Origin of the sequence: Rhizobium sp. Root1220, from assembly GCF_001426265.1 — a bacterium.
Classification (GTDB): Bacteria; Pseudomonadota; Alphaproteobacteria; order Rhizobiales; family Rhizobiaceae; genus Rhizobium.
On record NZ_LMDG01000035.1, the window covers coordinates 57672 to 115342 of the forward strand.

The following is a 57671-nucleotide window of genomic DNA, read 5'->3' on the forward strand; positions in this document are numbered from 1 at the left end:
AGGTAGCGGTTGTTCGGCCATCGGCGGATTCAGTCGCCAGCATGCGGTGGTGGGAGCGAGCGACGCCTGCATAGCTACCAACCCCAGCGACATGGCGATCGCAATGCGGGCGCTCGATGCGACGGTCGAGACGGTAAGCGCCGATGGGAGCGGACGTTCCATCCCGATCGCTGACTTCCATCGCCTGCCCGGCGAGACGCCTCACCTGGAGACGGTGCTGGATAGAGGCGAATTCATCACGGCGGTTCTGCTCCCGCCGCCCATCGGTGGCAAGCATATCTATCGCAAGGTCAGGGACCGCGCCTCCTATGCGTTCGCGGTCATATCGATTGGAGCGGTGATCCAGCCAGACGGAACGGGACGTGTCGCCGTGGGCGGCGTCGCCCCCAAGCCATGGCGGGTCGAGGCCGCGGAAGCCGAGCTTCCAAAGGGCGCGCGGGACGCGGCGCGGGGCATCCTTGCGGGCGCCCGACCCACGGAACAGAACCGTTTCAAGGTCGACCTCGTCGCGCGCACGCTCGGTGCGGTCCTTTCTGAAGCCAGGAGTTGAGCCATGAAGTTCGATAGCCCCGCCACGACAAATCCGATCGACCGTCTGAAGGTCGTCGGCCAGCCGATCCACCGCATCGATGGCCAACTCAAGACAACAGGTCGGGCGATGTACGCCTACGAGTGGCATGACCCGATGATACCATACGCCTACGGCTATCCCGTCTGTTCGGCGATCGCCAAGGGCGTCGTCAAATCGATTGACGCCTCGGCCGCGAAGAAAGCGCCGGGCGTGGCGGCCGTGGTCACAACACTGGACGACGGAAACCTGGGGAAAGGCAAGTTCAACACCGTGAAGCTTTTCGGCGGCGACCAGATCCGGCACTACCACCAGGCGATCGCAGTGGTTGTCGCGGAGACCTTCGAGCAGGCACGAGCAGCCGCTGCCCTCGTTCAGGTTGACTACGTCGAGGACAAGGGCGTTTACGACCTGAAGGAGGCGATGAAGACTGCGGTCATGCCGGACAAGTCAAAGAAGCCGGATTCCGGCGTAGGGGATTTCGACACCGCTTTCCGAACTGCTCCGGTCACGATTGACGAAACCTACACGACTCCCGACCAGTCTCATGCGATGATGGAGCCGCATGCTTCCATCGCGGCTTGGGATGGCGACGAGGTTACGCTCTGGACCTCCAGCCAGATGATCGACTGGTGGCGATCCGACCTCGCGACTACGCTCGGCGTCGAAAAGGAGAAGATCCACCTGATGTCTCCCTTCATCGGTGGTGGTTTTGGTGGCAAGCTGTATCTGCGCGCAGACGCCGTGTTGGCAGCGCTCGGGGCACGGGCGGCGCGACGGCCCGTAAAGGTCGCGCTGCCCAGACCGCTCATGATCAACAACACGACCCATCGGCCGGCGACGATCCAGCGCATTCGGATTGGTGCCGAGCGCGATGGCAAGATCGTCGCGATCGCCCACGAAAGCTGGAACGGTGATCAGTCCGGTGGTCGCCTCGAGGAAGCCGTCGGCCAGACCCGCCTGCTCTATGCCGGCGCGAACCGAATGACGGCCATGCGTCTGGCGACGCTCGATCTTCCCGAAGGCAACGACATGCGTGCTCCGGGCGAAGCGCCCGGCATGATGGCGCTCGAAATCGCGATCGATGAGGTGGCCGAAAAACTCGGCATGGATCCGGTTTCATTCAGGATCGCCAACGACACCCAGGTCGATCCGGAAAAGCCCGAGCGGCCTTTCTCGCAACGGGACCTCGTCGGCTGTCTGAAACTCGGCGCGGAACGCTTCGGCTGGAGCAACCGCCCCGAGGTCGGGTCCCGGCGCGAAGGGAAGTGGATGATCGGGATGGGAATTGCGGCCGCGTTCCGCAACAATCTGGTGCTGCCGTCCGGTGCGCGGGTAATACTCGACAAGGACGGTGTCGTTACGGTCGAGACCGACATGACCGATATCGGAACTGGCAGCTATACGATCATCGCCCAGACGGCGGCCGAAATGATGGGCCTCGGCATCGACAAGGTCGCCGTCAAGCTCGGCGATTCCCGGTTCCCGGTGTCGTCTGGCTCCGGTGGGCAGTTCGGGGCGAATTCGTCCACTTCGGGCGTCTACGCCGCATGCATCAAGCTTCGCGAGGCGATCGCGCAAAAACTCGGCTTCAACTCCGAAGACACCATCTTCGACAACGGCGAGGTCCGATCCGGAAACCGCTCGGTTCCTCTTGCGCAAGCCGCCGGTCCCGAGGGGCTCGTCGGCGAGGACACCATGGAATGGGGCGACCTTACGAAGACCCACCAGCAGTCCACCTTCGGCGCGCACTTCGTGGAGGTCGGTGTTGACGCCGCGACCGGTGAGACACGCATCCGCCGCATGCTGGCGGTCTGTGCGGCCGGCCGGATACTCAACCCTATTACCGCCCGTAGCCAGGTGATTGGAGCGATGACCATGGGAGCCGGCGGCGCCTTGTCGGAGGAACTGGCCGTCGACACTCGCCGCGGCTTCTTCGTGAACCATGACCTCGCCGGCTATGAAGTTCCGGTGCATGCTGACATTCCACGCCAGGAGGTCATTTTCATGGAAGAGACCGATCCCATGTCATCGCCGATGAAGGCGAAGGGTGTCGGCGAACTTGGCATCTGCGGCGTCTCCGCCGCGATTGCCAATGCCCTATACAACGCGACTGGCATCCGTGTCCGCGACTATCCGATAATGCTCGACAAGCTCATCGAGGGCTTGCCTGACGTAGCCTGACGTAGATGCGCGTAGCCGGGGGTTTCGACAACCGGCCACCCAAAACAGCCAAAGCCATGCCCGATGGAACTGCGTCCATCGGGCACTCGCCGCGTAGCCCAGGGGGAAAGCGCCTCGCCCGCCGTTCATCCGACGGGCCAGAAGATGGAAAATCCGCTGGATTCTAACGCACTGGAACCGTTTCAATCGATTGCCAAACGGAATCTATTTGACCATTTACTTCCGTTGTCGAAAGCAGGCTCAGCGAAGCCCCCTTCCCTGCCTTTCAATCCGCTATCCGCGTAGGCTGAACGTGGTCTTCAGCAATGGATGCGCTTGACAAGCAAGCGAAGGTACTAGCAACCTCTCCTACACTACGCAAGAATACAAAAATTGCTTATTTTCAATTGGTTATACCAGTGGTCAGTTGACCACCGGACTTGAACCGGCAGCCCAACTCGCAACCGAAGCTGCGCTACGGACGCCACATCACAGAAGCTGTAGGCCATTTCCGTCCTACTCTTTGTCTTTCCGTTGATCCTTGTCGCGGTGCTCCTGATAGAGCGCAGGCAAGTGCTCCAGCACGAAGGCCGCAAAATCCGGTGTCGCCTTCCTGTCGATCGTGATCTCCAGCTTGGCCTTGCTCTGCGTCACCGTTGCCAGTCTTTTGCCATCGGAGGTCGACATGACCTGCGGAAGCCCGCGGGCAGTGCGGCGTGGCTTCAACTGGCCAATCACTGCTTTGAACCGGTCCGCCGACGGCAGCGCCTGCACTTCCTCGGATGCAGCGTATCTTGACGCGTCCAACGTGGACGATGCGCTTTCCACCAGTTCCGCCAGTTGCTGCCAGTTGGGCCTTCCGACGCCGGGCGCAGGGCCGATCGCATCGATCATTTCGGCTGGAAGGGCGTCGACAAGCGACAGCATCTTCGAGAGATTGCTTTTGTCGATCGACATTGCTGCAATAACGACCTCGCGGCGGAATTGCTTGTTGAGATGATGCGCAAATCGCGCCTTCTCAATAAACGTCAGGTCTTCGCGCTCGTTGTTTTCCTGGCCTTGCGCAACGACCAGCTGCTCGTCCGTCAGGTCGCGGACGACTGCCTTGACTGGAAGGCCGAGCTCCGAAACCGCCCGCAAACGGCGGTGGCCGAATGCGACCTGATATCGACCTGCCCCGTCGGGATGCGGACGAACCAGGATCGGCACCTGCTGACCTTGTTGCCGGATCGAGGCGAGAAGCCCGTCGATATCACCCGGCATCCGGTCCTGTACGAAAGACGGCTCTATCGTCGAGGCGTCCAGGTCGACCACAGCCTGCCCTTCGGCAAGGCGGCGTTCGATCTCCTCGGCACGGCCCAGGCGATCATTCTGCTCCCGCAGGGCGTTACCGATATTGGCCGTCAGTTTCGTTGCCGGATCGCGTTCCTTCCTGGCCACGCCAAGCAGAGGCATCGAGCGTCTAACGGCGTGACTGTCGATTTTCGGCGGTTCGGGAGCGTCTGTCGAGACGCCCAGGATGTGCTTTCTGCTCATGTGGATCTCCCCCATGCTTTCTTGACGAGAGTCTCGATCTCGTCATTCACAGCGTTCATCGCTTCCAGAGCGCGATCGTAGGTCGACCGCGTAAACTGGCCGCGCTCGACTTCGAAAAGGGTCTGGTTCGTCAGACCGGCGTCAGATACCGCGGTCGTTTTCAGCATCGGAAAGTTGAGAACATTCTCGCCGAAAATCGAGCGCAGATAGCCGACCATCTGGTTTTGCGGCCCGTCGCTCGGCTCGAAGCGGGTGATCAGATAGCGCATCCAGTTGAACTTGAACGCAGCGCCGGCGTTCTCGATTTCACGCAGCAGGCTCGATGTCATGGCCAGGAACTGGTTCATGGACATCACATCCAGCATCTGAGGATGAACAGTAACCAATATGGATGTGGCGGCCGTCAGCGCGGAAAGCGTGAGATAGCCGAGCTGGGGAGGGCAGTCTATGACGACGACATCGTAGTTGTCCGCAATGTCTTCAATCACCTGGCTGATGCGCCCGTAGAAGAGCGTGTCGCCTTCCTTGCGGTTCATCAACGCACGCGGTGTGTCGTGCTCGAATTCCATCAGCTCGAGATTACCGGGAATCAAGTGCAGATCAGGAATGTATGTGCCGCGAACAACCTGTTCGATCGGCACCTGCTCATCGTCATATCTGATCGCGCCGTATAGCGTTTCGTTCGGACCAACATCGGTTTCCGGTTGACTGCCGAAGAGGGCGGAAAGACTTGCCTGCGGGTCGAGATCAATGGCCAGGACTCGGTAACCGCGCATCGCAAGATACTGCGCCAAATGCGCAGCCGTGGTGGTCTTTCCGGATCCGCCTTTGAAATTCATCACCGAGATGACCTGAAGCTGCTCACCGTCGCGTCGATGCGGCAGGTAGCGCCGACTTCCGCGGCCAACGTGGTCCATTTGCTTGCGGATGGCGTGGATGTCTTCAATCGAAAACATCCGCCGACCGCCGGGGCTCATGCTGACATTCAGCTCTGGCATCTCGGTCGCGATCTGGCGCAGATACGACTCGCCAACGCCCAGCAGTCTGGATGTTTCCGAGGGGCCGAACGTCCGGATGCCTTTTTGAGCGGTGGGCGGAAAGACCTTCAGATGGTGAGCCTGAAGCTGGCTGGACAAAGCATCGGCGTGACGTTCCATCAACGCGGTCAGTCCTTCGACCACGGGCACTGTATTTGCGGCGCTTTTCGCCATCTTGAAATCCATTTCCTGCCACTGGCGATATTTTTCGAGAATCCGGTAGACTTCCGCCATTGGCAATAGGCTACGATTCTCGGCCGACGGGCAAGAGTTTTTTGGTTAACGATTTATTAACAACGCCTTAGTTCCACGGCGACATCGGCCTGCGGCCGACAGCGGAAGTCAATGTTTCACCGTGATCGCGCGTGAATCGGTGTCGGCGAGACAGGATCGCATTCAGCGACGGTACGACGGCAGGCATGTTGGATACCTGTCATGATTGGAGAAGCGTCGTGGAACAAACACGCGCTCTGGGCGTTACCGATAACTCGGTAATGTTTTCCGAGCGGCAATCAATCACATTTCAGGGGATTCATATGGAAAACGCAGGAATCGGCTGGATAGCCGCAATCATCATCGGCGGCCTTGCCGGCTGGCTCGCCGAAATGTTCATGAAGAGCAACATGGGCGTGTTGATGAACATCATTCTCGGGATCGTCGGCGCGCTCGTCGCCAATTTCATCCTGTCTCTATTCGGCGTCGTGCTTGGCGGGTGGCTTGGCTACCTGATCGCCGGCTTCATCGGTGCCTGCATTCTTATCGCTCTTGCTAGAATGGTCAGACGGACAGCTTGAGGAAAAGGGAGGCGGCAGCGTTCAAACGATGCCGCCTTCTTCTTTATTGGTCACGCGCATCGCCTGATCCGGGAATGTTGGCGAAGCTCTTTCGATGAACTCAACGTCCGGCCACCGGACTGCTTGACTCGGAGAGCTTATGGTAGCGGCTACTTCAACAAAAGCTCGTCTCCTCTCTCGAGTGACGAGCCTATTTTGTGTGGGCCTGTGCCTTTAGTTTGCCGCCGCGTTACCCACGCGATTGCCGGCATTCTGGGTGGCGTTCACCGTATTCGCTGCGTCACGACCGACCCCTTTGATCGTGTTTGCGCAGGAAGCGAGGGCGAGCATGATCAAGCATGTGGCTGTAAGCATCGGTACGGCTCTCATTTCTTCAATCCTTTGTTTTGGATGCGTTCATGGCTGGGTGGGGATGACGTTGCATTAATCGTTCTCGGAGATTTTTGTTCCAACGAGCAAAGACGAAGGGGAGCCTAGCCTTCACCACAAACCCGATACCCCACCTGTGCGCAAGGGCCATGAACGCCTCAGCGCGGCTTTGCCGCCCACTGCACAGGTCGCGTTCCCTAGCGCCTGCTCCATGCCAAGAATGGCCGATAGTGTCGCTGAACGATCAGCAGCGTTCGATCCGGTTGTATAACGTAAATCTCCTCGACCTCTCGTCCTGTCTGATCCGTGAACGTATGGGGAAACGACGAGCCGATCGGCGATTTGGTGAGTTTCGTTCGAGGCTGGCCGCCATAGGTGATGCTACCGGGAATAGGCGCATAACCTTCCGAGGAATAGGAGCCAGAAACGACCGTGCAGCCTGCGACAAGAACTGCCGTCACGGCAGCCGCTATTATCTTAATCATCCTGTGCCTCCTGCCAGTTCATCGATGATGATCGGCCAAATGGTCGCCGATCACTGGTTTACCCGATTTCACCGTCCAAGTCTTTCACGCAACGGGTGAACCTGCGACCTTCGCAATGACGGTTCGCGCGGCCAGCCATCCGGCTCCGAATTGCGTCGCCGAGGTTGCCGCTGTCTTGCGTTGGGGATCAATTCGGCTTCTCCATGAAACCAGCTGAATCGACAAGCGTTAACCTCGACAAATCAGGAGGCACATCATGTCCAAACGACAACTCATCGAAAACGGAGCCGACCTGCATTCTGTGCAGGGAGAGGAGAACACCAAAGCGGGCGAGGGCGTCGATGCAGATGATCACGCGAGCAGCGCAGTGATGGTCGAACCGGATGCTCCGAGCCCGTACGGGCAGGTAAGTGAGGCCGAGCTGCAGGCACATCTGGCAGAACTCGAGGCGGAAGCAATTGCCGAGGACTTGGTCGCATCACCCGTCGATTACATTTCCCCGCGCGCCGAATTCGAATTGCGCCTGCGCGAAGCCCGCGATGAGCTGGACAATCTGCGCGGCCGGCTTGCCGTCATCAAAGAGCGCGCCGCAACGGTGGTCAGCGAACGAGCGAAATGGGCAGACGCCAGCGCCCGTGATCAACTTGGTCCGTATCCGTGGGCCAAGTTGGCAGGAGCCATGGCTGGAACCTTCCTGGTTTCGCGTGTGCTACGAACCCTGCCTTTCGGGGCGGTCGCTTCCGCTGCCATGCCGATGGTGATCTGGGCAATCCAGGCAAAGGGGGAGGGGAACCGCAGAAGATAGGCAAGTGGCCTCGGTCGCGAATGTTGAATGCAGCCGGCACCGGGCAGGCGAACTTGGCCCACCACGGTTTTTCAATGGACATGGGGGCAAGAATTCAGCACGACCGTTCCATGCCGTCCGCATCGTTCGGCAATCTCGCTGGTGGTCGTTGGAAAAGTGGCGGCGGACGCTATATCCCGTTTTTACTCAAAGTCGGTCTGGATCAATCATGCTGCCTGAAGCGACCACCGAAACCGCGGTGGACGACCTTTATCGTGTATCTGTCGACGGGAGCACCGACTACGCGATCTATATGCTGGACAGGAACGGCTATCTCAGCAGTTGGAATGCCGGCGCGCAGCGTTTGAAAGATTGCGACGAGAAGGAGTGCTCCGACGCCCATTTCTCTCACTTCTATCTGGCGGAAGACCGTGAACGGGGACAACCGAAGCTTGAACTGGATATTGCCACCAGGGAAGGCAGGTTTGAGAACGAGGGATGGCGTGTCCGGGAGGATGGAGAGCGTTACTGGGCGCATGTGATCATCGATGCGATCCGTGACAGGAACGGAGCGCTACACGGCTTTGCAATGATAAGCCGTGACCTGACGGAGCGAAAGAGGGCGAAAGACGATCTGCGGCGAAGCGAAGAGCAGTTCCGCTTGCTCGTCCAGGGCGTCACGGATTATGCGATCTACATGCTCGACCCGGAAGGCAACGTCTCGAGCTGGAATGTCGGCGCGCAACGGATCAAGGGCTATTCACCCGACGAAATCATCGGCCGGCACTTCTCGCGGTTCTATACCGAAGAGGACCGTGCTCAGGGTCTGCCTGCAAGAGCGTTGAAGATTGCTGCCGACGAGGGCCGCTTCGAGCACGAGGGCTGGCGGCTCCGCAAGGACGGTACCCGCTTCTGGGCAAGCGTCATCATCGATCCGATCCGAGCCGAGGACGGCACACACATCGGTTTTGCCAAGGTGACCCGCGACGTCAGTGAAAAGCGGGCAGCGCAGGAAGCGCTTATCCAGGCGCAAAAGATGGAAGCGCTTGGGCAGCTTACGGGAGGCATGGCGCACGACTTCAACAATCTTTTGACTGTGGTGCTCGCGAGCCTCGAAATGGCCCGAAAACGAGCACTGAATGGAAACGACGTGGTCGGACTGATCGATAATGCCATACAGGGGGCTCAACGCGGCGCTGCCTTGACGCACCGTCTTCTTGCCTTCTCCAGACGGCAGGAACTCTCGTTCGAATCGGTCGATGTGAACGACCTTGTTCGAGGAATGGCCGATCTGCTCCAGCGTGCCGTCGGTCCCGAGACAAATATCCAGACACAGTTTCCGCTTTCGCTGCCTAAGGTGAAGACGGATCCCAACCAGTTCGAAAGCGCGCTGCTGAACCTTTGCGTCAACGCCCGCGACGCCATGCCTGGAGGAGGAACGATAACAATCTCCGCCGAACGGACGATTGTCGCAAAGCGTTCATCACATGATGACGTTGCCGCTGGAGAGTATGTCTGTCTTTGCGTCAAGGACGAGGGCGAAGGTATGGACGACAAGACCCTTGCAAGCGCGACTGAACCGTTCTTCACCACGAAAGGTGTCGGCAAGGGAACGGGATTGGGGTTGCCGATGGTGCAGGGGCTGATGGCACAGTCAGGAGGCAAGCTTGTCCTCAAGTCGCGCAAGGGCGAGGGCACAACCGCCGAACTCTGGCTGCCGCTATTTGAGGCCGAACAGCCTGCCGCGACTGAAACCTCGCCTCTTTATCCTGCCACCGAATTGGACGATCAGCCGCTAACCGTGCTGGCTGTCGACGATGATGGACTTGTCCTGATGAACACCATTCTCATGCTCGAGGACCTCGGTCATGAGACCGCTCAGGCGTCGTCGGGAATGGAGGCCCTCCGGTATCTTGAAGGGGGCTTCGTTCCTGATGTCGTTGTCACCGATCATGCCATGCCGGGAATGAACGGCTCGGAGCTTGCCGAAAAGATCAGGCAGCAGTTCCCTCGGATCCCGATCATTCTCGCTACCGGCTATGCCGAGCTTCCTGCCGGGGCTGATCCTGACGTTCTTCGCCTGCCGAAGCCGTTCAGCCAATCGCAATTGACCAGCGCGCTGAGACAGGCTGTCCGCAAAACGCCGGCTCTCCAGGACAACTAGACCGTTCCGCAAGCACAGGTTCGTGAGCGGGCATGAAGCTCCGCATGAGCTTTGGTCGAAATTGTTGGCCACTACGGCGTCGCGCCGGCCACTTGGACCAGATGGCCGGGGGTGATCTCGCTGTAGATGCGCTTGGGGGCAATATAGTCGATGGAGCGGATGGGGCTTTTCAGCTCGTCCGTGGAAAGTCCGCGCCTGATGCCGCGGCGAGCAGGATCCGGCACGGGAACAGCGGCAATGAGATTCTTCGTGTAGGGATGTTGCGGGTTGCCGAAGACCGCATCGCGCGGACCAATCTCGACGATTTCCCCAAGGTACATGACAGCGACACGATGGCTGACGCGCTCGACCACAGCCATGTCGTGCGAGATGAACAGGAATGCCAGTTTGAGGCTCTGCTGCAGGTCCAAGAGCAGGTTGCATATCTGCGCCTTGATCGAGACATCAAGCGCGGAAACGCTTTCATCGGCGACGATCACCTTCGGATCGAGAGCAAGGGCACGGGCAATACAGATGCGCTGTCGCTGGCCGCCTGAAAATTCGTGCGGATAGCGCGCCATCATGTCAGCCTTCAGGCCAACTCGCTCCAGCAGGTCGGCTGCCTTTTCACGCGCCTGGGCGCGGGTTCCCAGCCCATGCTCTATAATTGGCTCGGCAACCGTGTTGCCGATGGCCATGCGTGGGTTGAGGCTCGCGAAAGGGTCCTGGAAAATCATCTGAATGCTGCGGCGCATGCGCCTCAGGCTCGCCTGATCGAGCCCGGTGACGTCATAGCCGTCGAGATTGACTTTGCCGCCATTGGGTTCGATGAGACGCGTGATGGAACGGCCGGTCGTCGATTTTCCGCAACCGGACTCGCCGACTAGCGACAATGTTTCGCCCTGGAAAAGATTAAAGGAAACATCCTCCACCGCATGGATCGCGCCGGTCCTCGTTCCGAAAAGTCCTCCGCGAACGGCAAAGCGCGTCGTAAGGTTCTTCACTTCGAGGACTGGTGTTTTGCCGCGATCGACCGTGTCGGCGACTGCAACCGGAACGCTCAGCTCGCCGGTCGTCGCATCGACGATCGGAAAGCGTAGCGGCCATTGTTGGCCGCTCATCGATCCCAGTTGCGGCACGGCCGACAAGAGGGCGCGTGTGTAGGGATGCTTGCCGCGATGGAAGATATCGTCTGTCAGCCCAGTCTCGACAGCTTCGCCGCGGTACATGACTATGGTGCGGTCGGAAATTTCGGCGACGACCCCCATGTCGTGAGTGATGAAAAGGACGGCCATGCCTTCCTCTGCCTGCAGGAGCTTGATGAGGTCGAGGATCTGGCCCTGGATAGTGACATCAAGCGCCGTCGTCGGCTCATCGGCGATCAGCAGCTTTGGTCTCGAGGCCAGGGCCATGGCGATCATGACCCTCTGCCGCATGCCACCGGAAAACTGGTGCGGATATTCATCAAAACGTGAAGCCGCATTCGGAATGCGCACTTTCTCAAGCAGCCGTACGGTCTCGGCGCGCGCTTCCGTCCTCGACATTTCACCGTGGCAGGTCAGCGCTTCCGAAATCTGCCGCCCGATCGTGAAGATCGGATTGAGAGATGTCATCGGCTCCTGGAAGATCATCGCCGCATCGTTGCCGCGCACACGGCGCATTTCCTTGTCTGACAGTGCAAGAATATCCTTCCCGTTCAGGACTATGCTGCCGGCGACTCGGCTTTGGTTCTTCGCCAGCAGACGCATGACGGAGAGCGACGTGACGCTCTTTCCCGATCCGCTTTCGCCGACGATCGCGACCGTTTCCCCAGGCATGACATCGAAGGAGACATCGCGCACGACCTGCTTCCACTGGCCATCGACCAGAAACGATGTCGTGAGATCCTTGACCGAAAGTACCGGTTTCGCAGTCTGCCCCATTTCATTTCCCTGCTTCATTGTCCGTGTCCCGACCGGGCCGAGAGCCGTCATGGCCTACCTCCCGACCGCATAGGCCTGCATCAGGCGCGGCGTTGCCGCCGCCCGCAACAGCCCGTCCGCATCTCGGCGGGCGGCGGTCAGGCGCCCAACCGTCCACTGATCGGCGACAGTGAGATTGTGTCCTTTCCGCTGCAGCGTATCCAGCACATCGGTCCCGAAGTTGGCTTCCGCCATCAGGCTGCCGGGCTCGCGGGTTCGCGGGTAGAAAGAGCTTGGAAAGTGCGACGTGTGAAAGAGCGGCTGGTCGATCGCCGCCTGAAGGTTCATGTTGTGATGAACATAGCGCAGGAAGAACGCGAGCTGCCACTGCTCCTGCTGGTCGCCGCCAGGTGTTCCGAAGGAAAGCGTTGGGCGCCCTTCGTAAAGTGCGAGCGACGGCGTCAGCGTCGTCCGCGGTCTTTTGCCCGGCGCAAGCGATGTGGGCAAGCCCGGCTTAAGCCAGAACATCTGGGCGCGAGAATTCAGGCAGAAGCCAAGACCTGGCACCGTGGGCGAGGATTGCAGCCAACCGCCCGATGGCGTGATGGAGACGATGTTTCCCTCCCGGTCGATGACGTCGATATGCACCGTGTCTCCGCGCTTTTCCGAAAGATGCGCCATGGTCGGCTCGTAGACGGCGCCGGTCCTGGAGGTCGCGCCCAACATCTCCATCGTCGCATCGTACTGATCTTCGAAGCCGGGAATTTTACCTGGCCTGAGATCGAGCGAGGCGTCCGCCGCGATCAGCTTGCGCCGCGCCGCGGCATAGGTGTCGGACAGCAGCTCCGGCAAGGGGACCGGGGAGAATTTCGGATCGCCATAATAGACTTCGCGGTCGGCGAAGGCGAGTTTCATCGCCTCGGTGACGGTGTGCACGAAGTCGGCGCCGTTTGGATCCATGGCGCCGATGTCGAAGCCCTTCAGGATCGAAAGCGTCTGCAGGAAGACCGGGCCTTGCCCCCATGCGCCGATCTTGGCGACCGTCCAGCCATGATAGTCATAGGTCAGCGGTTCCTCGACCGTCGCCGACCAGTTCGCCATGTCGTCTGCGGTGATCACCCCCCGGTGGGGAGTGCCGCTGGCATCCATCACCTCGGTTGAACCGACGTACTTGTCGATCGCCTCGGCGACGAAACCGCGATAGAAGGCATCACGGGCCGCCTGAATCTGTTCCTCGCGGCCGCTTACTGCCTCTGCCTCGGCAATGATGCGTCTCCATGTTTCGGCGAGCGCCGGATTCTTGAAGTTGGAATGCGAAGCAGGCACCGACCCACCAGGGAGCCACGTCTTGAAAGAGGTTGGCCATTCCTTCTCGAAGAAGGATGCAAGACCGGCGATCGTTGCCGAAACGCGCGGCAGTATAGGGTGGCCGTTCTGCGCGTAGTAGATAGCGGGCTCGAGCACGTCGCGAATGCTGAGGCTGCCATAGTCGCGCAACATCAGCATCCAGCCGTCGAAAGCACCGGGAATGACGGTTGCGAGCAAGCCGTCGCCGGGAATAAGATTCAGCCCCTCGGACGTGTAGTGTTCGATCGTCGCACCGGCAGGAGCCGGTCCCTGCGCGCAGATGACTTCGACCTTGTCCTTCTTCTTCGAATAGAGGACAGCCGGCATGTCACCGCCGGGACCGCAAAGGTGCGGCTCGACGACCTGCAATACAAAACCGGTGGCGACCGCGGCGTCGAAGGCGTTGCCGCCCTTTTCGAGGATGCTCATTCCGACCGCCGAGGCAATCCAGTGCGTGGAGGTGACGACGCCGAAAGTGCCCAGGATCTCGGGACGGGTGGTAAATGCAGTCATTTCAGATGTCCTTTCGAAAAATCATGCTTCGCGCGGATCAAGAGCGTCACGCAGGCCGTCACCGAGCAGATTGAAGCCGATGACGACGAGGAAGATCGCCGCACCCGGCCACATCGCCATCCACGGCGCTTGGGACAGGAAGTTCTTCGCAACGTTCAGCATCGAGCCCCAGCTCGCGGCGGGGGGCTGCTGGCCGAGGCCAAGGAAAGAGAGGCTGGCTTCGGCAATGATCGCGGTCGCAATCGTGAGTGTCGCCTGGACCAGGATCGGCGCCGCGACGTTGGGCAGGATGTAGCGGGTGATGATGCTGAGGTGCCTCAGCCCGATTGAACGCGCACCTTCGATATACTCCTCCGTCTTGACTGCAAGCACCTGTCCGCGCGTCAGCCGGATGAAGATCGGCATTGCCGAAAGACCGATCGCGATCATCGCGTTGCTCAGGCTGGGGCCGAGGAAGGCGGCAAGCGCGATGGCAGTGATCAGGAACGGCATGGCGAGGAAGGCTTCGGTGATCCGGGAAATGATCTGATCCACCCAGCCGCCGAAATAGCCAGAGAGCAATCCGAACGGCACCCCGATCACGACTGCGATGGCAACCGAGAAAACGCCGGCCATGAGCGACGCCTGGGCACCCCAGATCATCCGTGAGAGAATGTCGCGGCCGATATCGTCGGTGCCCAGCCAATGTGCTGCCGAGGGCGCCTTGCGGATCGCCGACCAGTTCGTGGCGTTGGGATCCGGTATCGGCAGAAGCGGTGCCGCCATCGCCAGAACGGCGAAGAATGCGATGATGCCAAGACCGACCAATGCACCCTTGTTTGCCTTGAGCTTGCGCCAGGCGCGGCTGGGTGCGCGTCGTTCAGCGATGACGACCACCTGATCGAGTGTGCTCATAGGGCGGCCCTCATGCGTGGATTGAGGAGGACGTAGAGCACGTCGGCGATGAGATTCATCAGGATAAAGCCGATTGCCGTGCACAACACCACGCCCTGGACCACCGCGTAGTCGCGGTTGAAGACAGCGTCGACAATCAGCTTGCCAAAGCCCGGGATCGTGAAGATCTGTTCTGTCAGGACAGCGCCGGCAAGGAGCTCGCCGAACAGCAACGCACCGAGCGTCACGATCGGAAGAACGGCATTGCGGAAGCTGTGTTCCAGCACCACGGCTCGTTCCGGCAGCCCCTTTGCACGTGCTGTGCGGATGTAGTCGGCGCTGAGCACGCTCAGCATCGCCGACCGCGTATGGCGCATGAGTGTGGCAGCCAGCGCGTTGCCGAGTACGAAAGCAGGCATCAGCATGGTCTGGATCGATCGCAGCGGGTCATTGAAGAACGGCTCGTAGCCTGAAGCCGGCAGCCACCCGAGTTTTACCGAAACCAGCAGGATCAGCATGATACCAAGCCAGAAGTTCGGGATGGAGAGGCCGGATAGCGCGACGAGGTTCGCGAGATAGTCGAAAATCGTATTCTTCTTGACCGCAGCAAGAATTCCCATCGGCACGCCGATCACCACGGCGAAGATCATCGACATGATAGCCAGCTGGATGGTGACGGGAAGCTTTTCGCCGACAAGCTCGAGGACCGGCTGGTTGGTACGCAGCGAGATGCCGAGGTCACCCTGGAGCACGGACCCGAGCCATGAAACATACTGGTAAGGCACGGGATCATTGAGCCGGTATTTCTCGCGCAGATATTCGATCACCTGCGGATCACGCTCTTCCCCTGCCATGGCGAGGATGGGATCCCCCGGCAGGAGCTTTTGCAGCGAGAATACGAAGACCGAAATAATCAGCAGCGTCGGTATGGCGACCAGTAGCCGCTTGGCGATGTAGGTATACATGAGCGATCCTGACAGGCGCGCGGGATGTGCGGCGGAGGGGTCTCCGCCGCACGGGGCCGTTCTATTCGGATTGGCTGGCTTTTTTCACGCCGGTGAGGCGGATCATGCCATCCGGCGACGGTACGAAGCCGGTGATGTTCTTGTGAAGTGCCCAGATCCAGGACTGATGGCCGAGATAAATGATCGGCATATCGTCGTTCAGGATGACCGCAGCCGCATCGTACTTCTGCTTGCGGACCGCATCGTCGGTGGAGGCGCGTGCTTCGTTGAGCAGCTTGTCCACGTCCGGGTTGCAGTATTTGGTGTCGTTGATGCCGCCCTTGCATGTGATGAACTGGTGAATGTTGCCATCGGGATCGACGCGGCCGGACCAGTCCGAACGGCTGAGTTGATAGTTGCCGGCCGTCTGCTCCGACAACAGCGTTGCGAATTCCGTCGACTTCAGGCTGACGTCAAACCCCGCTTCGGCCACCATCGACTGCACGATCTGCATCATCTGCGCAGCGACCGGGTTGTTCGGGATCTGCATCTCGACCGGTACACGATCGAAACCGGCCTCCTTCACCAGAGCCTTCGCCTTGTCGAGGTCACGCGCAGGTACCGGGATGTCCTTGTCGAACCAAGGACTGTTCGGGGGAAAGGGCTGATTGCCACCGACTGCAGTACCTTCGTAGACGATCTGGTTCAGCGCATCGCGATCGATCGCAAGCGAGAACGCCTGGCGCAGGCGCTTGTCTTTGCCGAACGGATTGTCGGCGCGCGGACCGTTGGCGATATTGGCGTAAAGTGCCATGTAGCCGATGTTGACGACGTCGGCATATGTGAGGCTGGTGTCTTCCTTGACGGAAGCGGCGTCGGTCGCCGCAAGCCGCTCGATCATGTCGAGATCGCCGGAACGGAGGTTTGCGAGCCGCACCGTCGTATCGGGGATCGGCAGATAGGTGACCTTGTCGATGAACACATTATCCTTGTCCCAGTAGTCCTGGAACTTCTCGAGCACGATGCGGTCCTGTTGCACACGCTCGACGAACTTGAACGGACCTGCGCAAACCGGATGGCTGCCGAAATTGGCGCCAAGTTCCTTGGCAGCCTTTGGCGAGACAATCATGCCGGCGCGGTCGGAAAGTTGCGCAAGCAGGGTCACGTCCGGGCTCTTCAGCGTAAACTTCACCTCATGATCGCCGGTTGCCTCGACCTTCTCCACCGAAGTGAGCTCGCTCTTCCGACGGGACTCCGGCAGCGTCATGTTGCGCTCGATCGTTGCGACGATGGCTGCAGCGTCCATCGGCGTCTCGTCGTGGAACTTCACACCTTCGCGAAGTTTCATAGTCAGAGCCTTGCCATCCTCGGACCACTTCCACTCGGTCGCGAGCTGCGGCACGATTTTCAGGTCTGGCGATACGTCGACCAGCTTGTCGCACATCGCCGTATACACGATGCGGCCGACGAAGGTTCGCGACTGCGCCGGATCAAGCACATCGGCATCGTCCTGGAGGCCGATCTTGAGATCGGTTGCAAAGGCAGGGAGAGCGATGAGCGCTCCCGCAAGAAGGGTCGTCACGCGTGTGGCATTCTTCATTCCGTTCTCCTCTGTTTTCTTGTTTGGTGTTCGGCAGACAATGCGCCGTTGGGGTTCGGCTCTTCAGATGAGCTCTTGTTCCTTTCCGGCTGCTGATGGTCGAGCGACGTGATGCGGACGAGGCTTTCCTGCAACGTCAAAAGGTGCAGGCGCATGGCTTCGCCCGCCGCCCCAGGATCACGCGCGGCGATCGCATCAACGATCGCGGTATGCTGGCCGTAGGTCACCGTCCGGGTCCCGTTGGCACTGCGGGCGCGTTCCCGGATCGCCTGCCAGGCTTCATCCTGGCGCACGCGGTTGATGACGTCGAAGATCGTCAGGAAGAACTGGTTGCCGGCGCATTGCGCGATATGCCGATGCAATGCCCCGTCCCAGAGTTCGCGGCCGTCGGCGTCGGTGCTTTCATAAATCTTCTTGACGAGTTCATACATCCGCGTGACCTCGCCCGCCTTGGCGCGCATGGCGGCGAGCTGGGCGAGCTGTGGTTCAATGCGCAGGCGCACTTCCATGATTTCCATCAGGTCCGTGCCCGCGACGATCGAATCCACGTGCTCGCTCCAGCCGTCGGGGCGCCGCCCGGCAAAGGTGCCGGATCCCTGGCGGCGCCAAATGAGGCCCTCGGCTTCGAGCACTTCCAGTGCCCGGCGCACCGCGCGGCGGCTGACGTCCAACATGTCCGAGAGGGCGCGTTCGGTCGGCAATTTGCCGTCGGCATCCAGGCTGCCCGAACGCAGCAGCGTCCGGAGCTTGTCCAAGGCGTAATTTGAATTGCCGGTGGCTTCATCCATGCAAATGGCTCGAACCAATTTCCTATTGGTTCAATCCAAACCCATATTGGTTCGGGACGTCAAGTGATTTTTTGGGCACATTTTGCATTGCACAAATTTTGTGCCGGGATATCCCCTGCGGCATCTCACGGTCGCGCAACTGTCGACAGTGACACACGTCAAAAGGCCCGTGGTCTCGCGGCCACGGGCTATTGCGCATATGGTGGCGCACCGTGCGGCACGCGCTATCTCATCGAGAGCTTGGCAAACTCGCAACGGTAATGCGGAACGCGATCACTGTGCGGTTTCCGGCATGGCTAGACGGATACTCCTTACAACCGTCGTCACACGGCAAGGGGACGCTTCCCGTCGAGTTCATCCTCGATGTAAACCTCGATGATCTCGTCGAAGGATCTTTCCGCGGTGAAGCCGAGTGCGATGGCGCGTTCGGCCCCGAAACCCGGCGCCCAGCCCGCGCACATGCGCATGATCATCTCGTCGGGTTCCCGGCGGATGAGCGCAACTGCCTTGTCGCCTGCCACCCGCCGCAGCGCTTCGATCTGCTCTCCCACCGTCGCGCTGAGGCCGGGCATGGAGAGGTTACGGCGCGGGCCAACCTTGTCGACGTCGATTGTCGCGCCGTGGATCAGGAAGCCAACAGCCGAACGCGGCGAGGCGTGCCAGTGGCGAACGTCGTCGGAGACCGGCAGAACGGCGGGCTGGCCCACCAGCGGCTCACGCAGGATGTTGGAGAAGAACCCGGAGGCCGCCTTGTTCGGCTTGCCCGGGCGGATGCAGACGGTCGGCAGGCGGATGCCGATGCCATCGAAGAAGCCGCGACGCGAATAGTCCGACAACAACAGTTCGCCGATCGCCTTCTGGGTACCGTAGCTGGTAAGCGGTGTGGTGTGAAATTCGTCCGGGATCGGATAGGGGAGGGGAGCGCCGAAGACCGCGATCGACGAGGTGAAGACGACGCGGGGCTTGTAGCCGTCCTCCCCATTGGCGATACGGATGGCGTCAAAGAGGTAGCGCGTACCGTCGAGATTGATGCGATAGCCTTTGTCGAAATCAAGCTCGGCCTCGCCCGAAACGATCGCCGCAAGATGGAATATAACGTCGGGCCGACCGGAGACCAGCCGGGCAGCCTCGCCGGGCGCGGAGAGGTCGGCGGTCTTGAGTGCGACCTTGCCGGCAAAGCCATCGGGATTGTCGGGTGTGAACACATCGACCAATGTCATGGCTTTGATCGCACGCCCCCCGAGGGTGCCATCCTTCGTCAGGCGCTGCGCCAGTTTGCGACCAACCATGCCAGCGGCACCGATGATGAGAATGTGCACGATATTCCTCCCTCAGCCATGTGCGCCGACTTCCCGGATGCCGAAGCGACGCCACAACAAAAATATTGTAAGGTTGTCTGATAACCTTATATGACACTCTTGAAAACAGAATTGTTGATTGCGCGCAGGGATTGGCCGAAGGAACTTCGGTTGTGCCGCTCGAATAGGTGGATACGGGAGGGGATCGTGAGCGGAGCGGACTACGTGGCCGACGGGACGCAATTCGTCGAGAGGCTGAAGCACGCGCTCGGCACCGACATGGTGCTGTCGGGAGAAGCCGTCGAGAAGTATTGCCGCGATTGGCATGGTGACGTAACGACAGGCGCGGTCGCTGTCCTTCGCCCACGCTCGACCGGAGAGGTTTCGACTGCTGTAAGGGCTTGCGTGGCGCTCGGCCTGTCGATTGTCCCCCAGGGCGGCAACACCGGTCTCGTGCTGGGCGCCACGCCCGACCATCCGGCGGATCAGGTGGTAATCAGCCTCGAGCGGATGACGCGCATCCGGCGAATAGATCCCGACGATTTCTCTGCCGTGGTCGAGGCGGGTTGCATCCTTTCCGACTTCAAGGACGCCGTAGCGCACGCCGGCATGTTCTTCCCGCTAGCACTTGGCGCACAGGGGTCCTGCCAGATCGGCGGCAACGTTTCGACAAACGCGGGCGGCATCAACGTCCTGCGCTACGGGATGACCCGCGAACTTGTGCTCGGGCTTGAGGTGGTCCTGTCCGATGGCTCGGTCTTCGATGGCCTGTCGACCCTTCGCAAGGACAATCGAGGCATCGACCTGAAGCAGATATTCATCGGCGCCGAAGGGACGTTGGGAATTGTCACCGCGGTTTCGGTGAAGCTGATGCCGGAGCCGGAACAGATCGCAACCGCGCTTCTGGGACTCAATTCTCTCAACGACGCTATCAAGCTTTTCCGCCGGGCGCGCCGCGACTGCTGCGACCTGATGTCGGCCTTCGAATTCATGCCGACACTCGCCTTCGTCCTCGCCCGGGAGGCCATGCCGGACCTTGTGATGCCAATGTCCGACGACTATCCCGCCTACGTGCTGTTGGAGATCTCCGGCTCGGGTCTGGTCGACATCGGCGATCTGATGGAGCGCTTCCTCGGTGCGGTGATGGAGGAGGGCCTTGTGACCGACGGGGTTATTGCCAGATCCGCGGCGCAGGCCCGCAACCTCTGGCTCTTCCGCGAAGGCATGAACGAAGGTCAGGCCAAGCGTGGCCCGCACTTGCGGACCGACGTGTCCGTGCCGCTATCGCGCCTCGCCGATTTCGTGCGCGATGCCGAAAAGGCCGTTACCGAGCGACTGCCTGATTGCATATGCGTTTCATACGGCCACGTCGGCGACGGCAACGTGCACCTTAATGTCCTACCTCCCGGGGATCTGCCGCGCGCCGAAATCGATGCAAGCATCTACCGCGCGAAAAACGCGATCAACGCGGTGCTTGACGCGTATGAGGGGTCGATCAGCGCTGAGCATGGCATTGGCCGGCTGAAGAAGTCCGACTACAGTGCTCGTCTTCCGGCGGTTCGGCGAAAGCTGCTAACCGCATTGAAAGTCGCCATCGATCCGTCGATCGTGATGAATCCGGGTTGCCAATTCGACTTCGAACAGCATTCATAAGCCGGGGAACCCAGAAGGACAGGGCATGTCAGCGGATTTTGGTCAGATCAGGCGCAACGAGCATTTGCCCGCGCGTATTGCGGGGCAGATCGCGCGGGAAATTACCGAGGGCCGTATCCTTGCGGGTGAAAAGCTGCCGACCGAGCATTTTCTTGCCAACAGCTTCGGAGTCAGCCGTTCGGTGGTGCGCGAGGCGATCGCTCAGCTGCGCAATGAGGGCCTGGTGGAAACGCGCCAGGGGGTCGGGGCTTTCGCGACCGAACTCAAGGCGCGCCAGTCGATCCGTATCGAGCAGGACGATCTTCACGACCGGGCAACCTTCAGGGATCTTTTTCAGCTGCGTATACCGTTGGAAATCGAAGCCGCCGGTCTCGCCGCGATCCACCATACCGACATCGACCTTGCCAAACTTGATGAAGCGCTGGCGGCGATGACGGGCACCGCAAAGTGGACCGATGAGGGAATCGTCGCGGACCTTGCTTTTCATCGCATCGTGGCCGCCGCAACCGGCAACGAGTATTTTGCATTGTTCGTCGGCTTCATAGCGGAGCGGATAAGCCTAGCGATCAACGCAGCCCGGGCCGCTGCGGTCCTTGAGGAAATCGTCGAGGTTACCATTGCGGAGCACGTGGCAATAAGGGATGCGCTCGCGACCAGGGATCCGCACAAGGCGCGCGACGCCATGAGGAGGCACCTGCTTGGGGCCGCGAACCGCATCGATCTCACACTCGAATCCTACTGACTGCGCATAGCCGCGATGATCCGCGGCTATGACTGGATACCTTTTCAAGGGGTAGCATTTTCGGTGCTGGACAGCCGGGAGAAGTATGACTAGAACAGTGCAACATTGTTGTCAGACATCCTGACAATATGGCAAGGTGACTGGGGGTCGACTTTGCCGGGGAGAATGAGGAGGGCTTCACTTGAATTCCACAAGATCGCTTCACGCTGCCGCAATTTTACCTGAGGATGCGGACGGGGCACTTCTGATCGGCCGCGTCTGGTCCAAGGCTGCGGATGGCCCGTGCCCGGTTCTCGTTCGTGACGGCAGGCTGTATGACCTCTCTTCGATATCGGCGACAGTGTCGTCGCTAGTGGAAATCGATGGTCTGGTTGAAAGACTGAAGACCGTGGGCAGCCTTGTCGATCTCGGCGCCGTGGACGATTTTCTGTCGGGCGAGGCTGGCGAGTTGCTGGCGCCGATCGACCTCCAGGCCATCAAGGCCGCAGGTGTGACGTTCGCCGACAGCATGCTGGAGCGCGTGATCGAAGAGCAGGCGAAGGGCGATGCGACGCGCGCGCTCGACATCCGCAAGCGACTGGCTCCCGTGCTTGGCGACAGCCTTCGCGGTGTGGTCGCCGGCTCGGAACAGGCGGCCCGCGTCAAGGCGCTGCTGCAGGACATGAATCTATGGTCGCAATATCTTGAAGTCGGCATCGGACCGGATGCCGAAATCTTCACCAAGTCGCAGCCGATGTCCGCGGTCGGTTGCGGTTCGCTTGTCGGTATCCATCCAATATCCGAATGGAACAATCCCGAGCCGGAAGTGGTGCTGGTGCTGCGCTCATCCGGCGAGATCGTTGGTGCGACGCTCGGCAATGACGTGAACCTGCGCGACGTCGAAGGACGTTCCGCGCTGCTGCTCGGCAAGGCAAAGGATAACAACGCCTCCTGCTCAATTGGTCCTTTTATCCGCCTGTTCGATGGGGATTTCACCCTGGAAGAGCTCGGCAGGGTCCGGGTGTCGCTACGGGTCGAGGGTAAGGACGGTTTCGAGATGACGGGCGAGAGCCCGATGGAGGCGATCAGCCGCAAGCCCGCCGAACTCGCGGGCCAATTGCTCAATCGCAATCATCAATATCCCGATGGTGCGGTGCTGTTCCTCGGTACGATGTTCGCACCCGTCAAGGATCGACGCGGCGCTGGGCAAGGCTTCACGCATGAAATCGGCGATCGCGTGGAGATCGCAACACCGACGCTGGGGCGGCTTGTCAACTGGGTGGACCGCAGCGATGCCTGCCCGGAATGGACCTTTGGCGTTGGCGCTTTGATGCGAAATCTCGCCAAGCGCGGCTTGTTGTGATTTGAAGGGAGGGAGCACGGGTGCAAAAGGCAAAACCCTCGAACTCCTGCTGATCCTCCTTCTTTCGGGAATGGCGATCATGGTCTTCGTGAACGTCGTCCTGCGATATGCGATGAACTCCGGCCTCACGGTGTCGGATGAGCTGGCGCGCTATATCACCGGGGGTGTCACGGCACTTCCAGCGGACCGTCCAGCTGGCGCTTCTTCAACTGTCGCTCGCGGAAGAAGATGAACATGCCCGACCCGATGATCAGCGCGGCGCCGAATATCATGGTCAGGCGCGGAACATCGCCGAAGAACATCCAGCCGAAAACGATCGCCCAGAGCAGGAGCGTATACTGAAGCGGCGCAACGGTCGCAGCGTCGGAGATCTTCAGCGCACGATTGACCAGCATGTGCGCGCCCATGGCGACGACCCCCAGGAGGCACAACAGCGCAAATTCCGGAGCCGAGGTCAGCGGCGTCCAATCGGATGGGGCAAAGACGAGGCCTGCGAGCCCGGCGCCTGCCAGTTGGAAGAGCACCAGCGTCTTGTCCGGCGTGGAACGCAGGCTGCGACCCGAGAGCAACATGAAGGCGAAGGCGAAGGTGCCCACGATCGATATGATAGCCGGCATCGTAAACATCGCACTCGACGGTTCGAGCGTGATGATAACGCCGATGAAGCCAACGAAGATCGCCGTCCAGCGCCGCCAGCCGACCTTCTCGCCCAGCAGGAGAGGGGACGCGGCAGCGACATATATCGGTGCCGCAAGCCAATAGGTCATGACATCCGCCAGCGGCAGATACATGACCGCATAGTAGAAACAGAACACTTCCATTGTCGAAAACAGCACCCGCGATGCCTGCATCAGCGGCCTCTCCGCCTCGACGACCGGCTTCCAGCCGGCGCGCCACAGGAAGGGCGACAGGATGAGGAGTGCTGCCAGGCTGCGGACGAAGACCACCTGGCCGAGTCCATAGCTGGCGACCAGCCATTTCCCCATCGCGTCATTCAATGCGAACATCAGCATGCCGAGAAGCATGAGCCCCGGTCCGGCGATCGAATTCAGGCGGCTTCCGGTCACAGTCGTCTCACTCGTGTTGGTCATCGATTTCTTGTCCGCATGTCAGATCGTCGAGGTGTCTGAAACCCGGCGACTGACGGTGAAGGCACGCTCAAGCTCTGGGTTGAGTTCCATGCCCAGGCCGGCACCGGGCGGCACGGTTATCATGCCGTTGCGGACCTCGGGAAGGGCCGTCACCAGGTCGCGGTACCAAGTGTTGTAAAAAGCGCGGACGCTTTCCTGCACCAGCGCATTGGGCGCGTTGAGCGACAGATGCGTGGAGGCGCAGAGCACGACCGGGCCGGTGCAGTCGTGAGGCGCGACGGGAAGGTGCCAGGCTTCCGCCATCGCTGCGATCTTGCGTGCTTCCGACAGGCCACCGCACCAGCTGACGTCGAGCATCACGACCCCTGCTGCGCCGGTCTCGAGATAGTCGCGAAACGCCCAGCGGGACCCCAGCGTTTCCGAAGCCGAAATCGGCGCCGGCGAAACCTCGGCATATCGCTTGAGGCTCGCGAGACTGTCCATCTTGATCGGATCCTCGTGCCAGAAAGTCTGGTAGGGGGTAAGTGCCTTGGCGATCTGCATCGCCGGCAAGAGTTGCCACATCGAGTGGAACTCCACCATGATGTCCATTTTGTCGCCCACGGCGGCGCGGATTTTCTCGAAGGGTACGAGGGCCTGTTTCAGGTCGGGCATGGAGATATACTGTCCGCGGGTCTTTTCCGCGGCAGCGTCGAAGGGCCAGATCTTCATCGCCGTTATGCCATCTTCCAATAGCGAATGGGCAAGCTCGTCGGCGCGGTGCAGGAAGCCGTTGAGGTCATCGTAGTCCCGGCCTTGCGAGAGCCCGTAATTTCCCGTCGTCTGGCCCGTCGCCTTCTTAATGTATTCGGTACCCGCGCACGTGTTGTACGTCCGGATCTCGCGGCGTGTGAAGCCACCGAGCAACTGCGCGATCGGTTGATCCGTAGCCTTGCCGAACAGGTCCCAGAGCGCGATGTCGAAGGCGGAGTTGCCCCGCACTTCGGCGCCGGACGAACGAAAGCCGAGGTAGCCGACCAGGTCGGCCGCAAGACCGTCTATCTCCAGTGGATCGCGGCCGATGACGCGCGGCGCAATGTATTCATGCACATAGGCCTCGACTGTTTCGGCACCGAAGAAGGTTTCCCCAAGACCCGTCAGGCCCTCGTCGGTATGGACCAGCAGCCAGAGCAGGTTGGCGCGCTCGGCGACGCGCACTGTTTCAAGACGAGTAATTTTCATAATTTCCTCCCGCGCGCGCTATCGGCGCACAACCTCCGCAAGTCTGACTCCGTTGTCATGTTGTCAGACTTCTCCGGACGGCAATTTGCCGACGATCGCGGGCAAACACAACCGCCTCCGCTGATTCATCACCGTTCTCCGGCGAGTCGGGCCTGTTGGGAACGAAGATTAGAAGTTGCGCACGATCCGTACAGCGCTGTTGCAGTGCGCTATCTCACCAGATGATCCCGGACCGAGAGGGCATTCGCTACGAATAGCTATTCCGAAAGCCAGCGCTCGAAATAGTGCCGGACTGCCGCACCCGCGCCGAAATGATCGGTGGTATCCAGCCTAGCGACCGCACCACGTACCACATCGGCCAGTTTGGCCGCCGGCACGACATCCGACTTGGCCAATGTCTGGAACAGTTCCTCGATCAGGATGAGGCTGCCGAGCGCCTCGTCCTCGGCCCTGAAATCCACCATCGCTGAGCTCCCTTTGCGGTGTGATCAGGCATAAAACCAGTCCGCTTGTCGTTAGTCTAGGGGCCACCCCGCGTCGTTCCGTTTAACTGGAGGAATCGCAAGGACCTACCGGCGACGGAAGCGGATCGGACGGATTTCCCGATGGGCGATCTTCAGCGACCTATCCGGCTGGATGATGTAGGTCTCGTCGACCTGCTGGCCGTACTGGTCAATGAAATTGTGCGGGAAGGACGACCCGATCGGCGATTTGGTCAGCTTCGTTCGGGGCTGCCCGCCGTAAGTGATGCTACCCGGGATCGGATCGAGACCGGGCGACGAAAAGTCCGTCGCGGTGCATCCGGCAAGCGCGATGATGCCAACCAAGGCGAAGGCTCTTTTGTTCATGGCATCCTCACGTGCAACGCTCCACCGCTCTGATGCATATAAGCGAACACCGCGTGACAGACAGATGGTAGACGCGAGCGGGCGGATATTTTTTCGAGGCCGTCGCCAAAGCCTTCACACGAGAACGACCGCCTGCATGCTCGGGATAGAGGTGTTGCCCCATGCCTCTTGAGACCCGAGCCGACGAGAAGGCGAATCGTTAGAATGGTGGAAAGCGCGCCGTTCAGGCGCGCTTCACGTCTAGTGGTTGTCGCGCGGAATGCCCATGGTCTGCGCGATACGCTGATACTTCACCGCGGGTTCCAGCACGGCGCCGGTCTCCAACTGGCCGACATAGGAGCGCTGGATTTCCTGCCACGGCGTCTGGCTTTCCGGAAAGGCGTAGCCGCCGGCCGTGTCGAGTGCCGCGCGGCGTATGGCAATCTCTTCGTCGCTGATCAGGATATTGGCGGTGCCCTTGTTGAGGTCGATGCGCACCTGGTCGCCCGTCTTCAAAATGGCAAGGCCACCGCCGGCCGCGGCTTCCGGCGACGCGTTGAGGATTGAGGGCGAGCCAGAGGTGCCTGATTGGCGACCGTCTCCGACGCAGGGCAGGGAGGAGATCCCCTGCTTCAGCAGATAGTCCGGTGCACGCATGTTGACGACTTCGGCCGCACCCGGATAGCCGATCGGGCCTGCGCCACGCATGAAGAGAATGGTCGTGCCGTCGATGGCGAGTGACGGATCGTCGATGCGGCGGTGATAATCCTCGGGACCGTCGAAGACCACGGCACGGCCGGTGAAAGCTTCCGGATCGTTGGGATTGGAGAGATACCGGCCGCGGAATTCGGGCGAAATCACGCTCGTCTTCATGATTGCCGACGAGAAGAGGTTGCCCTTGAGCACGCGGAAACCGGCTCGCTCCTTCAGCGGACGCTCGAACGGGCGGATAACCTTTTCGTCCTCGATCATCGAAGAGGTGTAGTTCTCACCGACCGTCTTGCCGTTCACCGTCATCGCGCCGGTGTGCAACTGATCGTGCTTGATCAACTCGCCCATGACGGCGGGAACGCCGCCGGCGTGATAGTAGTCCTCGCCAAGATACTCGCCGGCCGGCTGCAGGTTGACGAGGAGCGGGATTTCCTCGCCATAGGTCTGCCAGTCATCGACGCTGAGTTCCACGCCGACGTGGCGCGCGAGAGCGTTCAGATGGATCGGAGCATTCGTCGAGCCGCCGATCGCCGAGTTCACCTTGATCGCGTTGATAAAGGCCTCTCTGGTGAGAATATCGGACGGCTTAAGGTCCTCGCGCACCATCTCGACGATGCGAAGGCCGGTTTCATAGGAGATTTCCTGCCGGTCACGGTAGGGCGCCGGAATGGCTGCCGCACCCGGCAGCTGCATGCCGAGTGCTTCGGCAAGCGAGTTCATCGTCGTCGCCGTGCCCATGGTGTTGCAATAGCCGGTGGATGGCGCAGAGGAAGCAACGAGCTTGACGAAACCCTGATAGTCGATCTCGCCGCGCGCCATCATTTCGCGAGCCTTCCACACGATCGTGCCTGAGCCCGTGCGCTCGCCGCGGAACCAGCCATTCAACATCGGGCCGACGGACAACGCGATCGCAGGAATGTTCACGGTTGCCGCGGCCATAAGACAGGCCGGCGTCGTCTTGTCGCAGCCAATGGTCAGGACCACGCCGTCAAGCGGATAGCCGTAGAGTACTTCGACGAGACCGAGATAGGAGAGGTTGCGGTCGAGACCGGCGGTCGGGCGCTTGCCCGTTTCCTGAATCGGATGCACCGGAAACTCGATGGCGATACCGCCTGCATCACGGATGCCTTCGCGCACGCGCTTTGCGAGCTCGATATGGTGACGGTTGCAGGGCGACAGGTCCGAACCGGTCTGTGCGATGCCGATGATCGGCCGTCCCGACTGCAGCTCTTCCTGGCTTAGTCCGAAGTTCATGTAACGCTCGAGATAGAGAGCGGTCATGTCGGGATTGGCGAGATTGTCAAACCAGGCTTTGGAACGAAGCGTCGGTGCCTCGGTATTTTCCTGGACTGCGTTTTTGTCGTGCTGGGCAGGCGTTTTCTCAACCACGATCATTTCCTTGCGTTGGCGCCGTTGTTGTCATGCATTTAGCTGATCGATACTGGATTGTATAATCAGACTTTCGTATCTTGGTATGCGTATATCTTATATCAAGCGAGGCGCGGGTGGGACTAGACGGATTCAAGTTGCGACATTTGCGGATGCTGGTGGCACTGAGCGAACACGGCAAACTCGGGGTCGTGGCGGAAATGTTCGGCATCTCGCAACCGGCGCTGTCCAGGACATTGAACGAACTCGAACAGATGTCCGGTCACCAGCTCTTCGAGCGGCATAACCGGGGACTTGCCGTTACCACGCAAGGTGAGGTGATCGTCCGCCACGCACGGATGCTTCTCGCGGAGGCGCAGCGGGCGGAGTACGAAATGGTGGTCGCTGCCGCGGGGCAGGGCGGCAGCGTCGCGTTCGGGACGATCATCACGCCGGCCGCCGACTACGTCACGCCGGCGCTCAAGCGGCTGTTCGAAACGCATCCGACCATCGATGTCAGCATTACCGTGGGCAGCAGCGACGTGCTTTTGGAAGATGTTCTCAGCCGCCGTCTCGATTTTGCCGTCTGCCGTATCCCCAGCGGCATGAACCCGTTGTTGTTCGACAACACGCTGCTCGGCAAGGAGACACTGCGCGTCGTCGTTGCGGAAAACCATCCGCTGGCCGACAAGGCCGACGTCACCGAAGCCGATCTTCGCCAGCAGGGCTGGGTGTTGCAGCCGCATGGATCGTTTCTACGCCATGTCGCCGATGATTTCATCCGCCGCCATGGCATCGTTCCCGAAAGCGTGGTCTCGACCTCAGACGCGCTGCTGACGATGCTGCTCATGGGCCAGAGCCAGCGGATCGGCATCCTCGCCGAGCCGGTCGCCAGAATGATGGAACAGCACCGGCTGTTGCGCATCCTTTCGATTGATGCAGATATCTCCGTCCCTGATTTCGGCTTGCTGAAGCTCAAGGACCGCGAATTGTCGGCATCGGCGGAGCTGCTCTACAAGCTGTTCCAATCGCTCTGAGCCAGCCGCGTCAGGCCGGCACATATTGTGTGATGCAGCGCGCATCACGGCGGAAGTCCGATGGTGACATGCCGGCGATATGGCGGAAGGACTTGTTGAAGGCGCTGATCGAGCCGAAGCCGCTATCCATCGCGACTTGCAGCACATTTGCCTCGTCGTTCATGAGCATGGCCTGCGCCCGCGACAGCCGCAGCAGGCTCACATACTTATTGAGGGTCATCCCCGTCGTCTTCTTGAAGACGTTCATCGCGTATTTCGGATGCAGCTCTGCAGCGCGGGCGATATCGACCGAATCGATTTCCTGCAGGAAGTTGGCAGCGATGAAATCGCACATGCGCGCGACGCTGCGCGACGATTGCGGATAAGCCTGCTCGATGTCATCGGTGGCAGACAGTCCGTTCGGTGCCAGCATCGAATAGGGCTCCAGCACAATCCGCTCGATCCGCAGCAGCATCTCCTCGACGGCGTGTTGCGCCTTGGCGGCATCTCCGGATTTGGCATAAGCGACCCAGCGCGGAAAATTCTGGATGTCGGCGGCATCGGTCGAAGAGGTGAACAGGATCTCGCCCTTCATCAACCGGCTGGAGACATTGATCGGCAGCCGCATGCGGAAGAAATAAACCAGCGGCAGGTGCCCGCCTGCATAAATCGCATCCTCACTGCTCTGGTCCATCTGATGCGGCTGCCCGCCCCAGAAAAGGCACATGTCGCCTGCCTTCATGCTGATGTCGTGGCCATTCAGACGATAATGCACATGGCCGCGCATGATGTAATTCAACTCCACCTGGACATGCCAATGCGGCATCAGCATCCTCGGCGGATGGTTGTGAAACATCTGGAGCGCCGTCGGCAATCCTTCGATGCTGCTGGCACCCGGCTGATAGACAGCCCTCTGCTCAATCTTACTTTCCGCCAAATCGATGTTCCCTTTTTAGGAGACAGCGGCTCCCTTGCGGTTAGTGTAGCGTCGTTCGCTAAAGGACGGCAATTGAAAAGGGAGGATTTTCAATGCGCTTCAAACTTATCGGTGCGACCACTGCGGTCGCGCTGCTCGCATCCGGCTCTGCGTTCGCGCAGTCCGCCGATCTCACCATCTGGAGCTGGAACGTCGCCGCATCGGCGCTGAAGTCGACGCTCGAAGGCTTCAACAAACAGCATCCGGATATCAAGGTCACGGTGGAAGACCTTGGAAACCAGCAGGTTTTCGACAAGATGCTGGCCGCTTGTGCCGCCGGCGGCGAGGGCCTGCCTGATATCGTTACCGTCGAGAATTTTGAAGCAGAAATCTTCTGGAACCGCTTTCCTGATTGCTTTGCCAACCTGAAGGACCTCGGCTACACGGCAGATATTCAGGCAAAGTTCCCGGAATTCAAACGCACCGAGCTTGAGGTCGGCGATGTCGCCTATGCGATGCCCTGGGATTCCGGTCCTGTTGCTGTCTTCTACCGTCGCGATTTCTACGAAAAGGCCGGTGTCGACCCTGCGACCATCAAGACCTGGGACGATTTCATCGCAGCCGGCAAGAAGATTTCCGCAGCCAATCCTGGCGTCGTAATGGCGCAGGCCGATTTCAACGGCGACAGCGAATGGTTCCGCATGATCTCGAACGAACAGGGCTGCGGCTACTTCTCGACCGATGGCCAGTCGATCACCATCAACAAGCCCGCCTGCGTCGCAACGCTCGAAAAAGTCAAGGAAATGAAAGACGCCGGCACGTTGACGGCGGCGATCTGGGACGAGAAGATCCAGGCAAACACCGCCGGCAAGGCGGCAAGCCAGATGTATGGCGGCTGGTATGAGGGAACCGTCCGTTCCGGTTCTCCTGACCTGTCCGGCAAGTGGGGCGTCTACATGATGCCGAGCCTGACGCCAGATGGTCCGCATGCTGCCAACCTCGGTGGCTCGTCGCTGGCGATTGCTGCGAACTCGCCGAACAAGGAAGCGGCCTGGACCTATATCAACTACGCGCTCGGCACCAACGAGGGCCAGGTCTCCATGCTGAAATCCTTTGGCCTGGTCCCGTCACTGCTGTCCGCGGTTCAGGATCCGTTCGTCAATGAGGCCCAGCCATATTGGGGCGGTCAGAAGGTCTGGGCCGACATCCTGTCGACCCTTCCGAAGATCTCGCCAAGCCGTGGCACGCCGTTCCAGACGGATGCCGACGCCATCTACAAGGCAACGCAGACCAAGTACTTCGCCGGCGGTTATCCGGATGCCAAGGCAGCGCTCGACGATGCTGCCAAGCAGATTGCGACCGCCACCGGCCTCCCCGTTGCGGAATGAGTAAAGACGCCGGGCGCTGATATGGCGCCCGGCCTCCATCCCTCGGGATGCTCGCTTCGTATTTGAGGAGAATGAAATGCCGATCCGGAACCGGAGCGCATATGCGTTTCTTGCGCCCTATCTGCTCGTCTTTGCCACCTTCTGGCTCTGGCCGATCATCAGCTCGTTTCTGATTTCCTTTCAGAACACGCGCGTCAATCCATGGAAGTTCAGTGCGTCCGTGAACTGGGGGCGCCTGATTGGCGACCCGGCGTTTTACAATGCGCTTTACAACACGCTGATCATCCTGGTCATCCAGGTTCCGGTCATGATCGCAATTGCGACCGTGATGGCCGTCCTGTTGAATTCGCCGCTCCTGAAGGCCCGGCCGTTGTTCCGTTTTGCCTTCTTTGCGCCGGTCGTCGTCGGTGAGGTGGCCTATGCCGCCGTCTTCCGGCTGATGTTCAGCATCGACTTCGGCATCATCAACAAGCTGATTACGGCGGTTGGCCTGCCGGCCGTTTCGTGGTTCGACAATGCCAATGCCGCCATGGCGCTGGTGATCATCGCCGTGACGTGGCGCTGGGCAGGCTACAACGCCATCATCCTGCTCGCCGGGCTGCAGTCGATCCCGGACGACGTCTACGAGGCGGCGACGCTCGACAAGGTCTCAAAGACCCAGCAATTCATCCATATCACGCTGCCGCTCTTGAAGCCGATCATTCTCTTCTGCGTCATCCTGTCGGTGATCGGCACGATGCAGCTCTTCACCGAACCTTTCCTGATCACCAATCGCGGCGGTCCCGGCGGCGGTACGGAAACGCTTGGCCTGCTGCTTTATCGCCAGGGCTTCCTGTCGCTGAACTTCGGCTACGCCTCGGCAATCGCCTACACGATGGCCATCCTCGCGATCACTCTCTCGCTTCTCAATCTTTGGGTCGGGAGGGAGCAGAAATGAAGTCCAAGAAACAATCCCAGTTGCTGAAGACAATCGCCCTGCATGCGGCGTTGACGCCACTTGCAATCATCTGGCTGTTTCCGATCTGGATGATGTTCGTCTTCTCGACCATGCCCGACTACGGCATCTTCAGCCCGGAGATCGTGCTCTGGCCGTCCACGAACTTCATCGAGAACTTCAACAATCTGCAGGCCGACACCGATTTCGTGAGGGCCATGTTCATCTCGGTCGGCGTAGCCGCCATCTACACGTTCCTGTCGGTGTTGCTGACCTCAATGGCAGGCTGGGCACTGGCACGATATCGTTTCGTTGGCCGGTCCGTGGTCATCGCGATCATTCTCGGAACGATCACTCTGCCGTTCGCCGTTGTCGTCATCCCTCAGTTCATCATGGTCGCCCGCGAGTTCAAGCTGGCAAACACCTGGGTCGCGCTAATCGTGCCACCTCTGTTCAACTCGCTTGGCGTTCTCTTCATGCGCCAGGCCTTCTCGATGATGCCGGGCGAACTTTTCGATGCGGCCCGTGTCGAAGGCGTCACGGAGCGACAGATATTCCTGCGCATTGCGCTGCCGCTCGCCCGGCCGACGATGGCGGCACTTGCGATCATCCTCTTCCTGGCGTCGTGGAACAATTACCTCTGGCCGCTGCTTATCAACTCCAAGCCGGGGATGATGACGGCACCGGTGGCGCTAGGAACACTGATCGGCCTTACCAGGGTTTCCTGGGGCGGCATCATGGCCGGCGCCATACTGCTGACCGCACCGATCCTGATCGTGTTCGTGTTCCTGCAACGTCACTTCATCGCTGGCATTTCGGCCGGCGCCGTCAAATAATCGGGGAACGCCTGATGTCTGAACTTTCTCTGAAAAATGTCGTCAAGCGCTTCGGTGCACTCGAAATCGTCCATGGTGCCAACCTTGAGGTAAAGGACGGCGAGTTCGTTGTCTTCGTCGGTCCGTCCGGTTGCGGCAAATCCACACTGCTGCGCATGATCGCCGGCCTGGAGGACATATCCGGTGGCGAGATCAACATCGGCGGCAAGGTCGTCAACGACGTAGAGTCGGCCGATCGCGGGATCGCCATGGTGTTCCAGTCCTACGCGCTCTATCCGCACATGACGGTCGAGGAAAACCTGAGCTTCGGCCTTCGCATGAACGGCAATCCGAAGGCGGATACCGAAAAGCGCGTCAAGCACGCCGCCAATATCCTGCAGATCAACGAACTGATGCAACGCCGGCCGAAGCAACTGTCCGGTGGCCAGCGCCAGCGCGTGGCGATCGGTCGCGCCATCGTGCGCGAGCCGCAGGTGTTCCTGTTCGATGAACCGCTCTCCAATCTCGACGCCGAACTGCGCGTGCAGATGCGCGTCGAGATCTCGCGGCTGCACAAGCAGCTTGGCACGACAATGATCTACGTCACCCATGACCAGACGGAGGCGATGACGCTCGCCGACAAGATCGTGGTGCTGCGGGCCGGCAATATCGAGCAGATCGGCGCGCCGCTCGATCTCTACGACGATCCGGCCAACCAGTTCGTGGCCGGCTTCGTCGGCTCGCCCAAGATGAATTTTCTTGAAGCCGAAATCGTCGAAGGTGGCGGCGGGAAAGCCACGGTTGCGCTTGTCAACGAAAAAGACGTTCGCCTGACCTTGCCGGTGATGGATCCCGTCGCGCCAGGCACGCGGGTCACACTTGGCATCAGGCCCGAGCATTTTTCCGACGCGGGGGAGGGCGATACCGACTTGACCGTCAGTATCGATGTTGCCGAGCACCTTGGCAACACAAGCTATATCTATGCCACCACCGCCGACAACGAGCCGCTCATCATCGAGCGGCCTGAATCGCGCACCGTCGGCAACCGCGACCAGCTGACCGTCGGCCTCTCAGCCAAACACACCTTCCTGTTCGACAGCGCCGGCAAGCGCCTGCGCTGATCGCGTTTCATCCCAAGACCCAAGCAATGAAAGAGGAATTTCCATGAGCTCAGATCAACCGATCCGCTGGGGCATCATTGGCCCCGGCACCATCGCGCGCACCTTCGCGGACGGCATCGCTCATTCGCGCACCGGCAAGCTTGTCGCCATTGCCACACGCAATCCCGAAAAGCCCGGCCTCGCCGAAAATTTCCTTGGCGCCCGTATCGTCAACGGCTATGAGGCGCTTCTGAAAGAAGGCGACATCGACGCCGTCTACATTTCCACCCCTCATACCGGCCACGCCGAATGGGCAATCAAGGCAATTCGCGCCGGCAAGCATGTACTCGTCGAAAAGCCTATCGCGCTCTCGGCTTTTGATGCCGACGCGATTTACTACGAGGCACAGAAGGCTGGCGTCTTTGCCGGCGAAGCCTTCATGTACCGCGTCCATCCGCAAACGGCAAAAATCGTCGAGTTGGTGAAGAGCGGCGCGATCGGCACTGTCCGCATCATCCGGTCGAGCTTCGGATTCAATATGGGCGGCTTTAGGCCGGAACACCGCCTCTTCGCCAACGAGACTGCCGGCGGCGGCATTCTTGATGTCGGTGGGTACCCGGTATCGATGGCGCGTCTGCTCGCGGGCGCGGCCGACGGCAAGCCTTTCCTCGAGCCGGAGAAAGTTGCCGGTGTCGCCCACCTCGGCCAATCCGGCGTCGACGAGTGGGCGTCCGCGGTGTTGAAGTTTCCCAACGGCATCGTTGCCGAAGTCTCGTGCTCGATCATGGCGCAGCAGGACAACACGCTGCGGATCATCGGCTCCGACGGTCGCATCGAGGTCAAGGATTTCTGGTTTGCATCCGGCCACAAGGGCGGTGTCGGCAAGATCGAGATCTTCAAGGGCAACGAGCAGCAGACCATCGAGGTCAGGGAAGACCGCTGGCTCTATTCGTTCGAGGTCGATGCCGCAGGCGATGCCATCCGTGCCGACCGGAAAGAGTTCGCCGCGCCCGGCATGAGCTGGGCCGATTCCATCGGCAACCTTCGCGTACTCGATCAATGGCGTGCCTCGATTGGCCTGGAATACAGTGTCGAGAAGGCTGCAAAGCGCACCGCCAATCTTGCAGGCGGCGTCGTGCGCCGTGGCGACGGTATTCCCCAGCGCCAGATTCCCGGCATCTCCAAGCCGGCATCTGTCGTCGCCCTCGGCTTCGAATTCTTCCCGAACTTCGCAGCCGCATCGTTGACCCTCGACGCCTTCTACGAGGCCGGCGGCAATGTCTTCGACACCGCCTTCGTCTATGGCGGTGGCAAGACGGAGAGCATCTTCGGCGATTGGCACACCAGCCGCAACGTGCCGCGCGAAGAGATTGTCCTGATCGGCAAGGGCGCCCATTCGCCGCTTGTCTATCCTGATATCATCGCCAAGCAGCTTGACCAGTCGCTGAACCGTCTGAAGACGGATTATGTCGACATCTACTTCATGCACCGCGACAACACCGACATTCCGGTCGGCGAATTCGTGGATGCCATGGATGCGGAGGTCAAGCGCGGCCGTATCCGCGGCATCTTCGGTGGCTCGAACTGGACTCGCGAGCGGATGGACGAGGCGGCGGCTTACGCGGCGAAGAACGGCAAGGCCGCACCGGCGGCGCTCTCCAACAACTTCTCGCTGGCCGAGATGCACGACCCGATCTGGGCCGGATGCGTGACCTCCTCCAATGACGAATGGAAGACGTGGCTGAACGCCAGGCAGGTACCGAACTTCGCCTGGTCGAGCCAGGGCCGCGGCTTCTTCACTGACCGCGCCGGGCGCGACAAGCATGATGACGAGGAAATCGTGCGTTGCTGGTATTCAGACCGCAACTTCGAACGCCGCGACCGCGCCATCGAGCTCGCCAACAAGTTAGGCCGCAGCCCGATCCATATCGCGCTCGCCTATGTGATTGCCCAGCCGTTCCCGGTCGTGCCGCTGATCGGGCCGCGTACGATTGCCGAGCTGGAGGATAGCCTCACGGCGCTGGACATCAGGCTGACGCCAGAACAGGTGAAGTGGCTGGAAGCTTAGGCCGGGACGCATTGTGCGACGCGGGTGAATATCGAATGCGTCCACGGGCGACTTCATGTTCACCCGCTCCGGGCATACGAAGTGCGCGCCGAACAATCGCTGCGCACTTCGGTCGACATCCGTGACCGCGCTACTGGCGCTTGAGACTCTCGATCACGCTGCGATACTCATCGGCAAGCGAGATTGCCGCTTTTGCAACCACCGGATTGACCGATTTGCGATCAAGCGCTGCGGAGCATGCTTCAAACACGCCGCGCAGTTCACGTTCGATCACAGACAGTTCCGGGTATTGCTTCACCAAAACCTGTGGAAGCAATTTAGCCTTTGCTTTCATCGATTTGGAACTCGTCAACGTGTCTGGTGCACTGACGGTTACGTCGAGAATTGCTGCTTCAAGTTGTCCGGTCGCGCTGACGATGTCGGTAATCAAAGCCATCATTTTCCCTCCAAGCAAGGAACCCCACAACATACCATGCATTCCTCGTGCCAAACTGGTGCGCGCTACGCACAGCGCGCGCCGATCCAATCTCGATGCGCAAATAAATAACTATTTAGATACAAATTTTTACGCAATACTTTCCGTATGTTAACGCCGATTCACGATCGAGGGGCGGTCAAGGTAGCCTTGACAGTACCAAGGTTTCACTGTCTGTTTTCGACAGGAGCGCGCCCACGGACCCAAGGCCGGGCGCGGGAGTTTTGCAAGAGGACATTATTGCCATGCTGAGATTTGCCGTCGTCGGAATCGACCATGGGCACACCTTCGATCACGTGAAGGGCTTGCTCGCATCCGGCGGAGAGTTCGTCGGCTATTGCCCGCAGACATCAGTGCCGGCGTTGCTTGAGACCTTCAGGAAAACCTATCCAGACGCCCCGCAGATCGACCGCGAACAACTCTTCGCCGATCCGTCCATCGATGTCATCTGCATCGCCGCCATCCCGCGCGATCGCGCCGGCCTCGCTGTTCGTGCCATGAGAGCCGGCAAGGATGTGATGACCGACAAGCCGGGCGTAACCACATTTGCCCAGCTGGAGGAGGTCAAGAAGACGGTCGCCGAAACGGGCCGCATCTTCTCGATCTGCTTTTCTGAGCGCCATTGTGTGCGCTCCGCGGTCAAGGCCGGCAAGCTGGTCAAGGAGGGCGCAATCGGCACGGTCATCCAGACGCTCGGCATGGGACCGCACCGCTTGCAGCTGCCGACACGTCCCGACTGGTTTTTTGATCCGGAGAAGTTTGGCGGCATTATCGTCGACATCGCTTCCCATCAGGTCGATCAGTTCCTCTTCTACACGGGCTCGACAAGCGGCGAGGTCGTGGCCAGCTCCGTCGGCAATTTCGGGATGCCCGAGAAGCCGGCATTCCAGGATTTCGGCGAGGTCCTGCTGCGTTCGGAAAAGGCATCCGGCTATGTTCGTGTCGACTGGTTCACACCCGAAGCCCTGCCGACCTGGGGCGACGGTCGCCTAACGATCCTGGGGACGGAAGGCTACATCGAGCTCCGCAAATACATCGACATCGCCGGCCGCCCCGGCAAGGATCATCTCTTCCTCGTTAACAGCAAGGAAATGACCCATATCGATTGCAGCGACGAAAAACTCGACTACTTCGACGCATTCACGGCCGACGTGGGTGCACGTACCGAAACGGCAATGTTGCAGACCCACGTCTATGAGGTCTGCCGTCTGTCGCTCGAAGCCCAATCCAGGGCCACTCGTCTAGGCCACCGCTGAGGAAGCCATCATGTCCAAGAAGTTTCGTGTCGGCGTCATTGGAGCGGGGATCGCCGCGCGTCATCTGGCCGGCTTTGCCTGGAACAAGGAACTATTCGAGGTTCTGGTGCTCTGCTCGCTTGACGAGGAGCGCGGCCGGGCGCTCTGCGAGGAGTTCGCCGTACCCGAATATACCCAGGACGCGGAAACGCTGATCGCGCGGTCCGATCTCGACATCATCGACATCTGCACGCCGCCAAGCTCGCATTTCGAGCTTTGCCGAAAGGCGATCGAGGCCGGCAAGCATGTCATCTGCGAGAAGCCGTTGTTCGGGTCCATCGCGGAGGTAGACGAGACGAGCCGCATTGTCGCACGAGCCGAAGGGCCGAGGCTGATGCCGATTTTCCAGTATCGCTACGGATCCGGTCTGCAAAAGCTCAAGATGCTGATCGACCTTGGCCTGACCGGCATGCCGTTCCTGACGACGATCGAAACCCATTGGTGGCGCGGGCCGGACTATTATGCCGTTCCCTGGCGCGGCAAATGGGTGACGGAACTTGGCGGAGGGTTGCTCGGTCATGCCATTCACGCCCACGACATGCTGAACTACGTGCACGGCGCCTGTGCAGAGGTCTTTTCCTACGGCACGACCCTGGTGAACCCGATCGAGGTCGAGGATACAGCGGCACTGTCGGTCAAGATGAAGAATGGCTCACTGGCGAGCCTGTCCATGACGCTCGGCTCCCGCAAGGAGATTTCGCGTCTGCGCTTTTGTTTTGGCGATCTCGTCGTCGAAAGCATCCTCGAACCCTACACGATGGGCCGTGACCCCTGGACCTTCATTGCTGGCACAGAGGAGCACCAGAAGCGTGTAGACGAGGCACTGGCAAGCTACGAGCACAACGAAGACGGTTATACTCGCCAGTTCGAGCTCTTCCACGCCGCACTTATGCGTGGCGACGAGCCACCGGTAACGCTCGAGGATGCGCGAAACTCGCTGGAACTCGTGACGGCCGCATACCATTCACAGCGCACCGGCCTTTCGACGCCGCTACCCATCCTTTCGGATCATCCGCTCTACCATTCTTGGCTGCCTGAAGATCCGACAGGGCCGGACTAGGAGCCTGATGCATGGAGATTCCTTTTCAGGGGTTGGCTGCTTCCGTCGAGGCCGCGAAGAGATAAATGCCGCGTTGCGACGACCAGCAATTCGTCGCGGCCGATCCGGGATCGGCCGGACACAATACGCGCTGCAGCCGCCTGATCTCGACGCGCATCTGAACACGCAGCTTCGCGTCCCCACCGCCAGGCAGTCGAGAGCGCTCGCCTTCATTGGGCATGACCCTCGTGGCCTCCATGGACCGCGGCGCCCGCGTCGTCGGCCATCATGACGGTGCCTTCGAAGCTGGCGAAGATTTTGAGAATCGTGGGGTCAAGTGCTGCTTCGGCATCGCTCAGCTTTGCGGCCAAGGCTTCCGCGTCATCGGCGGCCAAGCCTATTTTCTGAAGAGCGGCAGCATCCTTGATGCCATCGCCGCTGCACAGATAAACGGTCCAGCCATGATGGCCTCGTTTCAGGAGCGCACGGCCGCCACGCCCATCCTGCTGCCAGCCGGCGATCGCCCAATCATTCTGGACGACGACGGGATCGATGCGCAGCGGCTTGTCCGCAGTCTCGAACATCGTTTTCAACGTGGCCGGGATGGTCTGGTTGGGACCATCGGACATCTCCATCCCCGGCATGCTCGCCATGTCGCTGTCTTCGCCGGTAGCGAGGGGACCGGCGATCTTGCCCACGGCAAAACGGACCTTGACGTCGCCTGCCTTCTCGAAAGTCAGCGTCGCCTCGATCTCTTCCCCCTGCTTGAAGGGCTCTCTCACGTCCAGGAACATTAGATGATAGTTCGGCTTCAGTTTGACGGTCTGCCCGGCGGGAATGTCGAGGCCGCCCTTGAGAGCGCCCATCATCATGATGCCGTTGTCGATCTTCATTTCATGAAGCTGCACCAGACCGGCGCGCTCAGAACGCGCCGCGATCAACGTGTCCAGCTGATCGCCATTGTTGGTGATGGCAAGAAAACCGTCACCGACCTTGGCGCCTGGCACCATGGCGTGGGACGCTGGATGCGTGACCGTGATGTTCCCCGCCTTGTAATCCTCGGCGAAGGCAGACGAAGCGAGGAGCAGTCCAACAATCAACGTAACGAATGTCTGCATTGTAAATCCCCTCAGGCCAAGGCGCGCTTGAGCCGCGGAACGAACCGGACGACGACCTGATCGAAGGCGATCGTCAGCAGGATTGCCAGACCGCTCATCGGAAAGGCGAGGGCAAAAACAAGCGCGATGATCCAGAGGCCGGTATAAACCGACCGCTGCTTTGGCATCGGCGGTACACCGAGGCGGCCCGCTGGGCGGCGTTTCCACCACATGACGATCCCGGTCACGCAGGACAGGATGATCATCAGGCAGGTCGCGAGCATCAGGAACTGGTTCAAAGCGCCGAATTCCTGCCCCTGATGGGTATTGATGCCCCATTCGATGGCCCTGCCCAGGAAGGGGTATTGGCCGAAGGACACGTCGACGAGCGGTCTTCCGGAATACTGATCGATATGGATGGTGCGTTCCTTGGAAAGATCGTCGGGATAGATCGCGGCGGTATAGACGCCGGTCTCGTTCGAGGGCAGGGCGAGATCAAAACCCGGCACCATGCCATGGCCCCTGGCGATCTCGACCGCCCTGTCGAGCCCGATCGGCTTTTTGGATTGCGCCGCCGCGATATCCGAAAGCGGGACCGGTGCCTTTTCCACGATCCAGCCGGCCTTCGGCAGGATATCTTCCGTCACCTTCCGCGACTTCGGCACGTCGTCCCACAACTGGACAGGATAGCCGAGATCATTGCTCGTCAGCCAGGCGTTGACGTTGGCGCCCCAATAGCCGGACCAGGGCATTCCGGTGATCGCCATGAAAAATATCAGAATGCCGGCGAAGGCGCCGGTGACGGCATGGAGGTCGCGCCAGAAGACGCGGCGTGCCGGCGTGCCCCGCACACTGACGACCCCTCCTGTCTGCCGGCGCGGCCACCAGAGATAGATGCCGGTGACGACCAGCACCATCGCGAAGCCACCGGTGATCTCAATCAACTTGTTCGTCGCATCACCGAAATATGCAAGGCTGTGAATGCGCTTGACGACGTAGTTGAACTCGTCGGTCGAGCCCACGGTATCGAGAACCCTGCCGTCATAGGGATTGACAAACACGAGTGTCGAGCCCGCTTCAGAGGAAACGGTGACGATCGCCGAGCGATCCGGGCCAGACGGATCTTTGTAGGACGAGGCGACGGATCCGGGCACGGCGACCACGGCGGCATCGGTAATTCTCTGTGGCGACAGTGGTTCTCCGACCGGCTGTACGAGGTAGCGGTAGGCAAATACGGAATTGTTGATCTCGTCCTTGAAGAGATAGAGCGATCCGGTGATTGAGAGGTTCAGCAGAAAGGGAATGACGAGCAGGCCGGCGAAGAAATGCCAGCGCCAGATGGCGCGATAAAGCGAGACGCCGCTTTCGGTGGTCTGCGCCGGTCCGGCGGCAGCGATGGTCGACATGATGATTGATCCAAATCCGCGGCCGCTAGCGCTCGAGCTGGCTGGCCGGAAATGCAAGGCGCGCGTCACGGCGCCTGCCGCAACGCGGGTTCAGACGAGGAGAGGATCGGATGGTGGCGCTCTGGGGCCCGTATTCGGCGGGTAAAGCTGGCGATGAATGGTTTCGATACGGCGCTGTAGTTCAACGGCGCGGACAAATCCAAGCCGCGCGCCGACGATATCGGCAGGCATCGGCAGCAAGGCAGACGCATTGATCCGGCAGGCTTCACAGCCTTGCAGATGCCCGACCTTGCCGTGCTTCTCGCCGGCACCGTCGATGACGGTGGTGCAAAGTGGCGCCAGGGTGCCGTCCGGGAGCAAATATTGCGCAAGCTCCACAGAACCACGCGCCTCGCCGGCAATTGCCGGAACCTGATGCGCAAACCCGACGAACACGAGCGCTATGGCGCAGACGAGGCGCATCATACATAGCTCGAGCATCTTGATTCGATGTGTCATGGGCCCCCGCCGCTTGGCGTCACCACTCTGATAACGTTCTCGCGGCCAAACCTCAATGCGGCAATATTGCATGCGTGCTGTCGCTCCATATATCGGCGACCCGTGAGCAGAGCCGATTGCACCAAAGCCGATCCGCAGACCGCTTTGGCAAAGGTGACATTCAGCATGCAGATAAGGGCGTTGATAGTCACGCCGGCGAAAGCAGCCGCGCGCGGGGCGTTGGCCAACATCTCACCGAAAGCAAACCGCAAGGGGCTTCTTCTCATTCTCGCACGGGTTGGGTGCTCGGTTGACAAATGACGGGCAGTCCATAATCTGCGTGCACGCCATTGAGAGACGCAACCTTTTTGCGGAGATGGGATCATGCCGATGGTCAAGCACGTGAATCGGTTTGTGCTCGCGAATATTGCCCTGTGCTGCCTTTCGGTTTTCGCGGCAGGCGCTGCGACGCTCGACACGCTCGCGCAGCGCGGTAATCTGCGTATCGGATACATCGCCGACCAGGTGCCATTCTCGTCCAGCGAGGCAGGTGCCAATCCGGCGGGATATTCTATCGATCTGTGTGGCAAGATCGCCGACGAAATAGAACACCAGATCCCGCAGCTGAGGCGTGAATACGTCGAGATGACGCTCGCCAATGGCTTCGATGCGGTGAAGAATGGGCAGATCGACCTGCTTTGCGGGGCCATCACTGTCAATTTGGAGAGGCGGGAAATCGTCGATTTCTCACAGCCAATCTTCCTGACCGGGGCGACCGCGCTGCTCCGCAAGGATTCGCCCAGCTATCTGCAGCCGCTTTTCCTGGACCAGCCGGCGGTTCGCTCCGTTAGCGAGCGTCCATCCACACGGGTCATCGGCGTGCGCGCCAACACGACGACGGGCGCGACCCTTCGTCAGGCGCTGACAACCCAGGTGTCGAATACGACGATTGCGGATTTCGAGACGCATGAGGACGGCCTCAGGGCGCTGGAAGGTCACAAGATCGATGCCTATTTCGCCGATCAGGTGCTGCTCATGAATCTGGTCACTCGGGCGCGCGATCCATCCTCGCTCGAGGTTGGCGATCGCCTGTTCACCCACGAACCTTATGCGATCGCGCTGCGTCGTGACGACGCCGACTTTCGCCTGCTGGCCGATCGAGCGCTGACGGATTTCTATCTGTCAGACGGCTTTCTGCCCATGCTAACCACCTATTTCGGAGCCGATGCGCCGATGCTGCACACACAAATCATTATGGAGCATGTGCCATAGGCGAGACTGCTCACAGCTCGATGATCAGCTTGCCCCTGGCTTCGCCCGCCTCCAGTTTGCGATGGGCGTCGGCAGCCTCTGCCAGGACAAAACGCTGGGGATCCAGGCGGGGCGCGAGTTTGCCGTCCTCAACCAATCGGGCGATCCGTTCGAGAATCCGGCCCTGCTGCGGCCGCGCCAGACCAAACATGATCGGAGCAAGAACCAGAACCATGTGCAGGTTGGCGCCCTTCAGGTAAAGCGGCGCAAGGTTGTGGCTTGCCGCACCGACCACCGTAACGATGTCGCCCGTCGGCTTGACCATCTGGAATGCGGCGTCGAGCGCGGCCCCGCCGACCGTATCAAAGATCAAGTCGAAGCCATGTCCATCGGTGTGGTTCTCGACGATCTCCTGCGGCGTCGCGTGGGTCAGATCAACGCACGCCCGAGCGCCGGCGGCTATCGCGACTTCCGCACTCTGTGTTGACCGCGTGACGGCAATGACGTCGGCTCCGGCGGCATGTGCGAGCTGCACGGCCATATACCCCACGCCGCCCGCGCCACCGGTGATCAGCACGCGGGTGGTCGGCGTGATCGTCACCTTTTCGAACAGCGCCATCCAGGCGGTCGTAGCCGTGAGCGGCAGCGCGGCAGCGGTGCGGAAATCGATATTCTTCGGGATCTTGGCAATGAGGTCCGCGTCAAACACAGCAAATTCCGCGAGCGCGCCGGGGATGTCGCCGTCAGGGCCACGGAAACCCCCAGCAAAGCCGAACACTTTATCCGTTGCAGCGAAACGGGTCACGCCAGGGCCAACGGCTTCAACTGTTCCCGAAAAATCCGAGCCTAGCACCGCTGGGAAGGATGCCGGCGTCATCGGCAACTTTGCCTTTCGCACCTTTGTGTCGATAGGATTGACGCTCGTTGCACGGATCCGCACAAGAACCTGTCCAGCACCCGGCACCGGCTTCGCCAGATCGACGACTTGAAGTATGTCTGGGCTTCCTTGCTCGGCCGCTATCACAGCTTTCATAGCCAGGTCCTTTTCTGTTGTGGATGGCGGCATGCTATTCATCTATTCAGGAATAACAATACGATCTAAATTCAGGAGACTTCTTCTTCATGGGCAGCAATGGTCGTTTGCATCACAAGGCTGCGGGGATCGAGGAGTTCCTGCGTGTCGCTGAAGCGTTGAGCTTCAGCCGTGCTGCGGAATCGCTTGGACAGGCATCATCCGCCACCTCCAAATCGATCGCTCGTCTGGAGGAGCGGCTCGGGGTCCGCCTCTTCCATCGCACCACCCGGAGCGTCAAGCTGACCGAGGAAGGTACGATGCTGTATGCACGTGCAAGCAGGTGGGCCGATGAACTGGACGACATGCAGAGCGCGCTTCCCCGGGACCCTGAAGAATTGGGTGGCCTGATCCGTCTCGAAATGCCGGTATCGCTCGGCCGCGCTCTGTTCATGCCCCATCTTGGTCGCTTCCTGGCAGAACATCCGAAACTAAAGGTCGAGGTCCGCATGAATGACCATCACGTGAATCTCATCGCGGAAGGCGTGGATTTGGCGTTGCGTCTCGGCCAGCTTTCAAACGCCGAGCTTGTATCGAAGCCGCTCGGATATCTCCGGCAGGGAACCTATGCTTGTCCAAACTGCCTTTCACGATATGGCCACCCCCAGTTCCCGAATGACCTCCTCTCGCATCGACTGATCGCCTTCCTGCCGCCCTCGGGCCGTCACAGGTCTATGGTCTACATGACAGCCGGAAAAGAAATTGCGATCGATACCCGTAGGGCTGTCGCGACCTTCACCAATGGCGAGGCGCTGGTCGACGCCGCGATCGCCGGTATCGGTATCGCCCAGGCACCAGAGATTTACGCCAGGCAAGCAGTTGCCAGAGGCGGGCTCGTGCAGGTCTTGACCGGCCAGGACGCGCCCGGCACGCCGGTCCAGCTCGTCTATCCCTCCCGCAAACAGCTACCGCGGCGTGTCCGTGCTTTGACAGATTTCCTGATGGACGCCTTTTCGGATGAAAGCGTTTCGGGTCAACACAGAGCATTGATCACGGCTGGCGCGCCTTGATAACGCCGATTACAGGACGCTTACCCAACGTCTGAAATAGGGTTGACGAAGGCCGGTTTCGATGTGGTGTGCTGGGCTCGCGAGGTCAGCGTCGCTATTTCCGCTCCACCTATCATCTTCGTCCTGTTCCAGGACCAAGGCGGTGTAAGAGCTCAGGCAATGCGGCGCGCCGCATTTTGCCTTGGCTCAGGAACACGGTATCGAACTTGCAAACCTTCAATATTTCTTCTTGCGGGCTATCTTGTTGCCACGTGGTCCGCTGACCACCGGCGTCCGGTCGCGGTTTTCCGCAAGCAGGCTTCGCCAGCGCTCCAGGCGATCGGCGGCCAGAGCACCGCTTGCGACAGCTGCCTGAACGGCGCAACCCGGTTCATGGGCATGGGTGCAATCGCGAAATCGGCAACGCGGCGCCAACTCGGTTATTTCAGCAAAAAGAGTATCAATACCGTCGGTAACATCACTGATGTAGAGCGTTCTTATTCCCGGCGTATCAATAACCCAGCCGCCGCCTTGAATGGCATGCAGCGATCGGGCCGTCGTGGTGTGCCTGCCCTGTGCGTCGTATTCGCGGATGGTCCCCGTTTTCTGCTTGGTGTCGGACGCAGTCCCCGTCATGGTGTTGACGAGGGTTGATTTTCCGACGCCGGAGGATCCCACCAGCGCCACCGTCTGGCCAACGCCGCACCAGGGCTCCAACAGGGAAACGGCAGCGGTGGAGCGGGCATTCACGGCAACGACTGGCAGATCGCGTTGCAAAGCCTTGGCCTGCTCCTCGAATATGGCAGCATCGTCGGTGGTGTCAGCCTTCGTCAGCACGATCACCGGATTGCTCCCGGCCTCGTTGGCCATGATCAAGTAGCGTTCCAGCCGGGCCAGATTGAAATCGGCGTTACACGAGGTCGCGATCAACAGGCTATCGACGTTGGCGGCAACGAGTTGCTGTCCATTGCCGCCTTCCAAGCGCCGTTGAAACACGGTTTTTCGCTCGAGACGGCTGACAAGCATGCCCGTCAGGGGATCGGCAAGAACCCAATCGCCCACCGCGAAGTCAGCCGTGTTGGTATTGGCCGGAAGTTCCAGCGCGAGCGGGCCGGTGACATCGATTGCATCGATGCGTGCCCGATGAACCGAAGCGACGCGCCTGGGCACGAGATCCGCTTCGCTGGGCTTGACCTGATCCGCGAAGAAATCGGACCATCCAAGCAGTTCCAGTGGCGAAAGGGGGGTGGAACTGGTCAAATGTTGCTCCGCATTGAGACTGTCATGAGCGTTCCGCAGGTTGAAATTGGAGGACTACAGCAAATACTGGTCGGTGGGAATGCCAGAGGGCGCCAGGCATTCGACTCGAAGCTGATCGTGCATCTCGCTAGCTAGGAATGGACATTGTCGGAGCTATCTTGACGTCGTCGGCAGCCATGCATTGTTCCTGTACCGATAAAGCCGCGTTCGCTGATCGGGCAGTTTGAGCAAGCCGTGCGGGACGGACCGCTATCTTTAACAGCGGCCTCACCCTTAGTTCCCCTCTACTTCACCGCGCAGCCCGAGGCCGTAATGCGGGTATCCGGAGCGTTCTGTCAGATGGCGCTACATGTTTCTTGTCGTGCGAGCGAGTGCCTGTATTTTCTGGAACGCATCGTAGCGGCGCGCGTGTGTTTCCACGATCAAGCCGTCAGCGGGAGGATATTCATCAGCGGCTCTGGACAGGCTCGCCATGGCGAGTTGCACAGTGCCGAACGTCCCTGCCGCAACAGCGCCGAGCATCGCAGCACCCAACAGGACGGGTTCATTCGAACCGGATGCCACGACCGGCTTGCCGCTGGCATCGGCCAATAGCTGCCTGACGAAGGGATGCTGCCCTGCACCACCGCTGATCACAATTCGGTCGATGACTGCACCAGCGCCAGCCTGGGTGTCGATGATCTGCTTCAGTCCGTAGCCGATACCGGCCAATCCTGCGACATAGAGCGAAATCAGGCTGTCGAGGTCACGCTCCATGCCGAGACCGGTGATTGCGGCGCGCGCGTGGGGATCGGCAAATGGCGCCCGGTTTCCAAGAAATTCGGGCACAACATGCAGCCCCTTGGCCAGTTGAATAGCGTGGGACGGGGCGTCAAACTTTGCTGCCGCCAAATCCGCCAGCATGACTGGCAATGGAACGGACTTCTGCGCAGCAAGGCGCGCTGCTTCCGTTGCCGCGGGGTGGTAGGAGAGCAACTGATCGATTGCCGCCCCTGCCGCGCTCTGGCCGCCTTCGTTCAACCACATGCCGGGCACCATGGCAGAATAATAGGGCCCCCATACCCCCGGCACAAACACCGGCTCGACCGTCGAGGTCATCGTGCAGGACGAAGTGCCGAAAACATATGCGAGATTGCGGTCAGGCCGACCATCAATGCCAACCGTGCCGATACCGCCGGCATGCGCGTCGATCATACCGGCACCGACCGCGGTTCCGGGCCGGAGGCCCAGTGCCTCGGCGGCCTCCGTCGTCAACCCCTTCCCGAGCGGAGTGCCGGGCTCAACGATCCGGGTACCAATTCGACTGAAGCCTTCCTGCGCCAGCGCCCCGAGGCCAATTTCTTCGAAATAGCCGGCGTCCCAGCGGCTCTCGTGCGCCAGATAAGTCCACTTGCAGGTTACGGTGCAGGTGGAACGTGCAAGGTCGCCCGTCGCGCGCCATGTCAGGAAGTCCGCAAGATCAAAGAATTGCCAGGCCGCGTCAAAGGTCAGCGGGCGGTTCTCTTTCAGCCACAGCAGCTTTGGCGTCTCCATTTCAGGCGAGATACGCCCGCCCACATATCGCAGCACATCGTGGCCCAGGGCATTGATACGCTCGGCCTGATCGACCGCGCGATGATCCATCCAGACGATGATGTCACGGTTTGGATCATCTGATGGCCCGATCGCCAAGGGGGTGCCGCCTTCCCCGAGGACGACCAGTGAACACGTTGCATCAAAGCCCACGCCGACAACCGAGTCCGCGCTGATGGCGGCGGCAGCGACGACCTCGCGCACGCTGCTACAAACGGCCTGCCAAATCTGCGCACTCGATTGTTCGACGATCACGCCCGCTTCGCGAAACAATGAGATGTCTTGCTTGGCAGTGGCGAGCAGGCGTCCGGTCAGATCAAACAACCCTGCACGGGCACTGCCGGTGCCCACGTCGACGCCCACGACATAGTGGTGCGCGTCCGGCACAGATGTGTTCGGTGTATTTGTCATGATCGTCAGCTCTTCGTGTTCTGCAGACTTGGGAAGACCGTCGGCGGCCTTATAGATCGACGCTGTTGGGCAGGATCACAAGGTCGCGGATGGTGACATTGCGGGGCCGCGACAGCATGAACAACACACATTCCGCCACTTCTATCGGCTGCATCAGGCTTCCGTTTGCAAGTGCCTCCTCCAACTTGGCTTTCGGCCAGTCGTCCAAAAGTGCTGTCACCACTGGTCCCGGCAGGACGGCGCCGACACGAACGCCATGCTGAGCGACCTGGCGGCGGGTCGAGTGCACGAAGGCCTGGACTGCAAACTTGGAGGCCGTGTAGATCGGCTCCCAGACGACAGGAACAACACCGGCGACCGAACTGGTGAAAAGGATGTCGCCCGACTTCTGCGCAATCATATGCGGCAGAACCGCGTGCACCGATCTAAAGGCAGCGTTGATGTTGAGGTTGAGCATGCGATCCCAGGCATCGGGATCCCCTTCCGCCACCGCTCCGCCGATATAGGCGCCCGCGTTGGCGTGGAAGATGTCGAGGCCGCCAGCAATCTCAAGAATGCGCGGCAGCATACCCGAGACGCCCGCAGGATTCAGCAAATCGACGACGAGCGGCCGGGCGCGGTCGCCAAGCTCCGCACAAAGCGCGTCCAGCCGATCTCTGGCCCGATCGACGAGCACCACCGTCGCTCCTTCCCGGATCAACGTGCGGGCGCATTCAAGCCCGATACCGGATGCCGCGCCGGTGATGGCGGCAACCTTGCCCTTCATGAGTTCGGTCATGAGAAATACTCCTTGAAACGATGTTATGCGCGTCCGTGGCTGACGCGGGATCGGCGTGCGAGCGAGTCGACGATGACAGCGATGGCAAGAACCGCGCCGGTGATCATGTAGCGCAACGACGAGCTCAGATTCAGCAGCGTCAGCCCATTGGAGATCGCCTGGATGACAATGATCCCAAGCAGAGCCGAATAGGCGCTGCCGCGGCCGCCGAAGAGACTGGTGCCGCCAATGACGGCCGCTGCAATCGCGTTCAGATTGACGTCGCCGGTGCCGGCCTGCTGGCTTGACGATGCCAGCCGCGAAGCCGACAGGATGCCGCCGAGTGTCGCCAGCGTCGAGCAGAGCATGAAGGCGCTCATATAGATGCGGCGCACGTTGATGCCGGAACGGCGCGCGGCTTCGCGATTGCCGCCGACAGCAAACATCGACCGACCCCAGCGGGTACGGGTGAGCGCATAGTTCAGCACCACGACCAGTACCACAAGAAGGCCAAACATCCATGGAACGCCGCGACCGAGATTGAGGTAGTAGGCGGCGAATTCCAGGGCAATCGTCAGTATTCCGGCCTTGAGCGCCAACGCACCGATAGGCTGCGACGAGAGATTGGCAACCTTGCGGCGCTCGCGCGTCCGCATGCCAACCACAACCATTACCGCACCGGGCAACAGCGCCAGAACATGCGATACCCAGGCCGGCATGACGAGGATTTGGCCAAAGCGCACGAGCGGTGACGCATAGGGCAGGTTGATGCTGCCTGTCGGTCCGAGGATATAGAGCTGCAAGCCGAGAAGCGCGAGAAGACCTGCCAGCGTGGCGACGAAACTCGGCATTCCGAGCCGGCTGTAAAGTGTCGCATAGAGCGCGCCGACAGCTGCGCCGACTATGAGGGCAACGAGAATGGCGCCTCCTACCGGCCAACCGGCGTTGACCCAGAGAACACCGATGATCGCCGAAGACAGACCGCTCATGGAACCGACGGAAAGATCGATTTCCCCGAGCAGCAGAACGCAGACAATACCCAGCGAGATGATGCCGACTGTCGCGCAATCGAAGAGAAGGTTGACGAGGTTGTTGGGGAGAAGAAAGACAGGGTTCAGGATGCTGAAGACCGTCGAGATAACGATCAGTCCGACGGCAACCGGCAGCATGCCGAGATCACCCGACCGAATCCGGTCGATGAAGGCCTTTGCCAAGTCAACGATGCTGTCATTGTGCTTGACGCGCTCGTCGCTGCGATCAAGCCTGGCGCCGGGTTGTGTCGGCGCGGTAGCGTTTTTCTGCTGGTTCATGCGGGCCTCCCGCTAGTCTCGTTGGAATGACCGGACTTGCGCTCGATGCGGCGCGAGACCGAATTCTCCGTTGCGCCGGTAATCGACGCGACGAGTTCCTGATTGGATGCATCCGGCGTGAAAATGCCATTGTTGCGTCCAAGGCGAAGGACGACGATGCGATCGGCGACCGCGCGAACGTCTTCCATGTTGTGGCTGATCACGATCACTCCAAGTCCTCGATCGCGCACGCGCTCGATGAGGTTCAGCACCTCTGCAGTCTGGGCGACGCCAAGCGCGGCCGTCGGCTCGTCGAGCATGATGATCTTGGGATCAAGCAGCAGCGAGCGTGCGATTGCCACCGTCTGCCGCTGGCCACCTGAAAGCGACGCGATCGGCTCGCGAACTGACGGAATACGCGCGGCAAGCTCGCGCAAGAGCGTCCAGGCGCGAACTTCCATTGCCACCTCGTCGAGGCTCCATGGCGACAGCTCATGCCCAAGAAAAAGGTTGGCGACGACGTCGAGATTTTCGCACAGCGCCAGGTCTTGAAAGACGGTGGCGATACCCAGCTCCAACGCGCTGCCGGGGCTGTCGAGCGCCACCTGGCGGCCCATGAACTCGATGGTGCCGGACGACGGCTGGTGCACGCCCGCCAGAACCTTGACAAGGGTTGACTTGCCGGCGCCGTTGTCGCCGACGAGCGCCACGACTTCGCCGGCCTTCACTTCGAGATCGATATCGGTCAAGGCGGAAACGGCGCCGAAATTCTTGGATATGTTGCTCAGCCGGAGAATGGTCTCGCCCTTCTCCGCCTTTAAACCTGTATCACGCATGGCTCTTGGCCTCTCTGGGGATGAGCTCGCCCGACCACGCAGAGCGGGTCGGGCGATACTGGGAGGATATTACTGGATACCCAGCTTCTTGCACCCTTCGGCATATTCGCCAGTGCAAACCTCGGCAGCCGTTTGGATGCCCTTGTCGAAGATTTCGGCCTTGATGTTCTCAGCCGTGACAACTGCCGGCACGAACAGTTCGGACGGCGTGTCGTAGAGTTTGTTTTTTGCCTCCGGCGTCTCACCCTTGATGAGCTGGAACGCGACCTTGGCCGCGGCTGCGGCAACGATTTCAGAAGGTTTCGAGATCGTATTGTACTGATCGCCGGAAATGATCAGCTGCAGCGCGGCAATCGTCGCGTCGTTGCCGGTAACAGGAGGCACCGGCTTCACGCCAGCGGCCTTGAAGGCCGCAATCGCACCGCCGCCTGTGCCGTCGTTTGCGGCCACAACGCCCTTGATGTCGGCGCCAAAGCGGGTGATCTGGCCAGCAGCCCATTCCTGCGCCTTCGGCGGCGCCCACTCCGGAGTGTCGTATTCAGCGAGCGTCTTGTAGCCAGAATCCTTGAGGCCACGATGGATGCCGTCCCGGATCAGGCCGGCGGCTGCGTCGGTAGGTGAACCGTTGATCTGCAACAGGCCCGAACCTTCGGCAACGCCCGTGGCCTTCATGTGGTCGACCAGAGACTTGGCGATAGCGTAGCCGATGCCCTCGTTGTCAAAGGACACGTAGAAATCCGCCGGCTTGGCCGGGATCGGCCGATCGTAAGCGATAACCTTTACACCCTGCGACTGGGCAATCTCGACAAGGCCGGCTGCCGCGGACGAATCCACAGGATCGAGAACGATGACCTTGGCGCCCTGCGCAATCACCGAGTTGAACTGCTGCTGCTGGAGCGAGGCATCGGCATTGGCGTTCTGATAAATTACGGAGCATCCGGCGCAAAGCTTTGCCATCTCCGTCTTGAACCCGGGGAAATCGTGCTGTTCGTAGCGGGTAGACGCCTGGTCAGGCATCAGGAACGCTACTGTAGCAGTATCATCCGCAAAGGCGGTGCCGGCAAAACCGGCAAGGACCGCAGCGGTCGTCATCATGAAATTACGGTATGCCATGCTCTCCTCCATATGATCGGATTTTTTGTCAAAGGATGACTTCCGGTCGGCCTCCGAAGATACGATCGGCATCGAATCGCGATCGCACTCGTCTCCCCGGTCAGCTCTCCACAACTAACCTACTCCATCGATTGAGCTTTCTTGCTCAATCGATGGAGCAACAATTGCCACTTTCACATATTGATGTCAAGCTGCGCCGAAATGGAGACCCATATTTGTGAACCGCGACAAGCAGCCCAAGAGAACGACCATCTACGATTTGGCGGAGTTGGCCGGCACTTCAGCGAGCGCAGTCAGCGCGGTGTTGAATGGGAACTGGAAAAAGCGGCGGATCGGCAGCCAGCTGGCGGAGAAAATCACGCGGCTGGCCGAGGAGCAGGGCTATGCGGTGAACATGCAGGCAAGCCTGCTGCGTCGCGAGAAATCCAAGATCATCGGGATGATCGTGCCGAAGTACGATAACCGCTACTTCGGTTCCATCGTCGAGACGTTCGAGAACATGGCGCGGCAACGCGGACTTTTTCCCATCGTCACGTGCACGCGCCGCGATCCGGAGTTGGAAATAGAAGCGGCTCGCGAGATGCTATCTTACCAAGTGGAATGGGTCGTTTCGACGGGTGCCACCGATCCCGATCGCGTCACGGATCTCTGTGCGGCGTCCGGTGTCCGCAGCCTCAATCTCGACTTGCCGGGATCAAAGGCACCGTCGGTGATTTCCGATAATTTCGCCGGTGCGCGTGAACTGACCCGCCGTGTTCTTCTCAATCACGAGCGCAAGCTAGGCCACAAATCGCCGCTGCTTTTCATCGGCGGTCGTGGCAGCGATCACAATACCTCCGAACGCGTGAAAGGGTTTCTCGCCGCCCATGCCGAGATGGAAATTACCGTCCACCAACACCACATCCTGACCTGCGGCTATGCACCGGAGAAAGCCGACGATGCACTCAGCGCTTTGGCCCAGGCCGAAGGGAGCGTGCCGATGGGAATGTTCGTAAACTCGACGATTTCCCTTGAAGGCGTCATGGGTTGGATCAGACGCTCCGGCCACTACAGCACGATAGCGCCTACTCTCGGGTGTTTCGACTGGGATCCATTCGTCGCGTTGCTCTGTGACGACATCCAGATGGTCCGGCAGGACGTCCCGGCAATGCTTTCATCCGTCTTCGACATCATCGACAACGGAGCAAAGACAACATCATTGATCGAGATTCCTCCCGTGTTCGTGACCTCGCCTTAGCGCATTTCTCGCTGAAAAAGGGGCTCGTCCACCGAGATTTTCCATCGGCCCTGCAGCATGGACAGTCACTGCGGCTTGGGTGGCGGGGCGGCGACGGAGCGGCGCTTGACGAGCGAGCACTCGAGCTTCGCAATCGGGTAGCGCCTCCTGTCGGGTGCCGGGTCGAGATGTTCGATTGCCCACTGCCCCATGGCGAGATGCGGTAGGACCGAAGTCGTCAGTGGGGGTACGAGATGTCGCGAAATCTCCTCGTCGTCATAGCCCACAACCGACATGTCGCGGGGTATGTGCAGACCGGCGTCCTTGAGCGCTTCGTAGCAGCCGACAGCAGTCCGGTCGTTCTGGCAGAAGATCGCCGTTGGCGGCTCTTTCAGACCAAGCAATTTCATTGTGGAGGCATAGCCTGCACTGGCCGACCAGTCGCCTTCGATGACCAGTTCCGGATCGAAGGGTATATCGGCGGTTGCCAGGGCGCGGCGGTATCCCGTCAATCGGTCCTGCGCGGCCTGCATCCAGATTTCGCCGGTAATCGTCGCGATGCGATGATGCCCGTGCGTGATCAGGTGCCGCGTGGAACTCTGCCCTCCCGCGATTTCACTCGGCACCACGGCCGGAAAGGCATAGTCCGCCGTATAGCAGTTCAGCAGTACCGTCGGGATGTTGAGTTCGTAGATATAGGAGGGAAGCTCGATCTCGCGGGTGTAGATTGTCATGTAAATGAGCGCCGATATGCCGCCGCTCGTCAACGCCCTGATTGCCCTCGGCTCCATCACGGGATCGCTGAGCGTCTGTGTTACCAAGAGGACATTGCCGCTGTTCCACGAGGCCTGCCGCGCGCCTTCGATTGCAACGATGGCTTCCGGGCTGGTGGCCAGTTGGTCGACGGCGAAACCAATTACGTTGTCTAAGCCCGAATAGGTGGCCGCCATCGCGTAGGTTGCCCCCACATAGCCGAGCGCACGCGCCGCCTCGAGTACGCGGTCGCGGGTCTGCTGAGAGATGCGGGTTCCAGGCGTGTTGTTCAGAACGAACGAGACGGCCGCCTGCGAGCACCCAGCCGCAGTGGCAATGTCCATCATCGTCACGCGCTCACCGGGGCGGGAACCTTTTCGCCTGCGCACGGGCTTTTCCCTCGCAGGCTCTATTCCCTCTGTGCTCTTGGGGCTTCGCATTCGTGAAAACCGTCTCCGCTCGGATGTTTGGGTCAGCGTCAATGATGTTCGCTGTAGCTAATTAATATTAGCATTGGTCCGAAAGCGCTAGCAATTTGCAGAAATTGCTACAACCTCAGCAGTTACTGGCAATGTGCCAGCAAGAAATAGCATTCCGGGCCGTTGCCTGATGAAATGTTTTGATTAGCATTGATAATACTATTTACTAATTAAGATTCTTGTATACCGTCAGCAAGCGATCGGACCTATGCCACTCGTCGCTTTGCGACAGCCCTAGGAGGGGGCGCGCATCCGGCCGGCCGTAAATCGCAAACGGGCCCGTGCAACTGCGGCCCCTCGGGAGGTGTACTATGAAACAGCTGAAACGCAATGCAGCCTTGTTCTTCGCCGGGTTGATGCTGAGCGCGGCACCGATTGCAGTATCGCGTGCCGACGACAAGCCGACGCTCGCATTCGTGGTCAACGGGGCGTCCGACTTCTGGAAAGCCGCCGAGGCGGGGGTGAAGAAGGCGCAGAGCGAAATGCCTGACTACACCATGGAGCTGAAGTATCCTGAGCAGGCGGCTGTCGCCATTCAGCAGCGTCTCATGGAAGATCTCGTCAGCGCCGGCGTCAAGGGGATCATGGTCTCCGCCGTTGATCCCAAGACCCAGACGGATGGCCTCAACAAGATCGGCTCGCAGACGGCCCTGTTCACCACCGACAGCGACGCACCGAAGACCAACCGCGTCGCCTATATCGGTTCTTCGAACGTCGACGCCGGCAAGCAGGCCGCCGAAATTGCCAAGAAGGCAATGCCGGACGGCGGCAAGTGCATGGGCTTCGTCGGTCTCCTGGGCGCCGACAACGCCCGCGAACGCATCGAAGGCATGAAGGAGGGGCTCAAGGGCACCAAGATCGAGCTTGTCGATGTTCGCGGTGACGACATCGACCAGACGCGCGCCAAGAAGAACGTCGAGGATGCGTTGGTGGCCAGTCCCGACTTGACCTGCATGGTCGGCTTCTACTCCTACAACACGCCGCGCATCTATGAGGCGCTGCGTGACGCAGGCAAGCTCGGCCAGATCACCGTCGTCGGCTTTGACGACGATCCGATCACGCTCGGCGGCGTCAAGGAAGGCACGATCGCTGCGACCGTCGTACAGCAGCCGTTCGAATGGGCCTATCAGGGGATGAAACTGATGGCCGCCCACCTCAAGGGCGACAAGTCCGGCGTTCCCGCCGACGGCTTGATCATCATCCCGACCGTGATCATCGGCAAGGATGACGTTGACAAGTATGCCGCCAACCTGAAGGCCATGGCCGGAAAATAACCCTGCTTCGCGGCAGCGGTACTTGCCGCTGCCGCGAAAGGCGTGCCGACAGCATCAGCAGCCATGGACAGGCGATGAATCATACCTCCGAAATCCCGTCACGGGGCGCGCCCGTAACGCCATTCCTTTCGCTTTCTGGAGTTGGCAAGACCTATCCAGGCGTCGTTGCGCTCGAAGGCCTGTCATTGGACATCATGCCGGGCGAGGTCATCGGCCTTGTCGGCGAGAACGGGGCTGGAAAGTCGACGCTGATGAAGATTCTCGGCGGCGTGATCGCACCCGATCGGGGCACGATCCTGCTCGACGGGACAGAGCTAGGTCTCCTCACCGTGCAATCAAGCATCTCGTCTGGCATCGCCTTCGTGCACCAGGAGCTCAATCTCTTTGAGAATCTCGACGTTGCCGCCAATATCTTCCTGGGCCGCGAACCGCTGAAGGCGGGACCGTTCAAGCTCGTTGATCGCGATCGACTGCGCGACATGGTGAAGCCGCTCCTGAAGCGCGTAGGAGCGCATTTTTCCGCCGACACTCCTGTTGCGGCACTTTCGCTTGCCGAGCAGCAGATGGTGGAAATCGCCAAGGCGTTGTCCATCAACGCAAGGCTCGTCATCTTTGACGAACCGACTTCCAGCCTTCCGCTGGCTGAAACCGAACGGCTCTTGAGTATCATCAAATCACTGAAGGCCGATGGCATCAGTGTTATTTTCATCTCTCATCGCCTTCACGAGGTTGAGCGTGTGGCCGATCGGGTCGTGGTGCTGCGTGACGGGACGCTTGTGGGTACGCTTCCAAAACAGGACATCGGCCACGACCAGATGGTCAAGCTGATGATCGGCAGGGTGCTTGCGGCCCGGACCGCAAAGCCGCAGCGCTCAGCTGGCACGGTTGCGCTGAAGGCAAGCGGCGTGCGAACCGAGGCCTATCCCAGCCACCCCGTCGATCTGGAAATCAGATATGGAGAAATCCTGGGGCTTGCGGGCCTCGTTGGATCGGGCCGTACCGAGCTTGCTAGGGTGCTCTTTGGCATAGACCGAAGTTATGGCGGCGCAATCCTGCAGGACGGACAGCCAATCGCGATCAGTTCGGCGCGGGATGCCGTCGCTCACGGTATTTTCCTGGTGCCAGAAGATCGCAAGCGCAACGGCATTCTTCTTGATTTGTCGATTGCCCAGAACATAACCCTTGCCGATCTTCCCGCGCTTGCCAACCGCTTCTTGGTCTCGGCTGATCGAGAGACAGCGGCGGCCGAAAAACAGCGGGGGCGCCTCGGCATCA

At 60.2% G+C, this 57671-nt stretch carries 51 protein-coding genes and 1 pseudogene (2 of these 52 cut by a window edge); 22 read left to right on the forward strand and 30 right to left on the reverse strand.

All coding sequences use genetic code 11. The annotated features are described in order from the left end of the window. Nucleotides 1-550, forward strand: partial view of a xanthine dehydrogenase family protein subunit M gene (locus ASC90_RS23615; protein ID WP_056545923.1) — the 3' portion only. 401 nt of this gene lie to the left of the window's left edge; the window shows 550 of its 951 coding nt (coding positions 402-951); its start codon lies beyond the left edge, outside the window; its stop codon occupies nt 548-550. Nucleotides 551-553: 3 nt separating this feature from the next. Beyond that, nucleotides 554-2752: an aldehyde oxidoreductase molybdenum-binding subunit PaoC gene (gene paoC / locus ASC90_RS23620; RefSeq protein WP_056545925.1), complete on the forward strand. Its 2199-nt coding sequence runs from the start codon at nt 554-556 to the stop codon at nt 2750-2752. Between the two features lie 495 nt (nt 2753-3247). On the opposite strand, the gene repB is transcribed toward paoC, so the two are convergent. Both repB and repA read right to left on the reverse strand, forming a co-directional pair. Then, on the reverse strand, nt 3248-4267 hold the full coding sequence (gene repB, locus ASC90_RS23625; RefSeq protein ID WP_056545926.1) for a plasmid partitioning protein RepB: 1020 nt from the start codon (nt 4265-4267) through the stop codon (nt 3248-3250). Beyond that, complete coding sequence (repA, locus tag ASC90_RS23630; protein WP_056546374.1) at nt 4264-5478, reverse strand: plasmid partitioning protein RepA; 1215 nt, start codon at nt 5476-5478, stop codon at nt 4264-4266. Before repA ends, repB begins: the two co-directional genes overlap by 4 nt. A gap of 362 nt (nt 5479-5840) precedes the next feature. Between repA and ASC90_RS23635 the strand changes: the two genes are divergently transcribed. Further along, complete coding sequence (locus tag ASC90_RS23635; RefSeq protein ID WP_056546376.1) at nt 5841-6098, forward strand: GlsB/YeaQ/YmgE family stress response membrane protein; 258 nt, start codon at nt 5841-5843, stop codon at nt 6096-6098. A 213-nt stretch (nt 6099-6311) separates the two neighbouring features. Here the strand turns inward: ASC90_RS23635 and ASC90_RS30135 are convergent, their stop codons facing one another. Continuing rightward, nucleotides 6312-6467, reverse strand: a complete 156-nt coding sequence (locus ASC90_RS30135) for a hypothetical protein (RefSeq protein ID WP_056545928.1) — start codon at nt 6465-6467, stop codon at nt 6312-6314. 197 nt (nt 6468-6664) lie between these two features. Next, a complete protein-coding gene (locus tag ASC90_RS23645; RefSeq protein ID WP_056545931.1) occupies nt 6665-6952 on the reverse strand; it encodes a hypothetical protein in 288 nt (95 codons plus the stop codon). A 256-nt stretch (nt 6953-7208) separates the two neighbouring features. On the opposite strand from ASC90_RS23645, the gene ASC90_RS23650 reads away from it, so the two are divergent. After that, nucleotides 7209-7757, forward strand: a complete 549-nt coding sequence (locus ASC90_RS23650; protein WP_056545933.1) for a hypothetical protein — start codon at nt 7209-7211, stop codon at nt 7755-7757. A gap of 208 nt (nt 7758-7965) precedes the next feature. Further along, nucleotides 7966-9900: a PAS domain-containing sensor histidine kinase gene (locus ASC90_RS23655; RefSeq protein ID WP_056545935.1), complete on the forward strand. Its 1935-nt coding sequence runs from the start codon at nt 7966-7968 to the stop codon at nt 9898-9900. A gap of 71 nt (nt 9901-9971) precedes the next feature. Here ASC90_RS23655 and ASC90_RS23660 read toward each other — a convergent pair whose 3' ends face one another. The 7 genes from ASC90_RS23660 to denD form a co-directional block, all read right to left on the reverse strand. Beyond that, on the reverse strand, nt 9972-11801 hold the full coding sequence (locus ASC90_RS23660; protein ID WP_200950945.1) for an ABC transporter ATP-binding protein: 1830 nt from the start codon (nt 11799-11801) through the stop codon (nt 9972-9974). A gap of 54 nt (nt 11802-11855) precedes the next feature. Beyond that, on the reverse strand, nt 11856-13640 hold the full coding sequence (locus tag ASC90_RS23665; RefSeq protein ID WP_056545937.1) for a gamma-glutamyltransferase family protein: 1785 nt from the start codon (nt 13638-13640) through the stop codon (nt 11856-11858). Between the two features lie 21 nt (nt 13641-13661). Next, nucleotides 13662-14534 carry an ABC transporter permease gene (locus tag ASC90_RS23670; RefSeq protein WP_056545940.1) on the reverse strand — a complete coding sequence of 291 codons (873 nt, stop codon included), beginning with the start codon at nt 14532-14534 and terminating at the stop codon, nt 13662-13664. Then, nucleotides 14531-15478 (reverse strand): ABC transporter permease, encoded by a 948-nt coding sequence (locus ASC90_RS23675; RefSeq protein WP_056545942.1) that lies wholly within the window; start codon nt 15476-15478, stop codon nt 14531-14533. Before ASC90_RS23675 ends, ASC90_RS23670 begins: the two co-directional genes overlap by 4 nt. Before the next feature lie 61 nt (nt 15479-15539). Then, the gene (locus ASC90_RS23680) at nt 15540-17057 is read right to left on the reverse strand and encodes an ABC transporter substrate-binding protein (protein WP_056545944.1); all 1518 of its coding nucleotides are present in this window, start codon (nt 17055-17057) and stop codon (nt 15540-15542) included. Next, entirely contained in the window at nt 17054-17851 is a 798-nt protein-coding gene (locus tag ASC90_RS23685) for a FadR/GntR family transcriptional regulator (protein ID WP_082520040.1), read from the reverse strand. The genes ASC90_RS23680 and ASC90_RS23685 overlap by 4 nt, the downstream gene beginning before the upstream one ends. A gap of 317 nt (nt 17852-18168) precedes the next feature. Further along, on the reverse strand, nt 18169-19164 hold the full coding sequence (gene denD / locus ASC90_RS23690; protein ID WP_056545946.1) for a D-erythronate dehydrogenase: 996 nt from the start codon (nt 19162-19164) through the stop codon (nt 18169-18171). A gap of 186 nt (nt 19165-19350) precedes the next feature. Between denD and ASC90_RS23695 the strand changes: the two genes are divergently transcribed. The 4 genes and pseudogenes from ASC90_RS23695 to ASC90_RS30140 form a co-directional block, all read left to right on the forward strand. Further along, a complete protein-coding gene (locus tag ASC90_RS23695; RefSeq protein ID WP_244480442.1) occupies nt 19351-20796 on the forward strand; it encodes an FAD-binding oxidoreductase in 1446 nt (481 codons plus the stop codon). 25 nt (nt 20797-20821) lie between these two features. Further along, entirely contained in the window at nt 20822-21538 is a 717-nt protein-coding gene (locus ASC90_RS23700; RefSeq protein WP_056545948.1) for a FadR/GntR family transcriptional regulator, read from the forward strand. 181 nt (nt 21539-21719) lie between these two features. Next, nucleotides 21720-22880, forward strand: a complete 1161-nt coding sequence (locus ASC90_RS23705; RefSeq protein ID WP_056545951.1) for a fumarylacetoacetate hydrolase family protein — start codon at nt 21720-21722, stop codon at nt 22878-22880. Between the two features lie 70 nt (nt 22881-22950). Further along, a pseudogene (locus ASC90_RS30140) lies at nt 22951-23034 on the forward strand (TRAP transporter small permease); the annotation flags it as partial. A gap of 13 nt (nt 23035-23047) precedes the next feature. Here the strand turns inward: ASC90_RS30140 and ASC90_RS23710 are convergent. The 5 genes from ASC90_RS23710 to ASC90_RS23730 all read right to left on the reverse strand — a co-directional run bounded on the left by ASC90_RS23710 (nt 23048) and on the right by ASC90_RS23730 (nt 28125). Continuing rightward, a complete protein-coding gene (locus ASC90_RS23710; protein WP_082520041.1) occupies nt 23048-23905 on the reverse strand; it encodes a DMT family transporter in 858 nt (285 codons plus the stop codon). 84 nt (nt 23906-23989) lie between these two features. Continuing rightward, on the reverse strand, nt 23990-25192 hold the full coding sequence (locus ASC90_RS23715) for a mandelate racemase/muconate lactonizing enzyme family protein (protein WP_056545954.1): 1203 nt from the start codon (nt 25190-25192) through the stop codon (nt 23990-23992). A gap of 257 nt (nt 25193-25449) precedes the next feature. Beyond that, entirely contained in the window at nt 25450-25656 is a 207-nt protein-coding gene (locus tag ASC90_RS23720) for a hypothetical protein (RefSeq protein ID WP_056545956.1), read from the reverse strand. A 105-nt stretch (nt 25657-25761) separates the two neighbouring features. Further along, nucleotides 25762-26040: a hypothetical protein gene (locus ASC90_RS23725; RefSeq protein ID WP_056545957.1), complete on the reverse strand. Its 279-nt coding sequence runs from the start codon at nt 26038-26040 to the stop codon at nt 25762-25764. A gap of 240 nt (nt 26041-26280) precedes the next feature. Then, nucleotides 26281-28125 carry an IlvD/Edd family dehydratase gene (locus ASC90_RS23730; RefSeq protein ID WP_200950942.1) on the reverse strand — a complete coding sequence of 615 codons (1845 nt, stop codon included), beginning with the start codon at nt 28123-28125 and terminating at the stop codon, nt 26281-26283. A 110-nt stretch (nt 28126-28235) separates the two neighbouring features. On the opposite strand from ASC90_RS23730, the gene ASC90_RS23735 reads away from it, so the two are divergent. Further along, complete coding sequence (locus ASC90_RS23735) at nt 28236-29135, forward strand: LysR family transcriptional regulator (RefSeq protein ID WP_056545960.1); 900 nt, start codon at nt 28236-28238, stop codon at nt 29133-29135. A gap of 10 nt (nt 29136-29145) precedes the next feature. Here the strand turns inward: ASC90_RS23735 and ASC90_RS23740 are convergent, their stop codons facing one another. After that, a complete protein-coding gene (locus ASC90_RS23740) occupies nt 29146-30057 on the reverse strand; it encodes a helix-turn-helix domain-containing protein (protein WP_056545962.1) in 912 nt (303 codons plus the stop codon). 86 nt (nt 30058-30143) lie between these two features. Here ASC90_RS23740 and ASC90_RS23745 point away from each other — a divergent pair, with 86 nt between their 5' ends. The 5 genes from ASC90_RS23745 (at nt 30144) to ASC90_RS23765 (ending at nt 36335) form a co-directional block, all read left to right on the forward strand. After that, nucleotides 30144-31418, forward strand: a complete 1275-nt coding sequence (locus ASC90_RS23745) for an ABC transporter substrate-binding protein (protein ID WP_056545964.1) — start codon at nt 30144-30146, stop codon at nt 31416-31418. Between the two features lie 76 nt (nt 31419-31494). Continuing rightward, a complete protein-coding gene (locus ASC90_RS23750) occupies nt 31495-32355 on the forward strand; it encodes a sugar ABC transporter permease (protein WP_056545966.1) in 861 nt (286 codons plus the stop codon). Then, a complete protein-coding gene (locus ASC90_RS23755; protein WP_056545968.1) occupies nt 32352-33188 on the forward strand; it encodes a carbohydrate ABC transporter permease in 837 nt (278 codons plus the stop codon). Before ASC90_RS23750 ends, ASC90_RS23755 begins: the two co-directional genes overlap by 4 nt. Before the next feature lie 14 nt (nt 33189-33202). Beyond that, the gene (ugpC, locus tag ASC90_RS23760) at nt 33203-34288 is read left to right on the forward strand and encodes a sn-glycerol-3-phosphate ABC transporter ATP-binding protein UgpC (protein WP_056545970.1); all 1086 of its coding nucleotides are present in this window, start codon (nt 33203-33205) and stop codon (nt 34286-34288) included. A gap of 43 nt (nt 34289-34331) precedes the next feature. After that, entirely contained in the window at nt 34332-36335 is a 2004-nt protein-coding gene (locus tag ASC90_RS23765; protein ID WP_056545972.1) for an aldo/keto reductase, read from the forward strand. 130 nt (nt 36336-36465) lie between these two features. Here ASC90_RS23765 and ASC90_RS23770 read toward each other — a convergent pair whose 3' ends face one another. After that, entirely contained in the window at nt 36466-36771 is a 306-nt protein-coding gene (locus ASC90_RS23770; protein ID WP_244480443.1) for a hypothetical protein, read from the reverse strand. A gap of 284 nt (nt 36772-37055) precedes the next feature. Between ASC90_RS23770 and ASC90_RS23775 the strand changes: the two genes are divergently transcribed. Beyond that, nucleotides 37056-38066: a Gfo/Idh/MocA family oxidoreductase gene (locus ASC90_RS23775; RefSeq protein WP_056545976.1), complete on the forward strand. Its 1011-nt coding sequence runs from the start codon at nt 37056-37058 to the stop codon at nt 38064-38066. 10 nt (nt 38067-38076) lie between these two features. Continuing rightward, nucleotides 38077-39165 carry a Gfo/Idh/MocA family oxidoreductase gene (locus ASC90_RS23780; protein WP_056545979.1) on the forward strand — a complete coding sequence of 363 codons (1089 nt, stop codon included), beginning with the start codon at nt 38077-38079 and terminating at the stop codon, nt 39163-39165. Between the two features lie 25 nt (nt 39166-39190). Here ASC90_RS23780 and ASC90_RS23785 read toward each other — a convergent pair whose 3' ends face one another. From ASC90_RS23785 to ASC90_RS23805, 4 genes are all read right to left on the reverse strand, one after another. Continuing rightward, a complete protein-coding gene (locus ASC90_RS23785; protein ID WP_056545981.1) occupies nt 39191-39385 on the reverse strand; it encodes a hypothetical protein in 195 nt (64 codons plus the stop codon). Then, nucleotides 39375-40262, reverse strand: coding sequence for a copper uptake system-associated protein (locus tag ASC90_RS28510; RefSeq protein WP_082520029.1), 888 nt, complete (start codon nt 40260-40262; stop codon nt 39375-39377). The genes ASC90_RS23785 and ASC90_RS28510 overlap by 11 nt, the downstream gene beginning before the upstream one ends. A gap of 11 nt (nt 40263-40273) precedes the next feature. After that, nucleotides 40274-41647 (reverse strand): PepSY domain-containing protein, encoded by a 1374-nt coding sequence (locus ASC90_RS23800; protein ID WP_056545984.1) that lies wholly within the window; start codon nt 41645-41647, stop codon nt 40274-40276. A gap of 90 nt (nt 41648-41737) precedes the next feature. Next, nucleotides 41738-42145, reverse strand: a complete 408-nt coding sequence (locus tag ASC90_RS23805) for a hypothetical protein (RefSeq protein ID WP_056545986.1) — start codon at nt 42143-42145, stop codon at nt 41738-41740. Nucleotides 42146-42514: 369 nt separating this feature from the next. Here ASC90_RS23805 and ASC90_RS23815 point away from each other — a divergent pair, with 369 nt between their 5' ends. After that, complete coding sequence (locus ASC90_RS23815; RefSeq protein ID WP_056546385.1) at nt 42515-43396, forward strand: amino acid ABC transporter substrate-binding protein; 882 nt, start codon at nt 42515-42517, stop codon at nt 43394-43396. Nucleotides 43397-43406: 10 nt separating this feature from the next. On the opposite strand, the gene ASC90_RS23820 is transcribed toward ASC90_RS23815, so the two are convergent. Next, complete coding sequence (locus tag ASC90_RS23820) at nt 43407-44408, reverse strand: zinc-dependent alcohol dehydrogenase family protein (protein ID WP_056546386.1); 1002 nt, start codon at nt 44406-44408, stop codon at nt 43407-43409. Nucleotides 44409-44497: 89 nt separating this feature from the next. Between ASC90_RS23820 and ASC90_RS23825 the strand changes: the two genes are divergently transcribed. Beyond that, nucleotides 44498-45457 carry a LysR family transcriptional regulator gene (locus tag ASC90_RS23825; protein WP_056545990.1) on the forward strand — a complete coding sequence of 320 codons (960 nt, stop codon included), beginning with the start codon at nt 44498-44500 and terminating at the stop codon, nt 45455-45457. A gap of 216 nt (nt 45458-45673) precedes the next feature. Here the strand turns inward: ASC90_RS23825 and rsgA are convergent, their stop codons facing one another. The 6 genes from rsgA to ASC90_RS23855 all read right to left on the reverse strand — a co-directional run bounded on the left by rsgA (nt 45674) and on the right by ASC90_RS23855 (nt 52674). Next, nucleotides 45674-46696, reverse strand: a complete 1023-nt coding sequence (rsgA, locus tag ASC90_RS23830; protein WP_082520031.1) for a ribosome small subunit-dependent GTPase A — start codon at nt 46694-46696, stop codon at nt 45674-45676. A gap of 345 nt (nt 46697-47041) precedes the next feature. Beyond that, on the reverse strand, nt 47042-48679 hold the full coding sequence (locus tag ASC90_RS23835) for an FGGY-family carbohydrate kinase (protein WP_056545994.1): 1638 nt from the start codon (nt 48677-48679) through the stop codon (nt 47042-47044). 49 nt (nt 48680-48728) lie between these two features. After that, nucleotides 48729-49457 (reverse strand): SDR family oxidoreductase, encoded by a 729-nt coding sequence (locus tag ASC90_RS23840; RefSeq protein ID WP_056545996.1) that lies wholly within the window; start codon nt 49455-49457, stop codon nt 48729-48731. 23 nt (nt 49458-49480) lie between these two features. Beyond that, nucleotides 49481-50746, reverse strand: a complete 1266-nt coding sequence (locus ASC90_RS23845) for an ABC transporter permease (RefSeq protein ID WP_056545998.1) — start codon at nt 50744-50746, stop codon at nt 49481-49483. Further along, nucleotides 50743-51561: an ATP-binding cassette domain-containing protein gene (locus ASC90_RS23850; RefSeq protein ID WP_056546001.1), complete on the reverse strand. Its 819-nt coding sequence runs from the start codon at nt 51559-51561 to the stop codon at nt 50743-50745. The genes ASC90_RS23845 and ASC90_RS23850 overlap by 4 nt, the downstream gene beginning before the upstream one ends. Before the next feature lie 69 nt (nt 51562-51630). Then, nucleotides 51631-52674, reverse strand: a complete 1044-nt coding sequence (locus tag ASC90_RS23855) for a sugar ABC transporter substrate-binding protein (protein ID WP_056546389.1) — start codon at nt 52672-52674, stop codon at nt 51631-51633. Nucleotides 52675-52891: 217 nt separating this feature from the next. Between ASC90_RS23855 and ASC90_RS23860 the strand changes: the two genes are divergently transcribed. Continuing rightward, the gene (locus tag ASC90_RS23860) at nt 52892-53911 is read left to right on the forward strand and encodes a LacI family DNA-binding transcriptional regulator (RefSeq protein ID WP_056546003.1); all 1020 of its coding nucleotides are present in this window, start codon (nt 52892-52894) and stop codon (nt 53909-53911) included. A gap of 65 nt (nt 53912-53976) precedes the next feature. Here the strand turns inward: ASC90_RS23860 and ASC90_RS23865 are convergent, their stop codons facing one another. Next, complete coding sequence (locus tag ASC90_RS23865; protein WP_056546005.1) at nt 53977-54990, reverse strand: LacI family DNA-binding transcriptional regulator; 1014 nt, start codon at nt 54988-54990, stop codon at nt 53977-53979. A 443-nt stretch (nt 54991-55433) separates the two neighbouring features. On the opposite strand from ASC90_RS23865, the gene ASC90_RS23870 reads away from it, so the two are divergent. Beyond that, nucleotides 55434-56396, forward strand: a complete 963-nt coding sequence (locus ASC90_RS23870; RefSeq protein WP_056546007.1) for a sugar-binding protein — start codon at nt 55434-55436, stop codon at nt 56394-56396. A gap of 74 nt (nt 56397-56470) precedes the next feature. Further along, nucleotides 56471-57671 carry the 5' portion of a sugar ABC transporter ATP-binding protein gene (locus ASC90_RS23875; RefSeq protein ID WP_056546009.1) on the forward strand. Its footprint extends 341 nt past the window's final position, so 1201 of the gene's 1542 nt are visible here — the first part of the coding sequence; it begins with the start codon at nt 56471-56473; the stop codon falls past the right edge of the window.

Coding starts and splice junctions, on each gene's coding strand:
- paoC (WP_056545925.1), top strand. CDS start 554: ATGAAGTTCGATAGCCCCGCCACGACAAATCCGATCGACCGTCTGAAG.
- repB (WP_056545926.1), bottom strand. CDS start 4,267: ATGAGCAGAAAGCACATCCTGGGCGTCTCGACAGACGCTCCCGAACCG.
- repA (WP_056546374.1), bottom strand. CDS start 5,478: ATGGCGAAAAGCGCCGCAAATACAGTGCCCGTGGTCGAAGGACTGACC.
- ASC90_RS23635 (WP_056546376.1), top strand. CDS start 5,841: ATGGAAAACGCAGGAATCGGCTGGATAGCCGCAATCATCATCGGCGGC.
- ASC90_RS30135 (WP_056545928.1), bottom strand. CDS start 6,467: ATGAGAGCCGTACCGATGCTTACAGCCACATGCTTGATCATGCTCGCC.
- ASC90_RS23645 (WP_056545931.1), bottom strand. CDS start 6,952: ATGATTAAGATAATAGCGGCTGCCGTGACGGCAGTTCTTGTCGCAGGC.
- ASC90_RS23650 (WP_056545933.1), top strand. CDS start 7,209: ATGTCCAAACGACAACTCATCGAAAACGGAGCCGACCTGCATTCTGTG.
- ASC90_RS23655 (WP_056545935.1), top strand. CDS start 7,966: ATGCTGCCTGAAGCGACCACCGAAACCGCGGTGGACGACCTTTATCGT.
- ASC90_RS23660 (WP_200950945.1), bottom strand. CDS start 11,801: ATGGGGCAGACTGCGAAACCGGTACTTTCGGTCAAGGATCTCACGACA.
- ASC90_RS23665 (WP_056545937.1), bottom strand. CDS start 13,640: ATGACTGCATTTACCACCCGTCCCGAGATCCTGGGCACTTTCGGCGTC.
- ASC90_RS23670 (WP_056545940.1), bottom strand. CDS start 14,534: ATGAGCACACTCGATCAGGTGGTCGTCATCGCTGAACGACGCGCACCC.
- ASC90_RS23675 (WP_056545942.1), bottom strand. CDS start 15,478: ATGTATACCTACATCGCCAAGCGGCTACTGGTCGCCATACCGACGCTG.
- ASC90_RS23680 (WP_056545944.1), bottom strand. CDS start 17,057: ATGAAGAATGCCACACGCGTGACGACCCTTCTTGCGGGAGCGCTCATC.
- ASC90_RS23700 (WP_056545948.1), top strand. CDS start 20,822: ATGTCAGCGGATTTTGGTCAGATCAGGCGCAACGAGCATTTGCCCGCG.
- ASC90_RS23710 (WP_082520041.1), bottom strand. CDS start 23,905: ATGCTTCTCGGCATGCTGATGTTCGCATTGAATGACGCGATGGGGAAA.
- ASC90_RS23715 (WP_056545954.1), bottom strand. CDS start 25,192: ATGAAAATTACTCGTCTTGAAACAGTGCGCGTCGCCGAGCGCGCCAAC.
- ASC90_RS23720 (WP_056545956.1), bottom strand. CDS start 25,656: ATGGTGGATTTCAGGGCCGAGGACGAGGCGCTCGGCAGCCTCATCCTG.
- ASC90_RS23725 (WP_056545957.1), bottom strand. CDS start 26,040: ATGAACAAAAGAGCCTTCGCCTTGGTTGGCATCATCGCGCTTGCCGGA.
- ASC90_RS23730 (WP_200950942.1), bottom strand. CDS start 28,125: ATGATCGTGGTTGAGAAAACGCCTGCCCAGCACGACAAAAACGCAGTC.
- ASC90_RS23745 (WP_056545964.1), top strand. CDS start 30,144: ATGCGCTTCAAACTTATCGGTGCGACCACTGCGGTCGCGCTGCTCGCA.
- ASC90_RS23750 (WP_056545966.1), top strand. CDS start 31,495: ATGCCGATCCGGAACCGGAGCGCATATGCGTTTCTTGCGCCCTATCTG.
- ASC90_RS23755 (WP_056545968.1), top strand. CDS start 32,352: ATGAAGTCCAAGAAACAATCCCAGTTGCTGAAGACAATCGCCCTGCAT.
- ugpC (WP_056545970.1), top strand. CDS start 33,203: ATGTCTGAACTTTCTCTGAAAAATGTCGTCAAGCGCTTCGGTGCACTC.
- ASC90_RS23765 (WP_056545972.1), top strand. CDS start 34,332: ATGAGCTCAGATCAACCGATCCGCTGGGGCATCATTGGCCCCGGCACC.
- ASC90_RS23770 (WP_244480443.1), bottom strand. CDS start 36,771: ATGGCTTTGATTACCGACATCGTCAGCGCGACCGGACAACTTGAAGCA.
- ASC90_RS23775 (WP_056545976.1), top strand. CDS start 37,056: ATGCTGAGATTTGCCGTCGTCGGAATCGACCATGGGCACACCTTCGAT.
- ASC90_RS23780 (WP_056545979.1), top strand. CDS start 38,077: ATGTCCAAGAAGTTTCGTGTCGGCGTCATTGGAGCGGGGATCGCCGCG.
- ASC90_RS23785 (WP_056545981.1), bottom strand. CDS start 39,385: ATGCCCAATGAAGGCGAGCGCTCTCGACTGCCTGGCGGTGGGGACGCG.
- ASC90_RS28510 (WP_082520029.1), bottom strand. CDS start 40,262: ATGCAGACATTCGTTACGTTGATTGTTGGACTGCTCCTCGCTTCGTCT.
- ASC90_RS23800 (WP_056545984.1), bottom strand. CDS start 41,647: ATGTCGACCATCGCTGCCGCCGGACCGGCGCAGACCACCGAAAGCGGC.
- ASC90_RS23805 (WP_056545986.1), bottom strand. CDS start 42,145: ATGACACATCGAATCAAGATGCTCGAGCTATGTATGATGCGCCTCGTC.
- ASC90_RS23815 (WP_056546385.1), top strand. CDS start 42,515: ATGGTCAAGCACGTGAATCGGTTTGTGCTCGCGAATATTGCCCTGTGC.
- ASC90_RS23820 (WP_056546386.1), bottom strand. CDS start 44,408: ATGAAAGCTGTGATAGCGGCCGAGCAAGGAAGCCCAGACATACTTCAA.
- ASC90_RS23825 (WP_056545990.1), top strand. CDS start 44,498: ATGGGCAGCAATGGTCGTTTGCATCACAAGGCTGCGGGGATCGAGGAG.
- ASC90_RS23835 (WP_056545994.1), bottom strand. CDS start 48,679: ATGACAAATACACCGAACACATCTGTGCCGGACGCGCACCACTATGTC.
- ASC90_RS23840 (WP_056545996.1), bottom strand. CDS start 49,457: ATGACCGAACTCATGAAGGGCAAGGTTGCCGCCATCACCGGCGCGGCA.
- ASC90_RS23845 (WP_056545998.1), bottom strand. CDS start 50,746: ATGAACCAGCAGAAAAACGCTACCGCGCCGACACAACCCGGCGCCAGG.
- ASC90_RS23850 (WP_056546001.1), bottom strand. CDS start 51,561: ATGCGTGATACAGGTTTAAAGGCGGAGAAGGGCGAGACCATTCTCCGG.
- ASC90_RS23855 (WP_056546389.1), bottom strand. CDS start 52,674: ATGGCATACCGTAATTTCATGATGACGACCGCTGCGGTCCTTGCCGGT.
- ASC90_RS23865 (WP_056546005.1), bottom strand. CDS start 54,990: ATGATGGACATTGCCACTGCGGCTGGGTGCTCGCAGGCGGCCGTCTCG.
- ASC90_RS23870 (WP_056546007.1), top strand. CDS start 55,434: ATGAAACAGCTGAAACGCAATGCAGCCTTGTTCTTCGCCGGGTTGATG.